The sequence below is a fragment of the Deinococcus marmoris genome (genome assembly GCF_001949125.1).
Classification (GTDB): Bacteria; Deinococcota; Deinococci; order Deinococcales; family Deinococcaceae; genus Deinococcus; species Deinococcus marmoris_A.
Window position 1 is genome coordinate 1 of the sequence record NZ_MSTI01000020.1, and the last position, 55,820, is coordinate 55,820.

General features: G+C 64.1%; 55 protein-coding genes and 1 pseudogene (1 of these 56 running past the window's edge). 35 read left to right on the forward strand and 21 right to left on the reverse strand.

Annotation, left to right across the window (positions count from 1 at the left end; all coding sequences use genetic code 11):
- A partial coding sequence (locus BOO71_RS28625; RefSeq protein WP_254842982.1) for a hypothetical protein occupies positions 1-245 on the reverse strand: 245 nt, incomplete at its 3' end.
- Positions 246-449: 204 nt separating this feature from the next.
- On the opposite strand from BOO71_RS28625, the gene BOO71_RS02655 reads away from it, so the two are divergent.
- From BOO71_RS02655 to BOO71_RS02675, 6 genes are all read left to right on the forward strand, one after another.
- Complete coding sequence (locus BOO71_RS02655) at positions 450-1,529, forward strand: GGDEF domain-containing protein (protein WP_075830439.1); 1,080 nt, start codon at positions 450-452, stop codon at positions 1,527-1,529.
- 112 nt (positions 1,530-1,641) lie between these two features.
- Positions 1,642-2,229, forward strand: a complete 588-nt coding sequence (locus BOO71_RS02660) for a DUF2726 domain-containing protein (RefSeq protein ID WP_075830440.1) — start codon at positions 1,642-1,644, stop codon at positions 2,227-2,229.
- A gap of 75 nt (positions 2,230-2,304) precedes the next feature.
- Positions 2,305-3,498 (forward strand): HD-GYP domain-containing protein, encoded by a 1,194-nt coding sequence (locus tag BOO71_RS02665; RefSeq protein WP_139322700.1) that lies wholly within the window; start codon positions 2,305-2,307, stop codon positions 3,496-3,498.
- Positions 3,499-3,639: 141 nt separating this feature from the next.
- On the forward strand, positions 3,640-4,746 hold the full coding sequence (locus BOO71_RS02670) for a GGDEF domain-containing protein (RefSeq protein ID WP_075830442.1): 1,107 nt from the start codon (positions 3,640-3,642) through the stop codon (positions 4,744-4,746).
- A gap of 43 nt (positions 4,747-4,789) precedes the next feature.
- Positions 4,790-4,948 (forward strand): hypothetical protein, encoded by a 159-nt coding sequence (locus tag BOO71_RS27535; protein ID WP_175607337.1) that lies wholly within the window; start codon positions 4,790-4,792, stop codon positions 4,946-4,948.
- A 190-nt stretch (positions 4,949-5,138) separates the two neighbouring features.
- Complete coding sequence (locus BOO71_RS02675) at positions 5,139-5,897, forward strand: SDR family NAD(P)-dependent oxidoreductase (protein WP_075830531.1); 759 nt, start codon at positions 5,139-5,141, stop codon at positions 5,895-5,897.
- Between the two features lie 412 nt (positions 5,898-6,309).
- Here BOO71_RS02675 and BOO71_RS02680 read toward each other — a convergent pair whose 3' ends face one another.
- From BOO71_RS02680 to BOO71_RS26215, 3 genes are all read right to left on the reverse strand, one after another.
- Positions 6,310-6,528 (reverse strand): hypothetical protein, encoded by a 219-nt coding sequence (locus BOO71_RS02680; RefSeq protein ID WP_075830443.1) that lies wholly within the window; start codon positions 6,526-6,528, stop codon positions 6,310-6,312.
- Positions 6,525-8,495 (reverse strand): alpha-amylase family protein, encoded by a 1,971-nt coding sequence (locus tag BOO71_RS02685; RefSeq protein ID WP_075830532.1) that lies wholly within the window; start codon positions 8,493-8,495, stop codon positions 6,525-6,527. Before BOO71_RS02685 ends, BOO71_RS02680 begins: the two co-directional genes overlap by 4 nt.
- A 115-nt stretch (positions 8,496-8,610) precedes the next feature.
- Positions 8,611-8,886, reverse strand: a complete 276-nt coding sequence (locus BOO71_RS26215) for a DUF2171 domain-containing protein (protein ID WP_083652887.1) — start codon at positions 8,884-8,886, stop codon at positions 8,611-8,613.
- 123 nt (positions 8,887-9,009) lie between these two features.
- Here BOO71_RS26215 and BOO71_RS02695 point away from each other — a divergent pair, with 123 nt between their 5' ends.
- Positions 9,010-9,660, forward strand: coding sequence for a DNA-3-methyladenine glycosylase (locus BOO71_RS02695; protein ID WP_075830444.1), 651 nt, complete (start codon positions 9,010-9,012; stop codon positions 9,658-9,660).
- On the opposite strand, the gene meaB is transcribed toward BOO71_RS02695, so the two are convergent.
- The 4 genes from meaB to BOO71_RS02715 all read right to left on the reverse strand — a co-directional run bounded on the left by meaB (position 9,647) and on the right by BOO71_RS02715 (position 13,993).
- Entirely contained in the window at positions 9,647-10,591 is a 945-nt protein-coding gene (gene meaB / locus BOO71_RS02700; protein WP_075830445.1) for a methylmalonyl Co-A mutase-associated GTPase MeaB, read from the reverse strand. The two genes, BOO71_RS02695 and meaB, sit on opposite strands and share 14 nt — an antisense overlap.
- A gap of 59 nt (positions 10,592-10,650) precedes the next feature.
- Positions 10,651-11,451, reverse strand: coding sequence for a VOC family protein (locus BOO71_RS02705; RefSeq protein ID WP_075830446.1), 801 nt, complete (start codon positions 11,449-11,451; stop codon positions 10,651-10,653).
- A 72-nt stretch (positions 11,452-11,523) separates the two neighbouring features.
- Positions 11,524-13,674 (reverse strand): methylmalonyl-CoA mutase, encoded by a 2,151-nt coding sequence (gene scpA, locus BOO71_RS02710; protein ID WP_075830447.1) that lies wholly within the window; start codon positions 13,672-13,674, stop codon positions 11,524-11,526.
- Positions 13,675-13,738: 64 nt separating this feature from the next.
- Positions 13,739-13,993, reverse strand: a complete 255-nt coding sequence (locus BOO71_RS02715) for a hypothetical protein (RefSeq protein WP_075830534.1) — start codon at positions 13,991-13,993, stop codon at positions 13,739-13,741.
- A 132-nt stretch (positions 13,994-14,125) separates the two neighbouring features.
- Between BOO71_RS02715 and BOO71_RS02720 the strand changes: the two genes are divergently transcribed.
- Entirely contained in the window at positions 14,126-14,380 is a 255-nt protein-coding gene (locus BOO71_RS02720; RefSeq protein ID WP_075830448.1) for a hypothetical protein, read from the forward strand.
- Between the two features lie 114 nt (positions 14,381-14,494).
- Here the strand turns inward: BOO71_RS02720 and csaB are convergent, their stop codons facing one another.
- Both csaB and BOO71_RS02730 read right to left on the reverse strand, forming a co-directional pair.
- Positions 14,495-15,469 (reverse strand): polysaccharide pyruvyl transferase CsaB, encoded by a 975-nt coding sequence (csaB, locus tag BOO71_RS02725; protein ID WP_075830449.1) that lies wholly within the window; start codon positions 15,467-15,469, stop codon positions 14,495-14,497.
- Positions 15,466-17,304, reverse strand: coding sequence for a DUF5693 family protein (locus tag BOO71_RS02730; protein WP_075830535.1), 1,839 nt, complete (start codon positions 17,302-17,304; stop codon positions 15,466-15,468). The genes csaB and BOO71_RS02730 overlap by 4 nt, the downstream gene beginning before the upstream one ends.
- A gap of 232 nt (positions 17,305-17,536) precedes the next feature.
- On the opposite strand from BOO71_RS02730, the gene miaB reads away from it, so the two are divergent.
- On the forward strand, positions 17,537-18,916 hold the full coding sequence (gene miaB, locus BOO71_RS02735; protein ID WP_075830450.1) for a tRNA (N6-isopentenyl adenosine(37)-C2)-methylthiotransferase MiaB: 1,380 nt from the start codon (positions 17,537-17,539) through the stop codon (positions 18,914-18,916).
- A gap of 84 nt (positions 18,917-19,000) precedes the next feature.
- Here the strand turns inward: miaB and BOO71_RS02740 are convergent, their stop codons facing one another.
- A complete protein-coding gene (locus BOO71_RS02740; RefSeq protein ID WP_139322701.1) occupies positions 19,001-19,474 on the reverse strand; it encodes a hypothetical protein in 474 nt (157 codons plus the stop codon).
- A 411-nt stretch (positions 19,475-19,885) separates the two neighbouring features.
- Between BOO71_RS02740 and BOO71_RS02745 the strand changes: the two genes are divergently transcribed.
- The 5 genes from BOO71_RS02745 (at position 19,886) to BOO71_RS02765 (ending at position 25,201) form a co-directional block, all read left to right on the forward strand.
- Positions 19,886-21,616, forward strand: coding sequence for an ABC transporter substrate-binding protein (locus BOO71_RS02745; protein WP_075830452.1), 1,731 nt, complete (start codon positions 19,886-19,888; stop codon positions 21,614-21,616).
- Positions 21,617-21,811: 195 nt separating this feature from the next.
- Entirely contained in the window at positions 21,812-22,834 is a 1,023-nt protein-coding gene (locus tag BOO71_RS02750; RefSeq protein WP_075830536.1) for an ABC transporter permease, read from the forward strand.
- Positions 22,835-22,865: 31 nt separating this feature from the next.
- Entirely contained in the window at positions 22,866-23,894 is a 1,029-nt protein-coding gene (locus BOO71_RS02755; protein ID WP_075830453.1) for an ABC transporter permease, read from the forward strand.
- Between the two features lie 132 nt (positions 23,895-24,026).
- A complete protein-coding gene (locus tag BOO71_RS02760) occupies positions 24,027-24,578 on the forward strand; it encodes a Uma2 family endonuclease (protein ID WP_075830454.1) in 552 nt (183 codons plus the stop codon).
- Between the two features lie 38 nt (positions 24,579-24,616).
- Positions 24,617-25,201, forward strand: a complete 585-nt coding sequence (locus BOO71_RS02765) for a Uma2 family endonuclease (RefSeq protein ID WP_075830455.1) — start codon at positions 24,617-24,619, stop codon at positions 25,199-25,201.
- A 7-nt stretch (positions 25,202-25,208) separates the two neighbouring features.
- Here BOO71_RS02765 and BOO71_RS02770 read toward each other — a convergent pair whose 3' ends face one another.
- Positions 25,209-25,580 carry an endonuclease domain-containing protein gene (locus BOO71_RS02770; protein ID WP_075830456.1) on the reverse strand — a complete coding sequence of 124 codons (372 nt, stop codon included), beginning with the start codon at positions 25,578-25,580 and terminating at the stop codon, positions 25,209-25,211.
- 279 nt (positions 25,581-25,859) lie between these two features.
- Between BOO71_RS02770 and BOO71_RS26685 the strand changes: the two genes are divergently transcribed.
- Positions 25,860-27,062 carry a hypothetical protein gene (locus tag BOO71_RS26685; RefSeq protein WP_139322702.1) on the forward strand — a complete coding sequence of 401 codons (1,203 nt, stop codon included), beginning with the start codon at positions 25,860-25,862 and terminating at the stop codon, positions 27,060-27,062.
- A 55-nt stretch (positions 27,063-27,117) separates the two neighbouring features.
- Here the strand turns inward: BOO71_RS26685 and acnA are convergent, their stop codons facing one another.
- On the reverse strand, positions 27,118-29,841 hold the full coding sequence (acnA, locus tag BOO71_RS02775; protein ID WP_075830457.1) for an aconitate hydratase AcnA: 2,724 nt from the start codon (positions 29,839-29,841) through the stop codon (positions 27,118-27,120).
- Between the two features lie 147 nt (positions 29,842-29,988).
- On the opposite strand from acnA, the gene BOO71_RS02780 reads away from it, so the two are divergent.
- On the forward strand, positions 29,989-30,813 hold the full coding sequence (locus BOO71_RS02780) for a hypothetical protein (protein ID WP_075830458.1): 825 nt from the start codon (positions 29,989-29,991) through the stop codon (positions 30,811-30,813).
- Positions 30,814-30,878: 65 nt separating this feature from the next.
- On the opposite strand, the gene BOO71_RS02785 is transcribed toward BOO71_RS02780, so the two are convergent.
- Positions 30,879-32,075: a BMP family ABC transporter substrate-binding protein gene (locus BOO71_RS02785; protein ID WP_083652889.1), complete on the reverse strand. Its 1,197-nt coding sequence runs from the start codon at positions 32,073-32,075 to the stop codon at positions 30,879-30,881.
- Positions 32,076-32,387: 312 nt separating this feature from the next.
- Between BOO71_RS02785 and msrP the strand changes: the two genes are divergently transcribed.
- The 7 genes and pseudogenes from msrP to BOO71_RS02820 all read left to right on the forward strand — a co-directional run bounded on the left by msrP (position 32,388) and on the right by BOO71_RS02820 (position 39,240).
- Complete coding sequence (gene msrP / locus BOO71_RS02790) at positions 32,388-33,395, forward strand: protein-methionine-sulfoxide reductase catalytic subunit MsrP (protein ID WP_075830459.1); 1,008 nt, start codon at positions 32,388-32,390, stop codon at positions 33,393-33,395.
- Between the two features lie 143 nt (positions 33,396-33,538).
- On the forward strand, positions 33,539-34,087 hold the full coding sequence (locus tag BOO71_RS02795) for a protein-methionine-sulfoxide reductase heme-binding subunit MsrQ (RefSeq protein ID WP_254843001.1): 549 nt from the start codon (positions 33,539-33,541) through the stop codon (positions 34,085-34,087).
- 172 nt (positions 34,088-34,259) lie between these two features.
- Positions 34,260-34,790 (forward strand): redoxin domain-containing protein, encoded by a 531-nt coding sequence (locus tag BOO71_RS02800; RefSeq protein ID WP_083652895.1) that lies wholly within the window; start codon positions 34,260-34,262, stop codon positions 34,788-34,790.
- On the forward strand, positions 34,790-35,170 hold the full coding sequence (locus BOO71_RS02805) for a hypothetical protein (RefSeq protein WP_075830461.1): 381 nt from the start codon (positions 34,790-34,792) through the stop codon (positions 35,168-35,170). Before BOO71_RS02800 ends, BOO71_RS02805 begins: the two co-directional genes overlap by 1 nt.
- A 39-nt stretch (positions 35,171-35,209) precedes the next feature.
- Entirely contained in the window at positions 35,210-36,274 is a 1,065-nt protein-coding gene (locus tag BOO71_RS02810) for a branched-chain amino acid aminotransferase (RefSeq protein WP_139322703.1), read from the forward strand.
- Positions 36,275-36,382: 108 nt separating this feature from the next.
- Positions 36,383-38,245: pseudogene (locus BOO71_RS02815) on the forward strand (1,4-alpha-glucan branching enzyme); the annotation flags it as partial.
- A 728-nt stretch (positions 38,246-38,973) separates the two neighbouring features.
- Entirely contained in the window at positions 38,974-39,240 is a 267-nt protein-coding gene (locus BOO71_RS02820; protein WP_075830462.1) for a hypothetical protein, read from the forward strand.
- A 171-nt stretch (positions 39,241-39,411) separates the two neighbouring features.
- On the opposite strand, the gene BOO71_RS02825 is transcribed toward BOO71_RS02820, so the two are convergent.
- Positions 39,412-39,867: a peroxiredoxin gene (locus BOO71_RS02825; RefSeq protein ID WP_075830540.1), complete on the reverse strand. Its 456-nt coding sequence runs from the start codon at positions 39,865-39,867 to the stop codon at positions 39,412-39,414.
- Between the two features lie 245 nt (positions 39,868-40,112).
- On the opposite strand from BOO71_RS02825, the gene BOO71_RS02830 reads away from it, so the two are divergent.
- Together BOO71_RS02830 and chrA are read left to right on the forward strand one after the other, a co-directional pair.
- On the forward strand, positions 40,113-41,219 hold the full coding sequence (locus tag BOO71_RS02830; protein WP_075830463.1) for an acyl-ACP desaturase: 1,107 nt from the start codon (positions 40,113-40,115) through the stop codon (positions 41,217-41,219).
- A 93-nt stretch (positions 41,220-41,312) separates the two neighbouring features.
- On the forward strand, positions 41,313-42,473 hold the full coding sequence (chrA, locus tag BOO71_RS02835; RefSeq protein ID WP_075830541.1) for a chromate efflux transporter: 1,161 nt from the start codon (positions 41,313-41,315) through the stop codon (positions 42,471-42,473).
- A 158-nt stretch (positions 42,474-42,631) separates the two neighbouring features.
- On the opposite strand, the gene BOO71_RS02840 is transcribed toward chrA, so the two are convergent.
- Both BOO71_RS02840 and BOO71_RS02845 read right to left on the reverse strand, forming a co-directional pair.
- Complete coding sequence (locus BOO71_RS02840; RefSeq protein ID WP_075830464.1) at positions 42,632-42,925, reverse strand: YkgJ family cysteine cluster protein; 294 nt, start codon at positions 42,923-42,925, stop codon at positions 42,632-42,634.
- Positions 42,926-42,928: 3 nt separating this feature from the next.
- Positions 42,929-44,008 (reverse strand): pyridoxal phosphate-dependent aminotransferase, encoded by a 1,080-nt coding sequence (locus BOO71_RS02845; protein WP_075830465.1) that lies wholly within the window; start codon positions 44,006-44,008, stop codon positions 42,929-42,931.
- A gap of 124 nt (positions 44,009-44,132) precedes the next feature.
- On the opposite strand from BOO71_RS02845, the gene BOO71_RS02850 reads away from it, so the two are divergent.
- Both BOO71_RS02850 and BOO71_RS02855 read left to right on the forward strand, forming a co-directional pair.
- The gene (locus BOO71_RS02850) at positions 44,133-44,732 is read left to right on the forward strand and encodes a TetR/AcrR family transcriptional regulator (protein WP_075830466.1); all 600 of its coding nucleotides are present in this window, start codon (positions 44,133-44,135) and stop codon (positions 44,730-44,732) included.
- Positions 44,729-45,055 (forward strand): hypothetical protein, encoded by a 327-nt coding sequence (locus tag BOO71_RS02855; protein WP_075830467.1) that lies wholly within the window; start codon positions 44,729-44,731, stop codon positions 45,053-45,055. The genes BOO71_RS02850 and BOO71_RS02855 overlap by 4 nt, the downstream gene beginning before the upstream one ends.
- A 93-nt stretch (positions 45,056-45,148) precedes the next feature.
- On the opposite strand, the gene BOO71_RS02860 is transcribed toward BOO71_RS02855, so the two are convergent.
- A complete protein-coding gene (locus tag BOO71_RS02860; protein WP_075830468.1) occupies positions 45,149-45,985 on the reverse strand; it encodes an undecaprenyl-diphosphate phosphatase in 837 nt (278 codons plus the stop codon).
- A gap of 65 nt (positions 45,986-46,050) precedes the next feature.
- On the opposite strand from BOO71_RS02860, the gene BOO71_RS02865 reads away from it, so the two are divergent.
- From BOO71_RS02865 to BOO71_RS02875, 3 genes are all read left to right on the forward strand, one after another.
- Positions 46,051-46,848 (forward strand): aminoglycoside phosphotransferase family protein, encoded by a 798-nt coding sequence (locus tag BOO71_RS02865; protein WP_075830469.1) that lies wholly within the window; start codon positions 46,051-46,053, stop codon positions 46,846-46,848.
- A gap of 70 nt (positions 46,849-46,918) precedes the next feature.
- A complete protein-coding gene (locus BOO71_RS02870) occupies positions 46,919-47,122 on the forward strand; it encodes a hypothetical protein (protein ID WP_139322704.1) in 204 nt (67 codons plus the stop codon).
- A gap of 245 nt (positions 47,123-47,367) precedes the next feature.
- The gene (locus BOO71_RS02875; protein WP_075830542.1) at positions 47,368-48,357 is read left to right on the forward strand and encodes an NADPH:quinone oxidoreductase family protein; all 990 of its coding nucleotides are present in this window, start codon (positions 47,368-47,370) and stop codon (positions 48,355-48,357) included.
- Positions 48,358-48,436: 79 nt separating this feature from the next.
- On the opposite strand, the gene BOO71_RS02880 is transcribed toward BOO71_RS02875, so the two are convergent.
- Positions 48,437-49,318, reverse strand: a complete 882-nt coding sequence (locus tag BOO71_RS02880; protein ID WP_075830471.1) for a 4-(cytidine 5'-diphospho)-2-C-methyl-D-erythritol kinase — start codon at positions 49,316-49,318, stop codon at positions 48,437-48,439.
- A gap of 430 nt (positions 49,319-49,748) precedes the next feature.
- Here BOO71_RS02880 and BOO71_RS02885 point away from each other — a divergent pair, with 430 nt between their 5' ends.
- A complete protein-coding gene (locus BOO71_RS02885; protein WP_075830472.1) occupies positions 49,749-51,695 on the forward strand; it encodes a S8 family peptidase in 1,947 nt (648 codons plus the stop codon).
- A 127-nt stretch (positions 51,696-51,822) separates the two neighbouring features.
- Here BOO71_RS02885 and ispD read toward each other — a convergent pair whose 3' ends face one another.
- Positions 51,823-52,500: a 2-C-methyl-D-erythritol 4-phosphate cytidylyltransferase gene (gene ispD, locus BOO71_RS02890; protein WP_075830473.1), complete on the reverse strand. Its 678-nt coding sequence runs from the start codon at positions 52,498-52,500 to the stop codon at positions 51,823-51,825.
- Entirely contained in the window at positions 52,497-53,078 is a 582-nt protein-coding gene (locus tag BOO71_RS02895) for a UbiX family flavin prenyltransferase (RefSeq protein WP_075830474.1), read from the reverse strand. Before BOO71_RS02895 ends, ispD begins: the two co-directional genes overlap by 4 nt.
- 327 nt (positions 53,079-53,405) lie before the next feature.
- Here BOO71_RS02895 and BOO71_RS02900 point away from each other — a divergent pair, with 327 nt between their 5' ends.
- From BOO71_RS02900 to BOO71_RS02915, 4 genes are all read left to right on the forward strand, one after another.
- Positions 53,406-54,395: an endo alpha-1,4 polygalactosaminidase gene (locus BOO71_RS02900; protein WP_075830475.1), complete on the forward strand. Its 990-nt coding sequence runs from the start codon at positions 53,406-53,408 to the stop codon at positions 54,393-54,395.
- A 61-nt stretch (positions 54,396-54,456) separates the two neighbouring features.
- A complete protein-coding gene (locus BOO71_RS02905; protein WP_075830476.1) occupies positions 54,457-55,185 on the forward strand; it encodes an SIR2 family NAD-dependent protein deacylase in 729 nt (242 codons plus the stop codon).
- A 52-nt stretch (positions 55,186-55,237) separates the two neighbouring features.
- Positions 55,238-55,498, forward strand: a complete 261-nt coding sequence (locus BOO71_RS02910; protein ID WP_075830477.1) for a DUF4160 domain-containing protein — start codon at positions 55,238-55,240, stop codon at positions 55,496-55,498.
- Positions 55,499-55,509: 11 nt separating this feature from the next.
- Positions 55,510-55,820: the 5' portion of a DUF2442 domain-containing protein gene (locus BOO71_RS02915; protein ID WP_075830478.1), read on the forward strand. It continues 193 nt past the right edge of the window; only the first 311 of its 504 coding nucleotides appear in the window; its start codon is at positions 55,510-55,512; its stop codon lies off the right edge, out of view.

A 55,820-nucleotide genomic window follows, 5' to 3' on the forward strand; every position in this document is an offset into this window, starting at 1 on the left:
CCCTGATTCGTCGGGAGCATCAGGTCACGCACCGAGATGGGCGCGTGACCCATGAGGTGCGGTTTGCCGTGAGCAGCACGCTGCTCACAGCAAGGGAAGCCGAGGACATCTGGCGACAACACTGGAGTATCGAGAATCGGAGCCACCATCGGCGTGACACGATCTTCCATGAAGATCGTCACCGACTGCGCCAAGGAGCGCAAGGATTGGCTGTCCTGCACGGCATACTGTTGACCCTTTTGCACGCGCGAACACGACACCTCACCGATCTGGTCAGACGCCTACGGCATGATCCTCTGGCCGCGCTGAACGTCTTGGGAATTGGATCTGGTTGAGATAAAAGCCTGTCTTCGGACGGCATCGGTGCCTGCCGAGTCACGGTAAAGCGTAGACTGGCCCCGGTTTCCCCACATCCGCGCTCCATCCTTCCCCGCTCCCAGAGTGTGCCAATGATCAGATCCGAGACAACGTTGCTCGCGCGCTACCACCAACTGGTGCAGGTGCTGGCCTCGCTGGCCCGCAGCAGCCACGGGGTAGACGCGGTGGTGCAGGCGGTCCATCAGCAGGCTGGAACGCTTTTTTCTGCCCACAGTACCCTGCTGGCGCTGCGGCAACCCGGCGGCGACTGGCTGTGGGAGGTGTACGAGGATCAGCGGCGCTACTCCCAGCGGCTGCCGTTTTACCCCGAGGGCATCCTGGAGAACGTGTTGCACGGCGAGGCGCTGTCGATCCCCGATATCGACGCCTATCTGCTGGAATATCCAGTGCGCTTCCGGCGGGTGATGGACAACGGCAAGGTGATGTTGAACGTCCAGGCGGAAGAGGAGCTGGCCGGGCCGCCTACCGTCTCGATGCTGTTCGTGCCGCTGGAGGTCCGGGGCGAGCGGACCGGGGTGCTGTCCATCCAGAGTTACGAGGCCCACGCCTTCGACGACACCGATCTGGAATTTCTGCAACTGCTGGCCCAGCACGTCTCGATTGCCCTGGAAAACGCCGCCCTGCGCGAGGAACTCGAACACCTCACCCGCACCGACATGCTGACCGGTCTGCCCAACCGTCGGGCCTTCTACCACGACGTACCCCTGGCCCTGGACATCGCCCGGCAGGAGGGTAAGGAACTGCATCTGGTGATGCTCGACGTTCATGAATTCAAGCGGATCAACGACAGTTTCGGACACCAGACGGGCGACGAGGTGCTGTCCATCCTGGCGCAGGTGCTGGGGCGGACCTTCGTCTCACCGGACACCGCCTTCCGTCTGAGTGGGGATGAATTTGCCCTGCTGATCTGGGGCACGGCCCGGCGACTGGACGAACTGACCACGCGCCTGACCCACGGCCTGCGGACCGCTGCCTGGCCGGGCACGCTTGGCCCCATCGTTCTCCAGGGCGGCGTGGCCCAGCCGCTCCCCGGCGCGGGCCTTGAGGAATGGCTGTCGCTGGCCGACGCCCGGATGTACCACGCCAAACGGCAGCGGACCGTGGAAAACGTGGCGTACGGGGGTCTGGATTTTGGAGACGGCCTGGGCTGAGGGCCAGGAAACCTGACCGACCCGTGGCCTCTGGCCGGTGCGGCGCTGCCCTGAATCTTTATCCAGCCCCTTCGGCAGTCCGCTGTCATGACCATCCAGCTACGCTGCGGGCATGGATCATCTGGAGACTGGCCTGCTGCTCGGTGTCGCCGCCGCGCTGCTGACGGGGGCTGGGTTTTCTCTGGGCAGACGAACCGCGCCGGATCGGACTGTCCGTGCGCCACCTTCGGCCACCTCCAATCCGCCGATAGACGCGCTGCCCGGCCACCTGGCTGTCGAGACCCGGACCCCGTTTTTCAGTCTCGGCGAGGGTGCTTTCTTCAGAACCCTGGAACGCGCACTGCCCCCCGGTTACCGCGCCTTTCCCAACGTGCGGCTCTACGATCTGTTCCTGATCGTCGCCGCACTGCCCCCCCAGCAGGCCGCCCTCGCCAGTCTGCGCGACGAACACATCGACTTTCTGATCGTGGTATTGGATGGACACCATCCCGTGGCGGCTATCGAACTGACTGGCAAAACGGTCCACCACGCCGAACAGCGCCGCAGGGACGAGGCCAAGGATCTGGCCTTTCGCAGCGCTGGACTGCTGTTGCTACGCCTGCGGGCAGAGGAAGACCACACCCAGACCAGCCTGGAAGCGCTGCTGTGGCAACATCTGCGTCCCGCCCAGCGTGATTGGGCCGAACAGTCGGTAGGTTGAGGCCGCCGTCGCTCCTGCTATTGACGATGAGCTGACAGTCACCCTCCCCCCACCCCCCCTTTGGACTGGTCCGCTGTGAGAACCGTGAAAGGCGCGCTGCACGATGCTTGGCACATGCTTCCCGCCGAACACCACGCCAACCGTGGTCATGGCCCGACGCCGGGAAGGGACGTGCGCATGCTGGCGGCCCAATCGGTGCTGGACCTGACCCGTCAAGTCTTCTCTGCCAGCACCATAGACCAGGGCGTGATCCCCACGCTGGAGTACCTCATCACCCACACCGCCGCCGTGGGAGCGGCCTATATCCAGGTCACCTGCGCCCAGGAGCGGAGTTACCGTGTGCGCGCAACCGCAGGTGAGACGTCCCAGACCTCCCGCGTGAAAGACCTCGTCTGTCAGGGCCTGCCCCTCCAGACTCCGCTGATGCTGGCGCTGGAGTACAGCTCCGGCTGCCTGTTCTTCGACGATATCGTCACGCTCTGCGACACCCTCACTGTCGGCTTCACGACTGTGGGCGTCGCCAGTCTGGCTGCCGCGCCCGTGCGGGCCAGGGACGGCGAGCTGCTGGGCGCCTTTCTGATGTACACCTTCACGCCGCACGTCTGGCAGATGGAGGAAGCCGCCATCTTCAGCCTCGTTTCCGGAACCATCGCCGGGCTGGCAGGCCGCCTGGCCGCCGACGAGCAGGCCAGCGACGCGCGGGAGGCGGCGCTGCGGGCCATGGGGCTGGCGCTGGAGGTGCGTGACGGCGAGACCAAGGGCCACACGGACCGCGTGACCGAACTGGCGATACGGATGGCGCGGGCGCTGTACTGGTCGCCGTCTCAGACGCGGGCGCTGCGCTGGGGGGCGTACTTGCACGACATCGGCAAGATCGCCATTCCCGATGCGGTGCTGCTCAAGCCCGGCCCGCTGGACGCCCGGGAGTGGACCGTGATGCGCTCACATGTGCCCGAGGGCGTGCGTTTTGCCACCGCGCTGGGCTTTCTGCCAGCCACTGCACTGGAGATGATCAGCGATCACCACGAGCGCTGGGACGGCCAGGGCTACCCGGCGGGCAAGGCGGGCAACGAGATCAGTCTGGCGGGTCGCCTGTTCGCGCTGTGCGACGTGTACGACGCCCTGACCAGCCAGCGCCCCTACAAGGCAGCGTGGACGGCAGAGGCGGCGCTGGCCGAGATCGAGAGTCAGGCGGGGCAGCATTTCGATCCAGAACTGACGCGCCTGTTCATCCAGGTGATGACCGGGGACCAGGACCACGCCCATTGATCCTGGTTGCAGAGACGGGCGAATTCCTGATGCGGGACGCTCAGGCGGCCAGGATGAGAGAATGTGACGCAGGGTCAGACCCTGACCGTCTCTGCCTGCCCGCTGCCGTCCGGCCCGCACCCTTAACTCTGGAGTCCGTCCATGCCCAGATTCGAGACAACCCCACTCGTCCGCTATCACCAGTTGGTGCAGGTGCTGGCGTCCCTGGCCCGCAGCAGCCATGAGGTAGAGGCGGTGGTGCAGGCGGTGCATCAACAGGCTGGCACGCTGTTCCTGGGCCACATCACCCTGCTCGCCCTGCGGCAACCCGGCGGCGACTGGCGCTGGGAACTGTACAGGGAAGAAAAACGCTACACCCACCGTCTGCCCTTCTACCCCAGGGGTCTTATCGAGAGCGTGCTGCACAGTGGCCCACTCTCCGTTCCCGATCTCCCCGCCTATCTGGACGAACACCCGGTCCGCATCCGGCGGGTGGTGGACGACAGGGTGGTTCTGGAACGCGGTGAGGACGATGCGCCGGACCGCCTGGCCCTGTCCATGCTGTTCGTGCCGCTGGAGGTCCGGGGCGAGCGGACCGGGGTGCTGTCCATCCAGAGTTACGAGACCCACGCCTTCGACGACACCGATCTGGAATTTCTGCAACTGCTGGCCCAGCACGTCTCGATTGCCCTGGAAAACGCTGCCCTGCGCGAGGAACTCGAACAGCTCACCCGTACCGACATGCTGACCGGTCTGCCCAACCGCCGGGCCTTCTACTATGATGTGCCTCTCGCTCTGGACACCGCCCGGCAGGAAGGTAGGGAACTGCATCTGGTGATGCTCGACGTTCATGAATTCAAGCGGATCAACGACAGTTTCGGACACCAGACGGGCGACGAGGTGCTTGCGAGGGTGGGGCAGGCCCTCCGGCAGACCTTCCCCGCCCCGGACGCCGCCTTCCGTCTGGGTGGGGATGAATTTGCCCTGCTGGTCTGGGAGCCGGAAGCGCGTCTGGAGGCACTGGCCCTGCGCCTGACCCATGCCCTGCGCGCTGCCGAGTGGCCCCCCGGCCCCGGCCCGATCTGCTTGCAGGGCGGCGTGGCGAAGCCGCCACCGGACGGCAATATCGATGACTGGCTGTCACTGGCCGACGCCCGGATGTACCACGCCAAGCGGCGGCGCATCGTGGGCAATCAGGTGGACTGGGGGATGGATTTTGGGGATGTCGGCCACATCCGGCCCCCAAGTTCCGGGACGGACTCTGATTGAAAGGCATTGCCGACACCTGGAAATCCGAACGGGATTCGCGGAGTTGCGACGCAGAAAAAGAGGGTTCTCGTGGGGAAAGGAATGGCTGTGCGAGACCCAGCAGGGCGGATCGGTGGTCACCGAACTGGCTGACGTGATCGCCTTCTGGGAAGCCCATGCCCACATCAAGACGCTGCTGGACCACCTGCATCCCCAGCCCTGACCGCCGCTGATTCCGTAGCGGTGGGCCTGAAGCTGCCGGAAGCCGAGATGCAAAGCGCCCTGAACCCGGCAGAATTCATCGCCCGGCGCACCACTCGCTTTATAGCCGCCCGCACACACCATGAAGGAGAGAACTTGACCGTCCATTGAAACTCCTCGACACCCATGCCGCCGTCAACGACACTGGAAGCATGACCAGAACACAGGTACAAGCGCAAAACATCGTCGTCACCGGAGCGGCGCGCGGCATCGGACGGGCCATCGCGACGCTGTACGCCGAACGCGGCGCAAAGGTCCTCAGCGTGGACCTGAGCCTGCCGCCCACCCTGAAGGGCCAGGGGCGTGTCAGGGCTGATGTCAGCAGCGCCGCCGGACGGGAGCGCATCGTGCGGGCGGCGCGGGAACTGGGGAGCGTGGACGTGCTGGTCCACAACGCCGCCTATCAGGACGCCCACGGCAGCGTACTGGAGGTCAGTGAGCGCGGCTGGGCCAGAACGCTGAGCGTGAACCTGACGGCCCCGCTGCTGCTGACCCGCGCCCTGATCGATCTGATGCCGCCGGGCGGCGCGGTGGTGAACGTGGCCTCGGTGCAGGGCCTGTTTGCCGAACAGGACAATGCGGCGTACACCGCCAGCAAGGGCGGACTGGTCAACCTGACCCGCGCGATGGCGCTGGATCTGGCACCACGCGGCCTGCGGGTCAACGCGGTGGCCCCCGGCGCGATCAGTACCGAGGGGCTGCTGGCGGGCATCGAGCAGAGTGACGATCCGCCCGCCACCCGCCGCGACTACGAGGACCTGCACGCCCTGCGCCGCCTGGGCACACCGCAGGAAGTGGCGCAGGTGGTCTATTTTCTGGGCAGCCCGGAGGCCAGTTTCATGACCGGGGCCATCGTGCCGGTGGACGGCGGCATGACCGCCAGCTTCATGATGGCCGGGCGGCCTGTTTAGCGTCTCTATCTGGAGGATGACATCGAAGCAGGAGGGGTGCTGCTTTTCAATCTCGGCCTGGACAGCAGCCCGCAACGATTTTCAACTTCACAGGAGCGGACCCTGTTCCTCCGCCCCACAGCGCAAGCAGCCCGCAGGCGGTGTCCGCATCAATTAGCCCGGTGACAAGTCGGTCTCGCTTTCGATGGACGCCCGGAAGGTGAGGGGACGATCCCAAATTGCAGCACTAAGAGCATATTCGGAAAGTGGAGCGTCTGTTTTGATTAAGGTGCGCTGGGAGGGCGTCTGCGGTTCACCCCCTCCCCAACCCTCCCCCATAAAGAGGGAGGAAGCAGAAACACTGTCTGAGTCACATTAAATCTGATCCTCACCTTCGACTTCCCGAATAGGCTCTAACAAGGCTGGGCCTCTCCTATCTCCCCTTCTCGGCCCCGGATTTGCGGATGGCGTCCAGCAATTTGCCCACCGACTGCGCCACGTTTCCGGCCTCACGGCGCACGTCGGGGTCACGGGAGAAGCGGGTCAGGCGTTCGGAAGCGTCCCGCACGGCGCGCAGCAAAGACTCGGTGGGGACGCTGGTGCGCCTCTTTCCAAAGTCAGATGGTTCAGACGGCATTTTGGGATCGGTCATGCGTTCACCTCTGCCGCAGTCAACCACAACGCGCGGTAGGGGTCCAGGGTCACGGTGGGCCGGGTCAGATGAAAGGCGCTGCGGCTCAGGGCGTCGTGGGCGTCCTCGCCCAGGTGACCGCGCAACACGTAGGCAGGCAGCACCACGCGCTCCTCGCTGAAGTTGTAGACCTCCAGCAATACGCCCAGCGGATGATCCCGGCGCAGCATCAGCACACGCGGATCGGGGCTGGAAACCACGCGGCTTTCAATGGAAGCGTGCAGATAGGGCAGGGTCTTGCGAACGGCGATGCGCCAGCGCAACCCGGCGTTGACCTGCCCGGCGGGAGTGTCGGGGTGGTCCTGAACCTCCTGTGCCAGCGCCCAGTCCATGCGCGGGCGGTGGACCCAGCGGTTGTCGGCGGCGTGTTCGGGGGTGTCGGCGTAATGGTTATCGTTGGTCAGGGCCAGTTCGTCCCCCATGTACAGCAGCGGCACCCCACCGAAGCCCAGAATGACCGTGTGCAGCAGCAGCAGGCGCTGAACGGCCAGTCTGGTCAGGGCCTCGTTCCCGCCCTCCAGCGCCGTTTCCAGCCCGGCCAGACTGGCTGCCGAGCCGCTGATGCGGCGGTCCCCGGTGGCCGGATTGAACTGAAAGACCAGCCCACGCGCAAAGCTGCCAGGAAACTCGCCGCTGTAGAAGTCGCTCAGGAAATGGCGGTGGCCCGGACCACTGATGCCCACGCGCGCCGCGTCGGTGTCGCTGATGGCCCAGCCGATGTCGTCGTGGCAGCGCACATACATGCCCCAGGTGGTGTTGGTCGGCTTGGGCGGAAAGGCGCGCAGGGCTTCTTCCATCAGGCGGGTGTCGCGGCTGGCGAGACTGCTCCAGAGTTGGACCATCAGGCTGTTGTGGTACGCCATGTCGCTGACCCTGCCGTGGTGCGTGCCCGTTCCCAGGTAATGGATCAGATCGCCCGGTCCTACGATGGCCTCGGCCTTGAAGGCCACCGCCGGGGCCACGATGCGCGCCGCCGCACGCAGGGCGCGAGTCAGGTGATGCACTTCCGGCTGGTTCTGGCTGTCGGTGCCCAGCCGTTTCCACATGAAGGCGATGGCGTCCAGCCGGAAGACCTCCACCCCCCGGTTCGCCAGATTCAGGATGATGTCCACAAATTCGGCCAGCACGTCGGGATTGCCCCAGTTCAGGTCCCACTGGTAGGTGTTGAAGGTGGTCCAGACCCAGCCGCCCGTGCCGCCCTCGCCCGCGTGCCCCTCTCCCAATTCAGGGTCCCAGGTAAAGTTGCCAGGGGCAAAGTCGGGGAACACTTCGGGCAGCGTGGTCTCGTAAGCGTCCGGCAGGCCCCGGTCCGCGAACAGGTGGAAGTAGTCGCGGTACTGGTCCTCGCCCGCCCGCGCCTTCTGTGCCCACTCGTGTTCGCGGGCCACATGGTTCAGGACCAGATCCAGCACCAGGCTGATGCCCCGGCCCCGCAGGTCACGGGCCAGCGCGCTCAGATCGTCCATCGTACCCAGGTCAGGCCGCACCGAGCGGTAGTCGGCCACCGCGTAGCCGCCGTCGTTCTGGCCCTCGCGCGGGCGCAGCAGCGGCATCAGGTGCAGGTAGGTGACGCCCAGCGCGTCCAGATAATCCACATGTTCCTGCACCCCGCGCAGGGTTCCAGCGAAGCGGTCCGCGTAGGCCACGTACCCCACCATGCGCGGCGACTGCAACCAGTCCGGCGACAGCAGCCGGGCCTCGTCCAGCCGCCTCAGATCGGCGGGGCGGGTGTGGTAGGCGTGAAGCATGATCTCCAGCAGGCGTTCCATCAGACCGTCGGCGCGTTCCAGATACACGGCGCGCAGGCTGTCCAGCAGTTCGGGGCCGTAGCGCTCCAGCCGCAGAAAAAAGGTCTCGGCGTCCCGGTCATCGTCAAACGCCAGCCGCAGCCGCTGGGCCTGTTCTGAGGTCAATAGCGAGGAGTGCATCATTGCCTGTCAGCATACGGTCTGTTTGGAAGTGTTTCCAATACCGGGGGCTAAAAGTCTGACGGCATGGAAAAAGGCGGCAGATGCTCTCCGCCGCCTCCGGTTCAGACCGTGTTTACTTCATCGCTTCTTCGCGGGTGACGTTCAGGTACACCGCCACGTCGTCCATGCTTTCCACCTGAGTCAGCGGCAGGTAATGGTGCTTGCCGTCGCTGCTGTCACTTTTGGTCAGCTTGATCTTGTCGCCGTCCAGGTGGTCCAGGGTGCCGACGTGTTCACCGTTCTTGTCCATGACCTGAAGGTGTTCGCCGCCCTTGTCCAGCCGCTCCTTGAGGTCCTTGGCAATGCGTTCGGTGATCTGGCCTGCGTCCATCTTGTCATTCTGTGTCATGCCCCCAGGCTAGGCCCGGCAGATGACCCCCAGATTGGCAGAGGCGTTAGACAACGTTGAGAGATGATGGATTGCGTAAGCCCACTGGCAGAGGCTGCCGCGCCCCTCCCCTACTCTGCGGCCATGTTGTTGGACGCACCCGATACGAGCCATACCCAGGCCCTGACCCCCGACTTCTTCGCGGGCGATCCGGTGAAGGTGGCCCGCGAACTGATCGGCGCGGTGCTGGTGCATGTGCTGCCAGATGGCGCGGTGATAGCTGCCTGCATCGTGGAAACCGAGGGCTACGACTGCCCACGCGATCCCAGTTGCCATGTGATTGCCCGGCTGCCTGGCGCGGCGGCGGCGATGGGCGGTGAGCCGGGCCGCGTCTACTTTCATTACGCCTACAAGCAGGCCCTGCTGAACGTCACCTGCCGTCCCGTGGGCGTTCAGGCGTCCATCCTCATCCGCGCCGTTCAGCCGATGCTGGGCGAGGAACGAATGCGCGAACTCCGCCCCGTCAAACGCCCGATTGATCTGAGCAATGGCCCCGCCAAACTGGTCACGGCACTGGGCCTGACCGAAGAGTTGAAGGGTCAGCCGATTAACGGCCCCGCCTTCTACATCGTGCCGGGTGAGGCAGTGCCGGATTCAGAGGTGGAAATTACAGCCCGCGTCGGGTTGCGGCAGGGGGCGGCGTTGCCGTGGCGGTTTTTGATCCGGGACAATCCGTGGGTATCGCCAGGGAAGCCGAGTGCGGCCACGACGGAGACGGGCCTTAATCAGCCGTGAGCGCAGCCACGCCCTGAATGGCGGTCAGCCGCCCCGACTCCACCTCTGCACGCAGATTCTGGAGCTTTCGCACGTCCAAGCCAGCACGGAACATCCGCCACGCCGCCTCACGCAACAGTTCGTCAAACCACTGGGCGGTCTGGGTGCGGCGTCTGACTTCCAGATTGACTTCCTGCACGTATTCCAGAACCACGTTCCAGACTTCCGGCACGCCCTCGCCCGTCAGCGCGGAGGCCCGCAGGGCGCGGGGCCGCCAGGGAGCGTCGTGCGGGGTCAGCAGCCGCAGGGCGGCGCGGAGTTCGGTCTGGGCGCGAATCGCCGCCCTGGAATCACTGTCCGCCTTGTTGACCACACATAGATCGGCCAGTTCCATGATGCCGCGCTTGATGCCCTGCAACTCATCCCCGGCGTTGGGCAGCGTGAGCAGCACGAACAGATCGGTCATGGCGGCCACCTGCGTCTCGCTCTGGCCCACGCCCACGGTTTCCACCAGCACCACGTCGTAGCCCGCCGCCTCGCATAGGGTGATGGCCTCGCGGGTGCGCCGGGCCACGCCACCCAGGTTGCCCCCCGCAGGACTGGGGCGGATGTAGGCGTTCGGATGAACAGTCAGCCGGGGCATGCGCGTCTTGTCGCCCATGATGCTGCCGCCCGTGCGGGCGCTGCTGGGGTCCACGGCCAGCACGGCGACTTTGTGACCCGCATCGGCCAGATGGATGCCCAGCGCCTCAATAAAAGTGGACTTGCCCACCCCTGGCACGCCCGTCAAGCCCACCCGGATGGATTGCCCGGCATTGAGCGCGACTTCCGAAAGCAAAGCCTGTGCTTCTGCCTCGTGATCGGCGCGGGTGGATTCGCTGAGGGTAATGGCGCGGGCCAGCGCGCGGCGGCTGCCGGAAAGGAGGGGGGCGGCGAGGGGATGGGCGGGCATGGAGGGCATCATAGAGAAAGCCCCACCACGCGGGCAGGGCTTTTGAGAGAACAGGAGAGTTACGCGCCCGCAGGTTGTGGATTCATGACCGAGAACACCGCGCCCGCCGGGTCAGCCAGCACCGCCATGCGTCCAAAGGGCATATCAAACGGGGCCACCAGAATCTTGCCGCCGTGTTGCTCTGCTGTCTGCGCTGCCGTATCTACACTCTCGGCGTAAAAGTAGACCATCCAGCCGCCCGCATTCACGGCGTCCCAGTTCTCGGCATGGCCCGACACGCCCGCGAAGCCCGTCTCGCCGTGCATCAGTTGGTGGTAGTCCGCGCCGGGGAGCTGCTGAGAAGTGGCGTTCAGGAGCTGATTGTAAAAGGCCACGGCGGGGGCCGAATCGCGGGCGTTGACCTCGGCCCACACCAGACGGCCCGGCCCGCTGTGGGCAGCAAAACCGCCATGTTGGTCGTCCTGCCACAGTCCGAAAGCAGCTCCCCTGGGATCTGCGAAGATTGCCATATGACCCTGATCTCCGATCTGCATCGGCCCGGCCAGCACCTGCCCACCCAGTTGCTGCACGCGCCCGAGATCGGCGGCAAGATCGTCGCTGGCAAAGTAGATGGTCCAGCCGCTCCGCTCCGCTGGCACTGAAGACGGAGGCATCGGGCTGATTCCAGCAGCCTGCTTGCCATCCACATGCGCGTTGGCGTGACCGCCAAACTCCTCCGAAATCTGGTACTCCCAGCCAAACAACGCCGTGTAGAACTGGCGGCTCTGCTGCGGGTTGGGTGAATCCAGATCTACCCAGATCGGTTCTCCGGCAGCAATGGGCGAAGGCGTGACGGGCGTGAACGTCTGCGGCTGTGACATGGATTGTGCCTCCTGTTGAGCTGGGCTTCAACAGCAGTTTAGGCCACAATACTCATTATGTCAAACACGTAATCAGATATTCGTATTCCGTTCCCGTAACAGCCGCAGAACTTCCCGCGCACTGGTCAGGATCGGCGTGCCGGGGCCAAAGATGCCCGACACCCCTGCCGCCCGCAGCGCCGCGTAATCCTGCTGAGGAATCACGCCGCCCGCGATCACCAGAATGTCGCCCGCTTCCTGGTCCTTCAACGCGGCGATCAGTTGCGGAATCAGCGTCTTGTGGCCCGCCGCCTGAGAGCTGACGCCGATCACATGCACGTCGTTTTCCACCGCCTGCCGCGCAGCCTCGTCCGGGGTCTGGAACAGCGGTCCCACGTCCACGTCAAAGCCCAGATCAGCGAAACCAGTGGCAATGACCTTCGCGCCCCGGTCATGGCCGTCCTGGCCCATCTTGACCACCAGCATGCGCGGGCGGCGGCCCTCGGCCTCGGCAAAGGCTTCAATGTCGCCCTGCAACGCGGCAAAGCCCTCGTCCCCGGCGTAGCCCTGCGCGTAAACGCCGCTCAGGGTGCGAACCTCGGCACTGTGGCGGCCCCAGACCCGCTCCAGCGCGTCGCTGACCTCGCCCACCGTGCAGCGGGCGCGCATCGCTTCCACCGACAGGGCCAACAGGTTGCCGGTGTCGGTGCGGGCGGCATTTTCCAGCGCGTCCAGACACGCTTTGACCGCTTCCGGGTCACGTTCGGCCTTGACCCGGTTCAGCCGGGCAATCTGAGATTCGCGCACGGCGTCGTTGTCAATTTCCAGCAGGTCCACGGGCGTCTGCTCCTGGAGGCGGTACTTGTTGACGCCCACGATCACGTCCTCGCCCCGGTCAATGCGGGCCTGTTTGCGGGCCGCGCTTTCTTCAATTCTCAGCTTGGGAATCCCAGCTTCAATGGCCTTGGCCATGCCGCCCAGTTCCTCCACCTCGCGCATCAGCTCGCGCGCCTTCTCGGCCAGATCAAAAGTCAGGCGTTCCATCAGATAGCTGCCGCCCCAGGGGTCCACCACGTCGGGGATGCCGGTTTCTTCCTGAATCAGCAACTGAGTGTTGCGGGCAATCCGCGCCGAGAATTCGGTGGGCAGGCCAATCGCCTCGTCGAAGGCGTTGGTGTGCAGGCTCTGGGTGCCGCCGAACACCGCCGCCATCGCCTCCACCGCCGTCCGCACGACGTTGTTGTACGGGTCCTGCTCGGTCAGGGACCAGCCGGAGGTCTGACAGTGGGTTCGCAGGGCGCGGCTCATGGGGTTTTTGGGGTCAAAGCCCGCCATGATCTCGTCCCACAGCAGGCGGGCGGCGCGGAGTTTGGCGACTTCGGTGTAGAAGTTCATGCCGATGGCGAAGAAGAAGCTGAGGCGCGGGGCGAAGGCGTCCACATCCAGCCCCTTTTTCAGCGCGGCCCGCACGTATTCCAGACCGTCCGCCAGGGTGTAGGCCAGTTCCAGTGCGGCGTTTGCCCCGGCCTCCTGCAAGTGATAGCCGCTGATGGAGATGGAATTAAAGCGCGGCATCTTCTCAGCGGTGTAGGCGATGATGTCGGCCACGATCCGCATGGACGGTTCCGGCGGATAGATGTAGGTGTTGCGGACCATGAACTCTTTGAGAATGTCATTCTGGATGGTCCCTGAGAGCTGGTCCAGACTGGCCCCGCCCTCCTGCCCGGCGACGATGTACCCGGCCAGAATGGGCAGCACCGCGCCGTTCATGGTCATGGACACCGACATCTGGTCCAGCGGAATGCCGTCGAACAGCAGTTTCATATCTTCAACACTGTCGATGGCGACTCCGGCCTTGCCAACGTCGCCCACCACGCGCGGGTGATCGGAGTCGTAGCCCCGGTGCGTGGCGAGGTCAAAGGCCACCGACAGGCCCTTCTGCCCGGCTTTCAGGTTGCGGCGGTAAAAAGCGTTGCTAGCCTCGGCAGTGGAAAAGCCCGCGTACTGCCGGATGGTCCAGGTGCGGGCGGCGTACATGGTGGCGCGGGGGCCGCGCGTGTAGGGAGAAAGTCCGGGCAGGGTGTCGGCCCCACCGTCTTCGGGGAGATCGGCGCGGGTGTAGAGCGCCTTGAGGGTCAATCCTTCAGGGGTGAGGCGGTTCAGGGTCTCGGGTTCCGCACCTTTCAGGTCCTTGCGGGCCAGCGCCTTCCAGGCGTCCAGCGTGGGGAGATTTTGCTCGCTCATGGGGTTGGCCTCCGTGTGGGGCCATGATGCCACGCAGCGGCCTAACGGGCGTTAGGAGAAGCCCTCAATTTTTCTGGGCCACCGCCCCCGCCAGCGCTTCCTCGATGCCACGCCCACGCCAGCCCGTTTCCAGAAACTGCACCTCTCCCCCATCCCACAGCAGGTGCGCGCCGATCACGGCTCCCCCGGCAATGGCCAGGGCCGCCGCATTCAGGCTGCCCAGCGGGGCCTGCGGGCAAAGTCGGGCAGCGGCGACGCGCAGGGCAGGAGCCAGGGGCAGGGGCGGGCGGGTGACACGGACACGGGCAGGCAGACTCACCCCCACAGGGTACACAGCCCCCTGAAGAGGGTGGGGAGATGTGAAATTTTTCGCTGTCCGGCAGGTCACTTTGAATAGAATGCCCCCGATGACCGCCGGACTGGAGCTGATCTCAAGGGGCACGCGCCACTGATGCGCGCTCTGGCCTGGCTGTTGACCGTGGTTCTGATTGCCTTCGTGCTGGGGCTGGCAGCACTGACGCTGGGGGCTTTCGCGTCGCTGGGGTCCGCTGCGCCGCTGTGGCTGCGCTCGGTGGGAAGCCTGGAACACGCCATCAGCGGGCAACTCGGCCTGGGCAGCCTGACCAATTTTGCGCGTGCCCTGGGACTGGCCGTGCTGACCAGCGCGCTGGCGGGTCTGGCGGCCTACATCAAACCGAGGGCTTGATGGAGGAAGGGTGATGGTTGATGGACGGAGCGAAAGCGCAGGGCGAAGGGCTTTTTTCGCGTTCCGCATCCCACGCCCATCTTTTGCCACACCCTACAGCCCACCCCCCAACTCCTAATTCAGCGCCCGGCTGAAGCTGTGCGAGGCACGCAGTTTCATGTCCTCCAGAGCGTTCCAGTCGGGGGTGACGCGGCGGATCGCCTCCTCCACCAGAATGGCCGGGACCGGGGGCAGCGGGTGGCTGGGCGCGCCCGCATCGGCGCAGAAGCCCTGGACCTTGGGATCGTAGGCAATACCGGAAAACGGTGTTCCAGCAGCGGCGGCCAGAATCAGGGCGTGTAGCCGGACGCCGATCACGTAGCCGCTGCGCGCGATGGTGTCCAGGGCCGTCTGCGGATCACGGGTGCTGACCACATGGTTGGCCCCCAGCGCGTGGGCCGCTGCGTCATCGTGGTCCGGCATGAAGCTCAGGGCTGTGACGTGCCGCCCGGCGCGGCGGAGCTGCACGGTGACCTGTTGCAGGGGTTCCAGCGCCTCGGTCACGTCGCCGCGCGGGGCGACGATCACGCTTTGCAGGTCACGCGGCAGCTCCGGCGTGGGCGACAGCAGCAGGGCTGGATCGCCGCCCAGCTCGCCTTTCAGGCCCAGGCCCTCCAGGGTTTCCAGACTGGCCCCATCCCGCACGATGATCCGCAGGCCCGCCAGCGCGGCGGCCACCCTGCGCCCGCCTTCCGGCGACAGCGGGCCGACGCTCTGGTTAAAGATCACCACGCGCTTGCCCATCATTCGGGCCAGACGGATCACGCCCAGGTAATAGCTGAGGGTGCGGGCGCTCGTTCGGTCCTGAAGCAGGCCGCCTCCCCCGCTGAGCAGCACGCTGGAGCGGGCCACCGCCGAGAGCAGCGGCAGGGGTTTCATGCGCGCCGCCGCCTCGCTGCCGTAAGTCTGGGCCGACTCCTGCGGGGTATTGGAGAGCAGCAGGGGGGTCATGCCGCGCTTCCTGATCTCGCGGGTGATCGCCAGCGCAATCGCCTCGTCGCCCGTGTTGCCGAAGCCGTAATAGCCGCTGACCGCCACGCGGCGGCTCACGCCTGACCTCTGGAACCAGCGGTAATGCGGGGCGCACCGTAGGTCTTCCACAGGCCCATCGCGTACCTCAGCGCCCAGATCGCCACGCCGCCCAGCAGCAGGCCCAGCCCCAGACCGATGAACACGCGGGCCGCGCTGATCAGAAACGGCGTGTGGAAGTGCGAGAAGGTGTTCAGGATGCTGGACTGCCCCACCACCCCGGCCAGGATCAACAGCCCGCTGAAGTAGCCCGGCAAGGTGCCGCTGAGGCCCAGCAGTGCCAGCGGGTGCGCAGCAATTTCCTTGAAACGCGGGCGGATGATCGAGTCCTGCACCTCGCGCCGCAGAGACGCCTCGAAGGTGCTGGCCGAGCCACCCGTGGCGTTGCCGCGCCGCTCGTACACCAGCGACAGCAGCACGAAACCCAGCGCCATCACGGCCACGTCGCCCAGCCGGATCGGGGCGGCGTAGATATCCGCCGCCGTCTTGCGGATGTCCTGGCGCGGCAGGAAGCTCAGGGCCACCAGCGTCAGCGGCAGCAGCAGCGTCAGGCCCACGCCCCGGAAAGGTTCGAGGCCCAGCGTGCTTTCCCGGCTGGCCCCCAGCGCCGAAACGAACAGGATGCCCACCAGACTCAGGCCCGTCGCCAGGAACCAGTCGGTGACCTTTGAACGCCGCAGCACCAGCCCCAGCGCCGGGAAGGCCACGGCGGCCACCAGCGCGGCACTCTCGAAGGGATGCAGGGTGTTCAGGCCGAAGGCCAGCAGCACCACGACGCCCACCGCGACCACGCCCAGCCGCGTCAGCGGGAAGCTCAGGCCCAGCAGCAGCAGCGCGGCCAGCGGCCCGATCATGCTCAGCGCCTTCAGGATCGGGCTGGGCGCAAAGGTGCCCACCTGCGGCAGGTCCAGCTTCACGCCGGAACGCTTCAGCAATTCCTGGGTGCGGCCCAGCATGTCCTCGGTTTCGTTGATGGTGGGGTAGGGACGCAGGTACAGCAGCCGCATGCCGCGCTCACGGGCGGCCAGGTTGTACTTGCTGGCCACGTCCAGCGGTTCCAGCCTGTTCTGGTAACTGGGGGCCAGCGCGAACAGCCGCACCCCGCCATGTGTGGGCACCAGTTCGTCCAGCCCGTCCTGAATGTTGCCCTCGATGATGGCCGGAAGACGTTTGCCCAGCGCCTTGTCCACCTGCGCCAGCAATTCGGGGGTACGCGCCCCGATCACCTCGTCGCCGGTAAATGCGATAAACGGCACGTCTGGCCAGTCCGCGCCCACCTTGGCCGTCGGCACCGCAGCGTCCTGATAGGGGCGGTACACCACGACCAGACCCTGCTTTTTAAAGTCGTTGACCGCCGCCGTATCCGGCCCAGCGGGCAGGAAGCGCGGGTCAGAAGGCCACTCGACCCAGGTTCGGCCCGCGATCTGCACGTCACGGGTGGGGATGGTGTAGCGGCCCCGCAGTTCCTCGGCGATGGCCGGGGTGGAGGCGCGCATATACACCGCGTTGGTCTTGATCCCCTGCCCCGGAAAGTCCGCCGCCAGATCGGAGCCGTTTTTCAGGTACACCTCGCCGCGCTGTTCCAGGCTGGCAATGGTGTCCTCGTACAGCGCCACGCCGTTGACACCCAGCGCCTTGTACTTGTCCAGCAACGCCTGCGGCTCCAGGCCATAGCGGCGGGCCTGGATCACCAGCGCCGGGTAGTCCATCACCATGGCCGCCGTCTTCTGCGCCTGCTCGTACTGCACGCGCTGGAAGGCCAGCAGCAGCGCCGGAATCAGCGACAGCGCGATCAGCCCCAGCAACAGCGGTGTCCAGGGATGACGGGTGGCGGGCGGCAGCGAGGCGGGCGACATGGGGTGGGGCAGTGGGGCGCGGGTCGGGTCGGTCACGTTTACATCCTAGCGGCGAGACGGGGCGAGAGAGATGAAGCGGGCAAAAATCGGGGCATCCTAACGCCTGCGCCGGTGGGGCACGTCAGCCGAAGGGTGGAGGGGAACGCCACGCGCTACACTCCACTGTCACGCCCAGGCAGGCGCGAGGGAAGGCCCCGGAATCCATCCGGCCAGCCGAGAGGAGAACACAAACATGAAGGCACACATGATCACCTACGGGTGTCAGATGAACGAGTACGACTCGCACCTGGTCCAGTCGCAACTGGTCAGTTTCGGCGCGGATCTGGTGGACAGCATCGACGAGGCCGATTTCGTGCTGGTCAACACCTGCGCGGTGCGCGGCAAGCCAGTGGACAAGGTCCGCAGCCTGCTGGGCCAACTCCGCAAGGTCAAATCTCAGCGCCCCCTGGTGGTGGGCATGATGGGCTGCCTCGCCCAGCTTGAGGAAGGCCAGCAGATGGCCCGCAAGTTCGAGGTGGACGTGCTGCTGGGGCCGGGCAGTCTGCTGGACATCGGCACAGCGCTGGAGAGCAACGGGCGCTTCTGGGGCCTGCAATTCAAGGACGAGCTGCACGAACACATTCCGCCCTCCCCGCAGGGCAAGTTGCAGGCGCACCTGACCATCATGCGCGGCTGCGACCACCACTGCACCTACTGCATCGTGCCCACCACGCGCGGCCCCCAGGTCAGCCGCTCGCCCGACGACATCCTGCGCGAGCTGGACCTGCAACTGGCGGCAGGCGTGCAGGAAGTCACGCTGCTGGGCCAGAACGTGAACGCTTACGGCGTGGACGGCGGCGCGAGGCTGGCGGGCTATCCATCCTTTGCCGATCTGCTGCGAATGGTAGGCCGCAGTGGCGTGAAGCGCATCAAGTTCACCACCAGCCACCCCATGAACTTCACCGAGGACGTGGCCGCCGCGATGGCCGAGACGCCCGCCGTCTGCGATTTCGTGCATCTGCCGGTGCAGAGCGGAAGCAGCCGCGTGCTGCGCCGCATGGCCCGCGAATACAGCCGCGAGACGTACCTGGGCCACATCGCCGCCATCAAGAAGCATCTACCCAACGTGGTGCTGGCCACCGATATCATCGTGGGCTTTCCCGGCGAGACCGAGGAAGACTTTCAGGAAACCCTGAGCCTGTACGACGAGGTGGGCTACGACAGCGCCTACATGTTCATCTACTCGCCGCGCCCCGGCACGCCCAGCTACAAGCACTTCGAGGACCTGCCGCGCGAGCTGAAGACCGAACGCCTGCAACGGTTGATCGTGAAGCAGAAGGAATGGAGCAAGCTCCGCAACGCCACGAAAGTCGGCACGGTGCAGGAAGTGCTGCTGCGCGGCGACGCCCACAGCGAGGGCTTTTTAGAGGGCCACACGCGCGGCAACCATCCCACCGTGGTGCCCAAGGCATTCGGCGCAGAGGGCGCAGGCGTGTATCCGGTGCTGATCGGCCACAGCACCCCGCACATGCTGTATGGCCAGATCGTTGACGCAGACGGCCAGCCATTGCCGGAAATCCCCAGGCTGGAAGCCCAGGCAGCGGCACTGATCAGTCCGTTACAGATGGCGTAAAGACCACGACAACACAGGCCCTCTCTGCATGGAGAGGGCTTTTTATTCTTGCTTCAGCAGCAGGCAACAGCGGTGATCAGGGGGCTACTTGATGTCCACCTGAAACGCCGGGACCTTCACCTGAATGGTGCGGAAGCCGTCTGCGCCCATGCCGTCGGAGGCCAGCTTGACGTTGACGCTGGCCTGGGCTTCCAGCGTGCGGAGGCCAGTTTCCTGCGGGAATTCCACCACGGCCTGGATGCGCTCGCCAATGTTCCACGGCGCAGGCGGCAGGTACGAGGCCACGCACACCTGAAACTGCCCGTATTTCAGGTCCGGCTGACCGGTCTTGGCGGTGTCCAGCACGCTGAGACTGAAGGGCCGGGGGCAATCGTTCTTGAGCAGCAGATTATGCGGGCCGAGGTTGACCAGCGTGACCGTCAGCAGCCGCCCGTTGACACTGACGCCAGAGCTGATCTGGGTCTGGGGCACGGTGACGCGTGGGGCACAGGAGGTGGCGGCCAGCGCCAGACCCGCCAGCAGAAGACGCGGAGACAACAGGGGGGAAAGGCGAAACATGACGTCCAGGGTAACAGTCCGCTTCTGAGAAAGTGTACTGGGTGGCTGTTCCAGGCGCGTCATTCGGCAGGAAAGCGGACCGGGGAGCTGAGCCTCCTTCCTATTCACCCACCTCTGCGCCCACAAAAACAGGTCTGCAAAGCCGACGCGCATTGACCGCCCACACGCCGCAGAGGCGCAAATCGGCAGCCGCCGTTCTCGGTTGCAGGCTGGATTTCCGCCTCCTGGCACGGGTGCAGCGCCTTTCTACCTGACGCCTTCAGTGGATGCTGGCCCAGTTCACACTAAGCCGGATGACCTACGCTATGATGCGCGCGTTCAAACACTAGACAGGTGACAGGCCGGGCAACTTTCGAGCTGTTTTTTCCTTTTGACCCGCCCCATCCGTCAACCCACCTTTCAGGAGGCTCCATGAAGAAAACCGCGAAGAAGTTTGCCATCCTCAGCTCGTTGCTCCTCGTTTCCGCCGCGCTGGCCGCGTCGCCCACCGATACGCTGGTTATCCAGTCGTCCAGCGACGTGCCGACGATGGACCCCGGCGTGACCTACGACACCGCGTCCTCGGCCCTCGTGGACAACATGTACGAAACGCTGATCACCTATGACGGAGCCAGCCTGACCAAGCTGGTGCCGCTGCTGGCCACCAAATGGACCCCCAGCAACGGCGGCAAGACCTACACCTTCGATCTGCGCAAGGGCGTCAAGTTCCACAGCGGCGCGACCATGACCTGCGCCGACGCGGAATACAGCTTCGAGCGCAATCTGGTCACCAACAGCGGCGCGAGCGGCAACTGGTTCATCGCCGAGGCGCTGACCGGCACCCAGAGCAACGCAGCCGACGACAAGACCGTCACCTGGGCCAAGATCGACAAGTCCGTGCAGTGCAATGCCGCCGGGCAACTGGTCTTTACCCTGCCCGCCGTGGACCCCGCCTTCCTAGCCAAGCTGGCCTACACCGGTCAGGCCATCGTGGAAAAAGCCTACAGCACCAAGATCGGCGAATGGGACGGCACCGAGAAGACCTGGAAGGACTGGATCGGCAAGGATCTGACCGACAGCGAACTGAGCAAGAAGCCCAACGGCACCGGCCCTTACAAGCTGGTCCGCGCCGACGCCAACAACCACCTGTTCCAGGCCTTCGACGGCTACTGGGGCAAGAAGCCCAGCATCAAGAACGTGATTCAGCAGAAGGTGCCCGAACTGGCCGCCCGTCAGCAGGCGCTGCTGCGCGGCGACGCCGACATCATCGACGGTGGCGGGCGCAGCGTGGACGAGGCGCAGGTCAAGGGCAAGCCCGGCGTGACCTGGGTAGACGATCTGCCTAACACCACGGCCACGGCCATCTTCATGAACGAGAAGATTTCGGGCGCAAACAACGCGCTGCTGGGCAGCGGCAAGCTGGACGGCAAGGGCATTCCCTCCAACTTCTTCAGCGACGTGAACGTGCGCCGGGGCTTCTCCTACGCCTTTAACTACCAGGGCTACATCAAAGACGTGCAGAATGGTAAGGGCATGCAGCGCACCATGCTGATGCCCGATATCTTCCCCGGCTACGATTCCAAGGTCAAGACCTACACCTTCGACGCCGCCAAGGCCACCGACTACTTCAAGCGCGCCTGGGGCGGTCAGCTCTGGAAGAACGGCTTCGTGCTGACGGCCAACTACCGCGCCAGCGCCCCAGCTTCGCAGACCGCGATGGAAATTCTGAAGAAGAACATCGAGTCGATCAATCCCAAGTTCCGCGTGAACATCCAGGCCAAGCAGTGGTCCGAGATGCTGGCCGATTCCAAGAAGGGTCAGGAAGCCATGATCCTGATCGGCTGGGCACCCGACTACGCCGATGCGGACAACTTCATGTACACCTTCTATGCCAGCGACGGCTACTACAGCCCGCGCGCCAACTGGAAGGACGCCAGCGTGGACAAGTGGCTCAAGCAGGCCCGCAGCACCATCAACGCCGCCGAGCGTAACCGCCTGTACAGCCTGGTGGGCAACCGCGCCTACGAGCAGGCCCCGTACATCCTGGTGCCCGCGCCCGTGAACTACACCTTCTTCAGCAGCCGCGTCAGTGGCGCGCCGCTGACCAAGGCCGGATTCAACCCCATGACCTCGCTGTACTGGAAGGAACTGAGCAAGAAGTAAACCGTCCCTTCCGTGACCTGATATGTCTCAAGGGACAGGCGGGGCGACCACGAACGTGGGGTTGCCCCCCTCCCCTTTTTGCCTTTGCATAGCTTTTTTCCTCTGCACAGCTTTTTTCTTTTGCACAGTGCCGCCCCCGCCCACCGCACTATCCTGATCTTCCCCGATCTTCCTTTCCTGCACACCGAGGCCCAGATGCTTAATTTCACCATTCGGCGGCTGATTCAGATTCCACTGGTCATGATTGCCCTGTCCATCATCGTCATCGGCCTGACGCAACTGCTGACGCCCGAGCAGCGGGCCGCGCCGTACATCCGCAGCGAACAGCAGGCCGCCCGCCTGGAACAGATCATTACCGAGCGCGGGCTGCGCGATCCCTTCCCGGTGCAGTACGGGCGCTGGTTTTCCAACATCCTCAAGGGCGATCTGGGCTATTCCAAGGCCAGCAACAAAGACGTGCTGGCCACTATTCAGGAGCGGCTACCCAACACCATCGAACTGGCGCTGGTGACCGCCATTCCCATTCTGCTGCTGTCGGTGTGGCTGGGCACCCTAAGCGCGCTACACAAGGACAAATTGATCGACCAGATTCTGCGGGTGGTGGTGGTCTTCGGCTACAGCCTGCCCACCTTCGTGCTGGGCATCGTGCTGCTGGCGGTGTTTTACGCGTATCTGGGCTGGCTACCCGGCGCGGGGCAACTGGATATCCTCAACCAGTTTGCGGTGGGCGACCTGAAACGCTACACCGGCATGATGACCGTGGACGCCGCCCTGAACGGACGCTGGGACATTGCCTGGGACGCCTTGCAGCATATGATCCTGCCCGCCGTGACGCTGATGATCGTGCTGAGCGCCAATCTGGTCAAGGTGATGCGCAACAGCATGTTGGAAGTGCTGACCAGCGATTACGTCCGCACCGCCCGCGCCAAGGGGCTGTCGTCCAGGGTGGTGAACAGCAAGCACGCCCGCCGCAACGCGCTGCTGCCGATCATCACGCTGGGCGGCTTTCTGGTGATCAACCTGCTGGCCGGTTCGGTGATTACCGAGACCATCTTCGCCTATCCCGGCATCGGGCAGTGGTTCGTGCAGGCCGCGCTGCAACTGGATATCGCCGGGGTGCTGGGCTTCACGCTGCTCTCGGCGCTGCTGGTGGTGGTCATGAGTACCGTGGTGGATATCCTGTACGGCGTGATCGATCCCCGCGTGAGGTTCCACTGATGTTCCGTTCTCAAGCGGTCAGGAGGCCCTTATGACCACCACTTCCTCTGCCCCTATTGCCATCGAGAAACGCGGCGCGTTCCAGATGTTCTGGACCGGACCGGCCATGCGCAAGATGCGGCGCAACCCGCTGGCCATCGGCGGTCTGGTCATCACGCTGCTGTTCGCACTGCTGGCGCTGTTTGCGCCGCTGGTGGCCAAACCCACCGGCAACTGCCTGCGCGACCTGAACATGACCAGCGCCAATCAGGTGTACAACCCGCTGGGCGCACCATTCTGGAGCGCGGTCTTTGCCCCGCCCCCCAGTTGCTATAAAATCCAGCGCCTGAGCTTCGCGCAGGAACCCGCGCCGCCCAATTCGGTTCCCGGGGCCACCGCGCCCTTCGGCACCGTCAACGGCTACAACATCTTCTACGGTCTGGTCTGGGGCACACGCACCGCGCTGAAAATGGCCTTTATCATCGTGGGGATCACGCTGGTGGTGGGCGTGCTGATCGGGGCCATCAGCGGCTTTTACGGCGGCTGGATCGACAACCTGATCCAGCGTTTTATCGACGTGCTGTTCGCCATGCCGGGGCTGGTGCTGACGGTGGTGATCCTGACCATCCTGCGCGCCAAGAATCCAGGCGGCGATCCAACGTGGCCGATCATCCTGGCGTATTCGGTGGCGGGCTGGGCCGGGTACGCCCGCGTGATCCGGGGCGACGTCCTCAAGACCCGTCAACTGGAATATGTGGACGCCGCGCGTGGCCTGGGCGCACGCGACATGCGTATGATCCTCAAGCACATCATTCCCAACAGCGTGACCACCGTATTCACGATCTCGGTGCTGGATCTGGCCACCATTCCCCTGAGTGTCGCCGCCCTGAGCTTCCTGGGCCTGGGCTTCGAGCCAGGGTATTCCGAGTGGGGCCAACTGGTGGACTTTGCCCGCGCGTGGCTGAAGCCCGAGTACTGGTACGTGCTGGTCTTCCCCGCCGCCTTCATCATCCTGTTCAGCCTGGCCTTCAACCTGTTCGGCGACGGCCTGCGCGACGCGCTGGACCCCAAGACAAGGTAAGTCCGGTCATTAGGGCGCGGCGTGTGGGAGCCATTCCCACCGCCGCGCTCTTTTAATCTCGCTCTTTTAATCTGGCTCTTTGAATTTGACGGTGGCGTCTTGCGGAGTTCAGGGCCGAAGTAGACTGTCCCCATGACCGAACCCGCCTACCAGACCATGACGGAAGAGGAATATCTGCGCTGGGACGGCCCACGGGACGCCAAATGGGAGTTTGTGGACGGCTTTATCTATGCCCAGGCAGGAGCCAGCAAACCGCATGGCCTCATTGCCGGGAATATCCTCCGGGTTCTCCTGAATGCGGCTGACGACGGTCCCTGCTATGTCATTCCCAGTGACCTTAAAGTGCGCGTCTACCGCGATGGGCGTCCCCGCTACTACCTGCCGGACATCGTGGTGGTGTGCGAATCGAGCATGGTGGGCAACGTCGAGACCCAGCCCTGCCTGATCGTCGAAATCCTGAGCGCCAGCACCCGCGCGGTGGACGAGACCTTCAAGGCCAGCGACTATCAGCGGCTGGAGAGCTTGCAGGGCTATCTGCTGGTGGACAGCGAGCGGCAGGGGGTCATGTTCCACCGCCGCACCGCGCAGGGCTGGCAACTGGAAGCGGTGGACGAGTCGGTGCAGTTGCCGTGTCTGGATGTGTCGCTGAGTGTGGATGCGATTTACCGGAATGTGCCGCTGTAATGCTGCTGGCTCACAGCAACGCGAAGTAAACTACCCCCATGACCAGTTCGGCCCTCCAGAAAATCAGCGAGGCAGACTACCTCCGCACGGAGGAACACAGCCCGTTCAAGCGTGAGTACGTTGACGGCTTCGTCTACGCCCTGCACGGCGAGGACAGTCCAAACGCTCAGGCTGGCGCACTCAGCAGGCATGGGCTGATCGGCAAGAATCTGATTGCCGCCCTGCACCGTCCCGCGCTGCGCCAGGGGTGCAAAGTCTATGCCAGCGATATGCGAGTGCGAATCCAGGCCAGGGGCACGCGCTACTACTACCCCGATGTCGTGCTGACCTGCGAGGACATGGCCGACGATGCCAGATATTGCAGCAGTCCGTGTTTCATCGTCGAGGTGCTGAGCCAGAGTACGCAGGTGGTAGACCGGGGCCAGAAGCTCTCGGAATACACGGCTTTGCCCAGCCTTCAGGGGTATCTGATGGTGGACACCGCCACCTGCGCCGCCCGGCTGTACATCCGCGAGGGCGACGGCTGGAGCGAACAGTATGTCGAGGACGCTGGAACACTCCGGCTGCCCTGCGTGGACGTGGAAATAACGCTGGACGGGTTGTATGAGGGAACGAGCCTTTGACTCGGCTTTAAGACGGCGTGCTTCTGTAATCCCCACCACACGCCCCCGCAATCCCCGCACACACCCCCGCAAAATTCCCCTCCACCTCCGCATTCGCCAGCCGCAGCACCTGCACCCCGGCCTCTGCCAGCACCCGCGAACGCTGGGCGTCATACACCTGCGCTTCCGCCGAGTCGTGCGATCTACCGTCCAGCTCGATGCACAGCCGCAGCGACGGCGCGTAGAAATCCAGCACGTAGCCCAGGAGTGGGACTTGACGGCGGAACTTGACTGGGTAGGTTCGCAAAAACTCGAACCACAATTTGCGTTCGGCGGGGGTCTGTCCGTTTCGCAACTCCCGCGCTCGTGGGGCCAGTTTACGGGTGTAGTTCTCGCGCATAGCCTTAGCTTACGCGGGGACAACCCCTCAGTCGGCTGCGCCGCCAGCTCCCCTCAAAAGGGAGCCAAAAAGCGCCGGAAATGCCGTGTGGGTGGCCCCCCGAAGCCTCCCTTCTAAGGGAAGGTGGCCCGTAGGGCCGGAGGGGTTTACGCAGCCCCACCGCCCCTTCCCGCTCCCCAACCCCACCACGCCCAAGCACAGGCTTTAGATATTTGAATATACTCAGCGACACATGAATGAGATACCACTTCAATTACTCTCCGAAAGCTCCAAGATTATTTGGCTGACGTGCATTTAAGATTTAGGCAATCAATTTTACAAATTTCGGATCGTATACGAAGTTATTTTGAAGGCGATAGATCTAATATCGACGATCTTCTAGTTATTCAGTTGACGTTGGTTAAATATATAAAATATTACGAGAAAAGAATATCAGAAATTAAAGCAGAGGAAGGTCAGCAAAAACTCAAGCTTAAAATTGGCATGGTTTCTAAAGAAAATGCGGCAATAATAAAAATAAGAATTAAGAATTTCAGATACAAAAAAGATCATTATAAGAATTCAATCTATATTCTCAGGAGTTTGGGTGATTACATCGCCTTTTCGCTTTTTGATCCTTGGGATTTGAAGCCTTTGACTTTCAGCGACTCGTCTGGAAATATATCTGGTAAATCCGGCCTAAGAAACGAGATTAAAATTCTTAAAGCAATCTTTTCCAATGGCTCAGAATGTATACTAAATAATATAACTAACACTATAAGACATGGTGATATAACAGTTAACATAGAAGGGTTTCCATTGATTATGGAGATTAAGTCAAGCTCGTCCGAGGGAAAAAGAGCTAGCCGTCAAATTGAGAATATAAATAATATAATGGAGTATCTATATTCTGGGGAAACTACAAATATATATGGCTTGGAAGACAGAGATGAACAAAAAATGATTAGAGTCAGCGCTTACAAAGAACCGGAATACTATATTTCAGAATTACAGGATGCGGTGACAAGAGCATACGAATTCGGTACTGGACTAGTATTTGTTGGAAATGAAGCAGCAATCGTCGCATCGACAGATTCAAAAATTAGTCTTCCTGCAAATATCTTGGACAAATGGAAAAGTGAAGAAATAAGAACACAGATAATTAACAGTTATAAGTTCAAGATCAGATCACTCACACCATTTTGGATGTCGTTTAGCAGCGATTCTCATGTATGTGACATATATAGTGGTGATTTAGTTGTTGCTATATTCTTAAATATTTCGCATCTGAAAAGAATCGCCTACACCAATGATTATAATTTAGACACTTTAGAAGATGATGAGTGGGCTTTCTCATTGGCCCAGGTTGGAGAGCCTGAAAATAAAATGTTTATTAGTCATATTCACATGAGTAGAATTTTCTTTGAATTTCTTAGGCCAGAGTGGTTAATTGAAAACTCCATCAACACATACGAAACATCAAATCCACTCGGCAACACATAATGAACCCCCGCCCAGTCTCCCAGGCGGGGGCCATCACTTGTCCACTCTCAGCGGATCAGGCTTTAACTTCCCCCTTACTCCGCTCCAAAATGCTCCGCAAGACCGTCTGAAGAATGCCGCCGTTCTTGTAGTAGTCGATTTCCACGGGGGTATCGATGCGGCACTGAACGGTGATCTCGCGGGTCACGCCGTTCTTGCCCACCCGCACGGTCACGTCCTGGCGCGGCTTCAGGTCTGTGGTCAGCACCACGTCCAGCAGCTCGTCGCCCATGATGCCTAAGGACTCGGCGGTCTCGCCGTTCTTGTATTGCAGCGGCAACACGCCCATGCCCACCAGATTGCTGCGGTGGATGCGCTCGAAACTCTCGGCCAGCACGGCCCGCACGCCCAGAAGCATGGTGCCCTTGGCGGCCCAGTCGCGGCTGCTGCCCATGCCGTAGTCCTTGCCCGCCAGCACGAACAGCGGAATGTTGCTGGCCTTGTAGTTCTGCGCGGCGTCGTAGATGCTGGTCACGTCGCCCGTGGTGTAGTCGGTGGTAAAGCCGCCCTCGGTGCCGGGGGCCAACTGGTTCTTCAGGCGAATGTTGGCGAAGGTGCCGCGCGTCATGATCTGGTCATTGCCCCGGCGGCTGCCGTAGCTGTTGAAGTCTACCGGCTTGATGCCCCGGTCCGTCAGGAACTTCCCGGCGGGCGTATTGGCGTTGAAGCTGCCTGCGGGCGAGATGTGATCGGTGGTCACGCTGTCGCCCACCTTGACCAGCACCCGCGCGCCCTCGATGCTCACGATCTCGCTGGGGCCATTCGCCAGATTCTCGAAGAAGGGCGGGTTCTGGATGTAGGTGCTGTCGGCGTTCCAGTCGTACAGCGCGCCCTCGGACACCGGGATGGCGTTCCAGTCGGCGTTGCTCTTCTCGATGCCGTCGTAGACCTTCTTGAACATCTCGGCGTTGATGGCCTGATCCATGATGGTCTGAATCTCGGCGTTGCTGGGCCACACGTCGCGCAGGTAGACGGGCTGGCCGTCCTTGCCGGTGCCGATGGGGTCATTCACGATGTCGTTGACCACCGTGCCCGCCAGTGCATACACCACCACCAGGGGCGGCGAGGCCAGATAGTTGGCCTTGATGTGCGGGTTGATGCGGCCCTCGAAGTTGCGGTTGCCGCTCAGCACGCTGGCCGCCACCAGATCGCCGCCGTTGATCGCGTCAACCACGGGTTCGGGCAGCGGCCCGCTGTTGCCGATGCAGGTCATGCAGCCGTACCCGACGGTATTGAAGCCGATCTGATCCAGGTACGTTTGCAGGCCCGCATTTTCCAGGTAATCCGTGACCACGCGGCTGCCGGGGGCCAGCGAGGTCTTGACCCAGGGCTTGCTCGTCAGCCCCAGTTCCACGGCCTTCTTCGCCACCAGCCCGGCGGCGATCAGCACGCTGGGATTGCTGGTGTTGGTGCATGAGGTGATGGAGGCCAGCGTCACCGCGCCGTGCCCGATCTTCATGTCGGTGCCGGTGATCTGGCCCTGCGCGTCCAGCTTGTCGGCGCTCAATTCAAAGCCGCGTCCCTTGACCGGGGCGGTCAGCGCCTCGGCAAAGACGGTGTGCATGTCGTTCAGGTTCACGCGGTCCTGCGGGCGCTTGGGGCCAGCCAGACTGGGGACGATGCTGCCCAGATCGAGTTGGATGGTGTCCGTGAACACCGGATCGGGCGTCTCGTCGGTGCGGAACATGTTCTGGGCCTTGTAGTACGACTCCACCAGCTCGATCTCGTCTTCCAAGCGTCCGGTGCGGCGCAGGTAACGCAGCGCCTCGTCGTCCACCGGGAAAAAGCCCATCGTCGCGCCGTATTCGGGGGCCATGTTGGCAATGGTGGCCCGGTCAGGCAGCGTCATGTTGCTCAGGCCCGCGCCGTAGAACTCCACGAACTTGCCCACCACGCCCTTCTCGCGCAGCATCTCGGTCACGCGCAGCGCCAGATCGGTGGCGGTTGCGCCTTCTGGCATCTTGCCCGTGATCTTGAAACCCACCACTTCGGGCATCAGCATGTAGATGGGCTGCCCCAGCATGACCGCCTCGGCCTCGATCCCGCCAACGCCCCAGCCCACGATGCCCAGACCGTTGATCATGGTGGTGTGGGAATCGGTGCCGACGAGCGAATCCGGGTAAACGACAACGCCGTCGTCTTCCGGGCGGCTCTGGACGCCTTTCGCCAGATATTCCAGGTTGACCTGATGGACGATGCCGCTGGCCGGGGGCACCACGCCGAAGTTGTCGAAGGCCTGCTGGCCCCAGCGCAGGAACTCGTAGCGCTCACGGTTGCGCTCGAATTCAATCGCCATGTTGTTCGCCAGCGCAAAGTCGGTGCCGAATTCGTCTACCTGAACCGAGTGGTCAATCACCAGATCGACGGGAATGAGGGGGTTGATCTTGTTGGGATCGCCGCCCATCGCCACCATCGCCGAGCGCATGGCCGCCAGATCGACGACGGCGGGCACGCCCGTGAAGTCCTGCAAGATCACGCGGGCGGGCTTGAAGGGAATCTCCACCTCTTCATTCTTGGGACTCCAGCCCGCCACGGTCAGCACGTCCTCGCGGCGCACGTCGTACTCATTGGCCTCGCGCAGCACGCTTTCCAGCAGCACCTTGATCGACACGGGCATCTTGGAGATGTCGTGGCCCTGCTCCTCGAACTTGTTGAGGTTGTAGAAATAAAGTTTCTGACCGCTCTGGGTGGTCAGGGTGTCGCGTGCGTTAAACAGGTTCATCGCCTTTTCAGTCGCCATGATTGATAGCCTCCTTGCCCTTGCGGGCGTCCCCTCTATCATAAGCCGCGACGGGCAGAAATCGGGCGTCACCCGCATAGTCACGGCGTTCATCTTCTGTCACTACGCCAGGAACAACACACTATTCCACTTAGAAGAGGTTTTCCCATGCCAGAGCAACTCGAACCCCATCAGAAAGCCAGAATGACCGCCCTGGAAACCACCGTCCGCGACGGCCTGCGCGACTTCCGCCGCACCGGACAGGCGCTGAGTGAAATCCGCGACAACGAATTCTTCCGCGCGGGATACGACTCCTTTGAATCCTATTTGCAAGACCGCTGGGGCTTCACGCCGCCGCAGGCCGGACGGCTGATGGAGGCGGCGGACGTGGCGAAAGTGCTGGACCCGCTGGGCATCCAGCCCAGGAACGAGGCGCAGGCCCGCACCTTCAAGGCCGCCGCGAAACTGGTCACCGAACTGGAGCCGGAAGACCAGCGCGTGGTGGCCCGACTGGTGGAAGGCGTCATGCCCCCCCAGGCTGAGGGCGACGATTCTCCGCCCTGGGACCTGCCCGCCGCCGAGGTTCGCATCATGGCGAGCGTGGTTAAAAGACTGGACGCCGACGCCACCGTCTACCACCCCGAAAACGGGCGCGAGGTGGCAATGGGCACCCTCAGCGGCCCCGAACGCTACGAGGTCATCCGCACGCATGTGGACCAGAAGACCCAGGCGTACCGCGAAAAGCAGGAGGCCAAAGCAAACGCCCCGCAGGCCGAGAACGTCAACTGGGGCGACTGGATCCTGAATTACGCGGCGCAGAACCTGGGGCCGGGGCAGCGGTTGGAACTGGTGGTGGAACCGGACGGCAGCGGCGCAAGTCGCGCAGTGGCAAGGGTGGTGGACGGCAACACGGGCGAGGTGCTGGCGGCAGGTCAGGGGGCCGTGACGCTGAAGAAAGCGGCCTTAAATCTGGCGGCGGAGGTTCGGGGATAACAGCCGACGAGAGGGCAGCGCACACCCGCACTGCCCTCTCTGTGACCTGATGTTCTCGCCTGCGCTTACTTCTTCGGCTCGTCGGCCACCTGTCCGGTCACGCCGGGGGCCACCCAGGCCATGTTGTTCAGCTCGGCCACGGTGATGACCTTGCCTGCTCCGATCCGCAGAATGCCGTTGCGGTCCTTGATCGGGCCGGTGAAGGGATCGAACTTGCCGCCCTTTTCCATCTCGGCTTTCAGGGCCATCACGCGGTCATAGACGCTGACCTGCTTGCCGCCCACGGTCATCATTTTGGCCTTCATCTGCGGCACCCACTTGGGGTTGACCGCCATGCCGGGTTCCGCGCCCAGCTCCACGCTGCCGCCACGCAGCAGGTTCCAGTAGTCCACCTTGTCCAGATTGCCGATCTTGTAGGTGCCGTTATGCACCTTGGTCAGGAAGTCGATGTAGATCTTGTCCCAGTGGACCAGTTGCCCGCTGACGGCGTAATCGGGGGCGAACTTGTACATCGGCGAGTAGTGCGCGAAGGACGGAATCTTGCGCGCGCCGGCCGTCTGCACCACGGTGGCGCTGTCCTCGGTGAAGGCCAGTGCGCCCGCGCCCTCGCTGATCAGGGCCTCGGCGGCCTCGCGGGCCTTGTTGGGATCGAACCACGAGTTGATCCACTTGACGGCCACGGTGGCCTTGGGATTGACCGCACGTGCGCCCAGCGCAAAGGCGCTGATGTGCCGCTTGAGTTCCGGGACCGGGAAGGCGGCCACGTAGCCCAGCTTGTCTGTTTTGCTGACGGCGGCGGCCATCATGCCGTTCAGGTAGTAGAGCTGATAGAAGTCGGCCATGTAGGTGCCCATGTTCGGCGCACGCTTGAAGCCGCTGGCGTGCATGAACATCACCTTGGGGTACTTCTTGGCCGCCTCCAGCGTCTGGTCCATGTAGCCGAAGGAGGTGGTGAAGATCACCTGGCAGTTGTCCTTGACCAGCCGGTCGATCACCGGGGTGGCCTGACCTTCGGGGACGTTTTCCACGTACTTGGTTTCCAGCCACGGCAGCGCCTTCTCGGTCAGCTTGCGGGCCTCGTCGTGCGCGTAGCTCCAGCCGATGTCGCCCACCGGGCCGATGTAGATGAAGCAGGCTTTGAGCTTGTCGCCGGTCTGGGCCTGGGCGGAGGGACTGCCGGCGACGCTGAACAGGGCGACGGACAGGGGCAGGGCAGCGAGAAGCGCTTTTTTCAGGGCGTGTTTCGGGGGGGAACCTTTCATGGGTGAACCTCCAGTGAAGATGATGGGAATGTCCTCTCATTGTGCCTGGAATTAGCCCGCAGTGTGAAGGGCCTGTCTGACAGCGGAGACACGTCCTGGGGCGCGTTCCAGAAATCGGCATCCACCAGGAACGCAGGGTCTGAAATCAGCGGGGCCGGGAGGGCGGAGCATTCACGCCGCCTTAAGGTTTCGTTGGACCTCTTCCCCACTTCGCAAAATCTGTGACGGTTCATTGAACCGATGTCGCGCAGACTGCGTATAGCTGTACAGAGCAGGTCCGACACAGCCGTATTCAACCGAGGAGGCCCACCCATGAGCAACACACCCGACGACAACCAGATCAACCCCAGCGAGATCAATCCCGAAGAGCGCCGCATCCTGGTTCCCGGCAGCCCAATCAATCCCCGCCGCGAGTTCCTGCGGAGCGCCGCGCTGTTTACGGGCACCGTAGCAGCGCTGGGCGGTGGGCTGGAAGTCCTGACCCGTCGCCCCGGCGTGGGCAGCGCCGAGGCGCAGGGCACCGACTTCGCCCAGGCCAGCCGTCCGCTGGGACCCTACGACACCAAGGAAGCCGTGACCTCCTACCAGCAGGCCACCACCTACAACAACTTCTACGAACTGGGCACCGACAAGGCCGACCCGGCGCGCAACGCGGCCAGCCTCAAGCCGCGCCCCTGGACGGTCAAGATTGACGGCGAGGTCAAGAAGCCGCAGACGGTGGACATCGACACCCTGCAATCGTGGTTTCCCCTGGAAGACCGCATCTACCGCATGCGCTGCGTGGAGGGCTGGAGTATGGTCATGCCGTGGCTGGGCTTTCCGCTGGCCGGGCTGATCCGCCGCATCGAACCGACGAGCAAGGCCAAGTACGTGCAGTTCACCGCGCTGCTGGACCCCAAGATGTTCCCGGGCCAGAAGAGCAACGTGCTGGACTGGCCGTATGTGGAGGGCCTCAGGCTGGACGAGGCGCTGCATCCGCTGGCCTTCATGGCGGTGGGCCTGCACGGCAAGGTGCTGCCCGGCCAGAACGGTGCGCCGCTGCGTCTGGTGGTGCCGTGGAAGTACGGCTTCAAGGGCATCAAGAGCATCGTGAAGATCACGCTGACCGAGAAAATGCCCAAGACCACCTGGGCACTGGCCGCCCCCAGCGAGTACGGCTTTTACGCCAACGTCAACCCCGCCGTGCCGCACCCGCGCTGGAGCCAGGCCACCGAACGCCGCATCGGTGAACTGGGCCGCCGCAAGACCCTGCCCTTCAACGGCTACGCCGACGAGGTGGCCGGGCTGTACAAGGGCATGGATCTCAGGAAGAACTTCTAAGCATGAGTACCGGAGACGCGCGCCCGGCTGCGCCAGCGGCAAAAGCCCCGGCCAGGGGTTCGTATCAGCCCAAACGCAAGGCCGCGTCGCTGGGCTGGCTGGTCCCCGCCGTCGCGGTGGGCGGTCTGCTGCCCGTGGCGGTCATGCTGTGGGACGCCTACACCGGAGCGCTGGGCGCAAACCCCATTCAGCGGGCCACCCTTCAGACCGGGCTGCTGACGCTGACGCTGCTGGTGGCCTCGCTGGCCTGCACACCGCTGCGGCTGCTGACCGGCTGGAAGTGGCCCGCGCGCATCCGCAAGTCGCTGGGGCTGCTGGCCTTCGGGTACGCCGTGCTGCACTTCCTGATCTACCTGTTCGATCACGGCTTCAGCCTGGGCGTGATGTTCGACGACGTGCTGAAACGGCCCTTCGTGACGGTGGGGTTCACGGCGCTGCTGCTGCTGGTGCCGCTGGCCCTCACGAGCGGCAAGAACTCGGTCAAGAAGCTGGGCTTTCAGAAGTGGACCCGGCTGCATCAACTGGTGTATCTGGCCGTCGCCTTCGGGGCGCTGCACTACTACTGGGGCGTCAAGAAGGACCATGTGCCGCCATTGATCTACGTGGGTGTCATCGCCGTGCTGTTTGCGATGCGGTTCATCAAGCGCAAGCCGACGAAGAAGACCGGGGCTGGGAAAATCAACCCGGCCTGAACCCATACCACTGAACCGCGCCGCCTTCCAGACTGGAAGGCGGCGCGGCTTTTTGCTGCGTTGAGGCGGACGAATTGAACCCGGCCTCCCTCCAGACGCGTAGTGAAACCAAAGGCCCGCCCCTCCAGCCCAGGCGAGGCGGTGCGGAGGTCTTCCCCGTGAGGTGTCCACTATGAAACGCACACTGCTGCTCTCCACTGCCCTGACCCTGCTGACCTCCGCCTGCGCGGTCACGTCCGGCACCGCTCCCCCGGCGCTCACAGGCGGCCCCTGGCTGAACACCGCCTCACAGGCCGCTGGCCCCAGCCTGGCCGACCTGCGCGGAAAAGTGGTGATCGTCAATTTCTGGGTGTACTCGTGCATCAACTGCCACAACAGCCTGCCCACCCTCAAATCCTGGTACAGCAAATACAGGGATCAGGGGCTGGAAATCGTCGGCATCCACACCCCTGAATTCGAGTCGGACAAGCCCACCGCGAACGTGATCGCGTCCCTGAAAGACGACGGCGTGACGTGGCCGATCTTGCAGGACAACGACTCCAAGAACTGGCGGGCGTGGCAGAACCAGGCGTGGCCCACCTTCTACCTGATCGACCGCGCGGGCAAGGTCCGCAGTGTCCACCGGGGCGAGATCAGCAGCCGCTTTCCGCAGGCGATTCCGGGCCTGGAAGCCAACCTCAAGAGTCTGCTGGCCGAGAAGTGATGCTGCTGGCTGCGCTGGCCCTGGCGGCGACTCCCACGCCAGCGACCCAACTCACGGTGGAGTTCGTGACCCCGCCCGAAGTGCATTTCAACCGGCGCGGCGACTCCACGGTGACGGTGATGGCCGCAAAAGACAACAAAATTATGACTCTGGACGGCGTGCCCGATCCCACAGACCCGGACAATGTGTACCTGAGCCTGAAGCCGATCACACTGGCCTTCGACGAAAAGTTTGGCGGCACGGTCCACCTGAAAGCGCGCCTGTTCCTGTGCGACGCGCGAAACGGCGTCTGCATGGTGCAGGAACTGGAAAAGCAGGTCAGGCTCCGGCCAGGGCAGCAGCTTGCTCTGGAATGGCGGGTGGGCACGGACAGCCGTTAGGGGCGCACCTTCCTCTCACGGGTGCGCGATAATCGGGGCATGACGCAAACTGCCCCGAAAGCCGCCCCCGACATCGCCCCGGATATCGACTGGGCCACCCTCGGCTTCAGCTATATCCGCACCGATCTGCGTTACCTGTCGCACTGGAAAGACGGCGCGTGGGACGCTGGGACATTGACCGAGGACAACGTGCTGCACATCGCGGAGGGCAGCACGGCCATCCATTACGGGCAGCAGTGCTTCGAGGGCCTCAAGGCGTACCGCTGCAAAGACGGCACCGTCAACGTCTTCCGCCCGGACCAGAACGCCGCCCGCATGCGCCGCAGTTGCCGCCGCGTGCTGATGCCCGAGATCAGTGACGAGCAGTTCATCGACGCGGTCACGCAGGTGGTCAGGGCTAACGAGCGCTTTATCCCGCCCTACGGCACGGGCGGCTCGCTATACCTGCGCCCCTTCGTGATCGGCGTGGGCGACAACATCGGCGTGCGGACGGCCCCGGAATTTATCTTCGGCGTGTTCTGCGTGCCGGTGGGACCGTATTTCAAGGGCGGGCTGACCCCACAGAACTTTCTGGTGTCGGGTTATGACCGCGCCGCGCCGCACGGCACCGGGGCAGCCAAGGTGGGCGGCAATTACGCCGCCAGCCTGATGCCCGGCCAGCAGGCCAAGGACACCGTGATCGACGGCCATCACTTCGCCGACGCCCTGTATCTGGACCCCGAAACCCACACCAAGATCGAGGAGGTGGGCGCGGCCAACTTCTTCGCGGTCACGCGCGACGGGCGCTTCGTGACGCCCAAATCGCCCAGCATTCTGGAGAGCATCACCAAGTACAGCCTGCTGTGGCTGGCCGAACACCGATTGAACATGCTGGTGGAGGAAGGCGACGTGTTCATCGACGCGCTGGATGGGTACACCGAGGCAGGCGCGTGCGGCACAGCAGCCGTCATCACCCCTATCGGCGGCATCCAGAATGGCGACACCTTCCACGTCTTCCACAGCGAGACCGAGGCCGGACCCGTGACGCGCCGCCTGTACGACGAGCTGGTGGGCATCCAGTACGGCGACGTGACCGCCCCGGACGGCTGGATCGTGAAGGTTTGAGCTAGAGGACTGAATTTGCCGCGCAGGGCGTGGATTTTGCAGACACTGTTGCCGCCGTGATCTGTACCGGCCCCGGCCCCGGCCACCGGACCCCGCTAGACTCCGGCCATGACTTCCCCGCTTCCTCTCGATCACGAACATCTTCAAAAACTGGCGACGGCTGATCTGGTGCGGCCCGATCAGATGCTGGGCGCGCACCCCACGGTGCAGGACGGCGTGGAGGGTGTGCGCTTTGCGGTGTGGGCACCCAATGCCACCCATGTCAGCGTGGTGGGCGATTTCAACGGCTGGAACGGTTTCGACAATGCCCTGAACCGGCTGGACTTCGGCTGCTGGGGCGTCTTCGTGCCTGCCGCCCGCCACGGCCAGCGCTACAAGTTCCGTATCACCGGGCAGAACGGGCAGACCCAGGACAAGATGGACCCCTACGGCACCTACTTCGAGACGCGCCCAGCCACTGGCAGCATCATCTGGGACGGGGCCTACGAGTGGAATGACGGCGAGTGGATGGGTCAGCGTTCGGCGGGTTTTGACCGGCCCGTCAGCATTTACGAATGCCACGCCCCCAGTTGGGGCAAGCGCGACGACGGCTGGTTCCTGAATTACCGCGAGCTGGCTCACCGCCTGGGCGACTACGTGACCTACATGGGCTATACGCATGTGGAGTTGCTGGGCGTGATGGAGCATCCTTTCGACGGTTCGTGGGGCTATCAGGTCACGGGCTATTACGCGCCGACCAGCCGCATGGGCAACCCCGAGGACTTCAAGTATCTGGTGGACCACCTGCATGGCCTCGGTCTGGGCGTCATTCTGGACTGGGTGCCAGGCCACTTCCCCACCGATCCGGCAGGGCTGGCCAGCTTCGACGGCGGCCCGCTGTTCGAGTACGCCGATCCGCGCAAGGGCTTTCACCTGGACTGGAACACCCTGATCTTCGATTACGGGCGCAACGAGGTGCTGATGTTCCTGATCGGCAGCGCCGTCAAGTGGCTCCAGGACTTCCATATCGACGGCCTGCGGGTGGACGCGGTGGCCTCCATGCTGTATCTGGATTTCTCGCGCACCGAATGGATTCCCAACATTCACGGCGGGCGCGAGAATCTGGAGGCGATTGCCTTCCTGAAACGGCTGAACGAGGTCGCGCACCACATGGCCCCCGGCGTGATGATGATCGCCGAGGAAAGCACCTCGTTTCCCGGCGTCACCACCCCCGCGCCCTTCGGCCTGGGCTTCGATTACAAGTGGGCGATGGGCTGGATGAACGACAACCTGGGGTACTTCAAGGAAGACCCGCTGTGGCGGGCGCACCACCACCACGCCCTGACCTTCTTCAACGCCTACCGCACCAGCGAGAATTACGTGCTGGCGATCAGCCACGACGAAGTGGTCCACCTGAAAAAGAGCATGGTCATGAAGATGCCCGGCGAGTGGTACGCCCAGCGCGCCCATTACCGCGCCTTCCTGGCCATGATGTGGTCCACTCCCGGCAAGAAACTGCTGTTCATGGGCCAGGAATTCGGGCAGTCCACCGAGTGGAACCATGACACCGAACTGCCGTGGTACATGGCCGATCAGCCGGACCACCGGGGCATCATGGATCTGGTGCGCCGCTTGAACGACCTGTACGTGCATCGCCCCGACTGGCATGTGGCCGACACCCGTGAGGAAGGCATGCTGTGGACCAGTGCCGACGACGCCGAACACAGCGTCTACGCCTACCTGCGCCGCGATCCGGGGGGGGACGCCTGGAGCCTGATCGTCGCCAACCTGACCCCCGTGTACCGCGATCTGTATCCCATCGGCGTGCCGCAGGGCGGCGACTACCGCCTGCTGCTCTCCACCGACGACGGCGAATTCGGCGGCTTCGGCACCCAGCAGCCCGATCTGACGGCCAAGGCCGAGGGCTGGAACGGCCAGACCCACCACCTGCGCCTGAATCTGCCCCCCAACAGCGTGCTGGTGCTGGAGCCGGAGTCGTGGCTGTCGCCCGCAGAACTGGCCGGAGTCGGGGACGCGCTGGAGACCTCGAATACCCAGCACAGGGAAGCCAGCGCTGCCCAGAGGACGGAACGCGAGTGGGTGGGCGGTCCATCCACCGAGGCGCAGGCCAGGAATGTGCAGGCCAGAAACGTGCAGACCGACGCCGCCGAAGCCCGCCTGCTCCAGCCGGAAGAGGCCCGCGATCTCACACCGTCGGAGGCTGCCGCCGGGAGAACCGAGCGCGAATGGGTGGGCGGCGGCCCCTCCTCGCCGGAAGCGGGCGCTGGAGCGCAGCAGGCGGGAGCGCAGGATGCCACCACTCCCGAGCTATCCGCAGATGGGCGGCTATCTAATGAGGACAGCGAAACTCCACCCGTATCAGAGCATCAGGCAGATCCGGTGGAACTAGAATCTACCCGCACCCTGACCGCGCGGGCCAGCCGCAAGGCCGCCGAACTGGCGGGAGAGGAAGCGCCCAAAACTCCTAAGCCCAGAGCCAGCCGCGCCAAAAAGCCCAAGCCAGAGGCGGAACCCGCCGCAGACGGCAGCGAACCCGCCAAGCCCAAGCCGACGCGCAAGCCAAAAGCCGTTGAACTGAACGCGGACGGTACGCCTGTCGAGAGCAAGCCAGCCCCAAAGCCCCGCAAATCCAGGGCTAAAAAGGGAGAAGCAGAAATTGAAGGCACAGAAACCCCGACTCCGGGCACCCAGATTGAGGAATGACCAAGCCCCGGCCCACCCCTGATGCCCTGACCATCGTCAGCTTTGCCCTGCTGGGCGTGCTGGCGGTGCTGCTGGTCATTCCGCTGGTGACTGGTGGGCCACCGCCCAGCCCCTACCTGATTGCTGGGCTTCTACTGGTGCGGCTGGGGGTGCAATTTCTGCGCTCTCGACGCGACGAGCGGCTAAGGCGGCCTGCCAGTTGGGCCTTCGATCTGCTGCTGATCGGCCTGATCTTCTACGTGGCGGCCAACCAACCGGGGTAGAAACGCCACAGAAGCGGGAGGGCTAGGAAAATCGCCACCGCAACCATGATGGAAATGGACGCCATGTGAATCGGCGTCCATTTCCATTGCTCACAGGTTGGCGGCAGGAGTTGCGGCAAGCAGAAAGCGAAGCCGTCAAAAGCAGGATGGACGGGAAAACTCCGTCCTGATCTACAGTTCCTTCAGCTTGGCCAGCACCGCTTCCGGGCGCACGGTGTATTCGCCCGCCTGGGCCTCGATGTGCTGAAAACGCACCACACCGCCCTTGTCGATCAGAAACACGGCACGTCCGCTGATGCCGCGCTCGTCGATGGCGACGCCGTATTGCCGGGCCACGTTCAGGTTCATATCCGAGAGCAGCGGAACCTCGATGCCGTATTCGGCGGCCCAGGCGCGGTGGGCATGGATACTGTCGCGGTTGACACCCAGCACCGCCGCCCCGGCCTCGGCGAAGTCGTCCTGCCGCCCGGAGTATTCGGGAAGCTGCATGCTGCACACCGGGCTGAAATCCAGCGGGTAAAAGACCAGCACGACGTTCTGGTTGCCCTTATAACTGCTGAGGGTCACCGTTTCGCCGGTGTTGGCGGGCAGGGTGAAATCGGGGGCAGGCTGTCCGACAAGGCTCATGGACAGCAGTTTAGCGGCTGGGCCAGCGGGAGAGAGGCGGTCATCCATCCCACCACTTCGCCATTGCACCGCGTCCCAGTTCAGAGGTCCGTCAGGCGTTCGGGGGTAGGCTCTCTTCATACCGTCCCCAGCTCTGCCTTCACCCAGACGCACCATCCTGACCGGGCAGCCAGGCGAATGGGAACGGCCCCGACAGACCCACCTCACCCCCACGTTTTGCGGGTGACGATAAGGAGGAACCCCCAATGGCCGAGATTCTGCCCCCCAACATGCTCAACGAGCGCCCCAGCACCCCGGCGGGCCTGCTCAGCAGCCGCGAGAAGGACCGCCTGATCGAGCGCGGTTTTCTGGGCCTGTACCGCTGGTACACCGCCCGCAGCCAGGAAACGCGCAACTGGAACCCGGACCGCAGCTTCGACTGGAAGGCGCTGAGCAAGGACCTGCCGCCCGAGATCGTGACCGTGACCCAGGGCTTTTTTGCCGTGGAGCAGTACGCGCCGGACTTCACCAGCAGCCTGCTGAATCTGGTGCGCCGCAGCCACGGACGCAGCCACTTTCAACTGCGCTGGGGCAGTGAGGAAGAAAAGCACGCCGACGCCTGGGAAAACGCCGTGCTGTTCAGCGGCAAGCGCACCCCGCAGTGGATCGCCGAATACAAGGAGCGCCTGAAGTCCCAGACCTGGGAACTGCCCTTCCCCGACGCCATTCACAATCTGGTCTACACCGTGTTTCAGGAACGCGCCACCCAACTGAATTACCTGAACATGATGAAAATCGCGCAGGGGAAGAGCGACAAGCCGCATCTGGCGAACTTCTCGGACCCGGTGCTGGCCAAAGTCGCCCAGACGATTGCGGTAGACGAGGCCGCGCACTACAACTTCTTCCTGGAAGGCGTGCGGATGTACCTGTACTACTACCCGCAGCGCACGCTGGAAGCCATCAAGAACGTGATCGGGCAGTTCTCCATGCCCGCCTCCGCCCTGGTGCCCGACTGGAAGGAATTCTCGGAGACGGTGTACCGCGCCGGCATCTACGGCCCGCGCGACTTCAACCGCGACGTGATGCAGGTGGCCTTCCGCAACCTGGGCATCGAGAGTCGCAAAGCGCTGGAGGACGGCATCAAGAAGACCCGCGAGGTGCCGGATTTCGACGGCCACAACCACAAGGGCACCGCCATCTTCGACACCTTCGACTACGGCATGGTGGAGGGCGATGTCAAGCGCCTGCACATCAAGATTCAGGACTACGAGAAGGAAATCGGCTTCGACATGATTGATCCCACGGAGTTCGTGGAGAATCCAGCGGTGCCGAAGGCCGGGTCCAAGAGCAGCGGGCAGGCAGCCGACGACTGAACGGGCAGATGAGAAACGCAGGCCCTGGCTTCGGCTGGGGCTTTTTGCTGTCTCTGACACCGCGTGATGCACACCTGTTCTACCCTGTATCCCATGCCTGCCCTCGAAGTCTTTCTCGTTTTTCTGCGCCTGGGCCTGACCAGTTTTGGCGGGCCGGTGGCGCATCTGGGCTATTACCGCGCGGAACTGGTCGTGCGCCGCAAGTGGTTCACGGAGGCCGGATACGCCGATCTGGTGGCGCTGGCGCAGTTCTTGCCGGGGCCAGCCAGTTCGCAGGTGGGCATGGCGGCGGGGCTGTTGCGGGCGGGCTGGCCCGGAATGCTGGCCGCGTGGGTGGGCTTTACCCTGCCCAGCGCAGCGCTGATGTTCGCCTTCGCACTGGGCCTGTCCCGCTGGGGCGGCGATGAAACTGCGGGCGCACTGGCGGGCCTGAAGGTGGCGGCAGTGGCGGTGGTGGCGCAGGCGGTGGCGGGATTGTGGGGCAGTCTGGTTACGGACCGGTTGCGGGCCATCCTGGCGCTGGGTGTGGCGGCGGCGCTGTTGCTGCTGCCAGGGGCCGGGGCGCAGGTGGCGGCCCTGCTGGTCTGCGCCCTGATCGGCTGGCGCTTTTTGCGGGTGAAGGCGGCGGCAGAGCGCGGCCTGCCCGCCGTTCCCGTGTCCCGCCGGATGGGCGCGGCCCTGCTGCTGACCTGTGGGGCGGGATTGCTGCTCCTGCCGCTGCTCGCGCCACTGGGACCGGGGTGGACGCTGCTGGACGCCACCTTCCGGGCCGGGGCGCTGGTCTTCGGGGGCGGGCATGTGGTGCTGCCGCTGCTGGAAACCGGCTTTGTTCCGGCCTTCGTCAGCCATGAAACGTTTGTGGCGGGCTACGGGGCGGCCAACGCAGTACCAGGGCCGCTGTTTACCTTCGCCACCTTTCTTGGCGCGGCGCAGACGGTGGCCTCTCCCCTGCTGGGGGCGCTGATTTCCACGCTGGGCATCTTTCTGCCGGGCGCGCTGCTGATGGCCGGGGCCTTGCCGTTCTGGTCCGCACTATCGGCCCGCCCTGCTGCACGCAATGCACTGGCTGGATTGAATGCGGGCGTGGTGGGCCTGCTGCTGGCCGCGCTGTACAACCCGGTCTTTACCAGCGGCATCGGGGGACCGCGTGATCTGGCGCTGGCGCTGCTGGCCTACGCCGCCCTGAGCGCCGGACGCCTGCCCGCGTGGGCCGTGGTGCTGGGCTGCGCGTTGGTGGGGTGGGCAGCACTGTAGGTTGTAGGCCGTGGGTTGCAGGAAAAAAGGGGCGCGGTACACGGTTCTTCACCCCTCGAACCTTGCAGATGACTCGTGGAGCTGCTTACGGCGTGGACCATCAGGCAGACCAGACCCCAGGCAAATTGCCCTGAACTTTCTCCATCAACTTTCAACCATCAACCTCCGGCGTCCAGCCCGTAAATTTCCAGGAACCGCCCCACCCGCGCCTCCAGCGTAGGCAGGAAAGCCACTTCCCCGCAGACCCAGTCCGGCTGGTAGTTCCGGCAGACAGACGGGCGAGAGACGTAAATCTGGCAGCGGCAATCGGTGTCCAGATGCGCGCAGGCCACGCCCAGCGGCTTGTCAAGGGCGTGGATGTCGGGGGCCGCGCAGCACGCGCCGCAGCCGGTGCAGTCTCTGATGGACGGCGAACGCGGCGGATAGTCGGGCGGCGCGGCGAAACGGTCCACCCCTTACTTCAGCGCCCGCACGGCCTCGATCAGCGCGTCATTCTCGGCAGGGGTGCCGATGCCGACGCGCAGGCAGCCTTCCAGCCCGGTCAGGCGGTCCTGGCGGCGGGTCACGATGCCGTGATCGATCAGGTGACGGTAGGCGACTTCGGCGTCCGGCGTCCGCAGCAGGAAGAAGTTGGCGCGGCTGGGCATGGCCTGACAGGTGGGGTGGTCCTCCAGCGCCGCCAGCACCCGCCCCCGCTCGGCCACCGCTTCCGCGACGCGCTCCTGCACGTAGCCGGGGTTCTCCAGCGCCACTTCCAGCGCCGATTGAATCAGGATGCTGACGTTGAAGGCCGGAACCAGTTTCTGAAGCTGGGTCGCCAGATCGGCCCCTGCCAGCGCATATCCGGCACGCAGCCCGGCCAGCCCCCACGCCTTGGAGAAGGTCCGCAGGCTCAGGGCGTTGGGATACTGGCGCACCAGATCACGGCAGTCGGTGCCGCTGTACTGGTAGTACGCCTCGTCCAGCACCACCACCCATTCCCCGGCAGCCTCCAGCAGCTCGCGCACGGCGGCCAGATCGTCCACATGCCCCGTCGGCGCGTGCGGCTGGGTGATGTACAGCACGCCGGGGCGCTGGCGCTGGAGTTCGATCTTGAGGCGGTCCACCGGCATCGAGAAGTCCTCGTTCAGCGGCACCTGCACCAGCCGCGCGCCCAGCATCTTGGCCTCCAGGGTGTAGACGCTGAACGTGGGATCGACGGTCAGCACGGTCTGCTCGATGCCCGCCAGCTCGGTCAGCAGTTTGATCAGCACGTTGCTGCCGGGGGTGACCACCACACCGTCCGCGTCCCAGTCCTCGTACTTGGCAATCCGGGCGGCCAGCGTATCGGCGTGCAGGTCCGGGTAACGGTTCCAGGGCTGGGCCAGCATGCGCTCTGCGGCTTTCGCCTTCAGCTCTGCCGGAAAGTCATACGGGTTCTCGTTCTGATCGAGCTTGATCGGCACCTGAATGGGAGTGAACGGGTAGGCCGGAACCGCCCGGACAGCGGGCCGCACACCCACAGGCGCACCTGTGACAGAAGGGTTGGAGGTCATGTTCCGTGTTCTACCATCCAGCCTGTCCTGACGGAGTGGCCCCGTCCACAAGTGCCAAACGCCCGTTAGGCTGCGTGCTAGGCTGCGGGTCAATCGGCGTGTCCTCCGCGCGCCTCTGCTGCCCATGACTGAAACCACCAAACCCCGCCGCGCACAGATTCTCGATTCGGCCAGCCGCCTGTTCTCGGAGCGCGGCTATCACGCCACCAGCATGCGCGATCTGGCCGGGGATCTGGGGATGCAGGGCGGCAGCTTGTACGCGCATATTTCCGGCAAGGAAGAGTTGCTGATCGAGATCGTGAATGTGGCCTCGCGCCAGTTCGACGAGGCGCTGTTTACCCTGCGCGACGTCCAACTCCCTGCCGACGAGAAGCTGCGCGAGGCCATGCACCGCCATATCCGGGTGGTGGCCGACAACATGGACAGCGCCACCGTGTTCTTTCACGAGTGGAAACACCTGTCGCCGGAAGCCTACGCCCGCGTCACCGGCTGGCGAGACAGCATCGACGCCTTTTACCGCGAACTGATCACGCGCGGCATCTCAGAAGGCACCTTCCGCGCCGACCTGGACCCGCGCATGACCGCGTATCTGGTGCTGTCGGCGGTCAACTGGGCCTATACCTGGTACCGCCCCGGCGGCCCGCTGACGCCCGGAGATGTGGCCGACAGTTTCGCCGACATGCTGCTGGGCGGGTTGCGTTCCGAGATAGGGTCTACAGCATGAGCCATCCCACCGTCACCGTGCCCATTCGGCAGGCCCTGAAGTACGCGCAGGGCCGCGCCGAGAAATTCGGGCGCACGCAGCAACTGGAAATCGGCGCGGACCTGTTTATTCGCATCGCTCCCGGCGGGCGCAAATTCCTTCTGTTCTGTCTGGACGATGAGCCGGAGCGCAGCATGGCCGAGTCGATTGCCTCCACTCTGGCCCTGAAAAACCCCGCGTACGGATGGCACCAGGGCCAGACGCTGCGCTCCATGACCGTGATCGAGGAAGGCGCAGAGAATGTGCCGGAAAGCGGACCTGGTGAGGCGGAAGACGGGGTTTAGCGGCCCAACCGTTTCCACCTCCAATCCAGCGAAGAAGACCAGCCGCGAAGGATCAAACACCCTCGCGGCTGGCCTTTTTCTGACGTTCAGGGCTTACGCCAGACTGCCGTTGCTCATCACGCCCGTGGCGATCAGTACCAGAATCAGCACGCCCACCACCACGCGGTAGACGGCAAAGCCCTTGAAATCATGGTTGGAGATGAAGCGCAGCAGCCAGCCAATCGAGATGTACGCCACCACGAAGCTGACGCCAATGCCCAGCACCATGTTCAGGACGCCGATCTGGCCCAGAACGTCGCGGCTCTTGATCAGGTCCAGCAGCGACGCACCGCCCAGCGTGATGAAGCCCAGGTAAAAACTGAACTGCGTGGCAGTGGGTCGGTCCAGCCCCAGCACCATGCCACCCAGAATGCTGCTGGCACTGCGCGAGAAGCCGGGCCACAGCAGCGCCAGACACTGGATTGCGCCGATGCCCAGGGCCTTGACCGGACTGATCGCCTCGATCTTGTGGATGACGGGCGTGGATTTGCGGCTTTCCACCACCCAGATCAGCACGCCGCCCACGATCAGTGCCCAGGCCACCACGCTGGGCGTGAAGAGGAGCGCCTTGATCTTCGAGCCGAACAGCACGCCCAGAATCACGGCGGGAATGCAGGCCACGACCACGCTGGTCCACAGGTTCTGCTGCGTCTTGTCGGTGGCGATGTGGCGGATTTTCAGGAAGTCCTTCCAGTAGTACACCAGTACCGACAGGATCGCCCCGCCCTGAATGATGACCTCGAAGGCACTTTTCATTTCCGGGGTCCAGGGCGTGGTCAGTAGCCCCTTGAGCAGTTCGCCCGCCACGATCAGGTGTCCGGTGCTGCTGATCGGCAAAAATTCGGTGATGCCCTCGACGATGCCGAGAAGGATTGCGTAAATGGCGTCCATACCGGGCAGAGTGTAATGCTTCTCACGCGGGTTGAGGCGTCCGCCGAAAGGTGCAGACTGGACGGGTGACCTTTGGACCGTATCTGAGCCGCTGGCATCTGACGGTGGACGGCCTGAGTCTCCACACCCATAGCAGCGACCTGTTGCCCGTGCGGCGCGCAGGACAGGCGGCCATGCTCAAGCTGGCCCGTAGCCACGAGGAACGCCGGGGCAACGGGTTGATGGTCTGGTGGAATGGCAGAGGCGCGGCGCAGGTGTACGAACACGACGGGCCAGCTCTCTTGATGGAACGGCTGGAATCCACGCCCTCGCTGGCGGAGATGGTCAGGGGTGGGCAGGACGACGAGGCGACGCGTCTGCTGTGCCGGGCGGCGGCGAAGTTGCCCCAGCAGCAGCCGTGGCCCGAGCTGCCCACACTCCGGCGCTGGTTTCAAGGCTTGGAGAAAATAGCTCCCAGCGCGGGCGGCATTCTATCCATCACCCTGAAAACGGCCCACGAACTGCTGGACTCGCCACAGGACGTGGGCGTGCTGCACGGCGATATCCACCACGGCAACCTGCTGTCCACTGCCGAAGGGGACTGGCGGTTCATCGATCCCAAGGGCCTGATCGGAGAGCGCGGCTTCGATTACGCCAACATCCTGTGCAACCCTGATCTGGACACGGCCACCGCGCCGGGGCGACTGGCACGGCAGGCGCGCATCATTTCCGAGACGGCGGGGCTGGATTACGCCCGCCTGCTGCGCTGGGCACTGGCCTACGCGGGCCTCTCTGCCGCGTGGCATCTGGAAGACGGCGAGGGCGGACTGGCCGACATGACGCTGGAGGTGGCACGGATCGCGGCGGCGGAACTGGCGAGATGAACGGGCATCTAAAGTCCCGTTGTCCGAATCTGCACGCGGCGGGGCCACAGGCAGCGTTACCCTGACCAGCATGACTTCCGACGATAAGACCCCAGAGGGCAAGGCCACAGGCGAACAGCGCGGCGAGATCGTGCAGAGTACCGTGCCGGAGGCTCACCCGGACGTGATCGACATTCCCGCAGGCGATCCACAGAACCAGACGCCCACCGACGAGTTGGGCAAGTTGCAGCAGGAAATGACGCGCGGCATCATCCCGGACAACGAGGACGGCTAAAGCATCAGGCATGAAGAGACCATCTTGATAACCGAGCGAGCGTCCTTAAGGGCGTCTGTTCTGCCCAAGACAGCGAGCAGATTTTGTCGAGCAGGACGCGGAATGGAGTCGCCGTAAGTCTCTTTTTCCGGTGACGTAATTCGGAGAACTGCTCTGATCTGGCAGTGCGGGGCCACCGCAACAGGACATGCCCTGATCCACAGGGTTTCAGGTGACCGCCTCTCCACTCGGGTATGCTGCCGCCCATGACCGATCAGATGAAGGCAATTGTTGTCGAGCGACTTGGCCCCCCCGACGTGATGGAAATCAAGGACATTCCCGTGCCGCAGCCGGGCGAGGGCGAGATCCGCATCGAGGTGGAGGCCGTGGGCATCAACTTTGCCGACGTGCTGGCCGTGGCGGGCGAGTACCTGACCCGCACGCGCGTGCCCTACACGCCGGGCATGGAATTTGCCGGAATCGTGGAATCGCTGGGCGAGGGCGTCACCAGCGTGAAAGTGGGGCAGCGTGTGGCCTGCCTGGGCGGCAGCGGAGCGCTGGCAAAATACGCCGTGGTCAAGGCGACGGGCATCATTCCTGTGCCGGAGAGCTTCACAGGCGCGCAGGCCGCCGCCTTTCCGGTGTCGTACTTCACGGCCTACCACGGCCTCAAGACGCTGGGGCGCGGCCAGGAGGGCGAATGGGTGCTGGTGCAGGCGGCAGCAGGCGCACTGGGCACGGCCAGCGTGCAGCTTGCCAAAGCGATGGGCATGAAGGTCATTGCGATGGCCAGCATCGAGGAGAAACTTCAGCTCGCGCGGGACCTCGGCGCGGACGTGACCCTGCTTCAGGATGACCCGGACCGCGTGCAGAAGGTCCGCGACGCGGCGGGCGGCAAGGGCGTACCGCTGATTCTGGAAGTGGTGGGCGGCCCGCGTTTTCAGGAAAGTCTGGACATGGCAGCGGACCAGGGCCGCGTGATCGTGATCGGCAACGCCAGCCGCGAGCAGGCCAACATGCGCCCGGTGGAACTGATGAAGCGCAACCTGACCGTGACCGGGTTGTGGCTGACCAGCATGATGAATGACCGGGAGGCCACAGTGGCGGCGGCGCAGGCCCTTACGCCGTTGGTGGCCAGCGGGCAGGTCACCCCGCAGGTGGGGCCGACCTACGCTCTGGCCGAGAGCGCCCGCGCCTTTCAGGACATCCTAGACCGCAAGACGATTGGAAAAGTGGTGATCGAACCGGGCCGCTGAGCAGCCCCTACAACCCGCTGCCCTCGCAGCGCCCCTCTCCATCTTCGGAGAGGGGTTTTTTATCTCTACAGCGTCTGCCCTACAACGTCTGGGTCGCCTGGACCCACCAGTCCGGGTGGGCCAGGGCGATGGCCTTCGCGGCGTCGTAAGCGCGTTCGTCGTCGGGGGCCAGGGCAAAGCAGGTGCTGCCCGAACCGCTCATGAGGGGAGAGCGCAGACCCGCGTGCGCCAGCGCGGCCAGCGCCTCACGCACGGGGGCGTGGCGGGCGCTGACGCTGCCTTGCAGGGCATTGGGATACGGTACTTCGCCTCCACCGCCCAGCGCCGCCAGGATCGCGTTTACGTCCAGGGCAGAGGTAAATGCTTCCTCGTCGTCCAGCCACATATAAGCGTCGCGGGCACTGACCTCCACCCCCGGATTGACCAGCACCAGCGAAGTGCGCGGCACCGGCACCGGCATCAGCACCTCGCCGATGCCCTCCGCAACGGCAGCCTGTCCTAGCAGGAAGAACGGCACGTCCGCGCCCAGACCCAGCGCCAGTTCGGGCAGCGAGACCGCCGACGGATACAGCCGGGCCAGGGCCATTAAAGTGGTGGCCGCATCGCTGCTGCCGCCCCCCAGGCCAGAAGCCAGTGGCAGGCGCTTGTGCAGGACGATGGCCACACCCGCCGGGATGCCTGCCGCGTCCAGGTAGGCGCGGGCAGCGCGGTAGACCAGATTGCGGCTGTCGGTGGGCAGGTCCGCCCCCAGCCCGCCAACCGCCCGCACCTCCAGGGTCAGGGTGTCTGCCGGGCCGATCTCCAGCTCGTCGCCCACCGCCAGCGGCACCATCAGGGTGTGCAGCTCGTGGTAGCCGTCGCCGCGCTGGGAGCGCACGCTGAGGCCAAAGTTGACCTTGGCTGGGGCCAGATAGGTTCTGGAGGTCAGGGCGGGACTGCTGAGGCTCACACCCCGCAGCATTCCATACGGGGGCAGCGGGCGGGCCAGAGAAGCCGGACCCGGCTGGCATGCATACCTTTAGACATTCAGATCGGCAGGCATTCAGACCGAACCCTGAGACGAACCCATAAGGATTCCGGTTGAACAGTGATGAAGGGACCGGGAAACCCGACTGGGAGGGGAAGGGAAAAAGGGGAAGGAGAGGGGCGGATAAGGCGGAATCCAGATGACGCGGTGGAAACCGGGACCATGCCGACTCACCTCGGTTTTCTCTGGTGTTTTCAACCCTTTTCAGCCAGATTTTGTATTAAATGACCCAATGATATAGGCCGGCACCCGCTTCTCATCAACCTTCCGCTCACAGCCTGTTATGATATGAGGGATTCATCACAAATGAGAGTTCCGCCGAGAGAGGACATCGGTGAGGGCCGTCGTTTGTCAAAGGAGAACGATGAGAAATTATCTGGGTCTGGCCCTCACCCTGAGCCTGCTCGTCGGCTGCGGAACCACCTCGCAGCCCGATTCGCAGTCCACCGGCTCACAGCCCACCGATTCTCAGCCCGACTCGCTGAACGACGTGCCCAGCGCCGTCACCGGCCAGCAGGACTTGTCGGTGCTAGCGCTCGGCAGTGTCCAGACGGCCTTCGGCAAGAGCAAACTGAGTTCGGCGCTCAGACAGTTGGCGGCCACACCCCTGAGCGTTCAGTCGCTGGGGAACAGCAAGAACGGGCTTGACCTGCCGATCAACGGCAATTACGTCACGGTGGACGCCGTGGCGAGCGCCGATCCTGCCGCGCTGCTGGAAAAGTTACAGCGTCTGGGCCTGAAAGACGGCTCCGCCTTCCAGCAGATGGTCTCGGGCCGCCTGCCCGTCAGCGCTCTGGCGCAGGCCGGTCTGCTTCCCGAACTCCAGTTCGTGCGGATGTCGGCGGCCAGAACCAACGCCTTTCCCCTGACCGGAGCCACCGGCGTCCTGTCACAGGGCGATTTCGCGCAGCGCTCCAACATTGCCCGTAGCACGTACCGCGTCGATGGCCGGGGCATCAGGGTGGGGATTCTCTCGGACTCCTTCAATGCCTGGGACACTGCCACAGAGGGCGGCCCGCCACGGACGACCGTGGCCCAGGACATCAGCAACGGCGACCTGCCGGCCAGGGGCGTGCAGGTGCTTCAGGATCTGGGTCAGAACAATGGCGGCAGCGACGAGGGACGGGCCATGGCCCAGATCGTCCATGACGTGGCTCCGGGCGCAGACATCTCGTTCGCCACGGCCTTCGTCGGTGGTCAGGCGGGATTTGCCAACAACATCCTGCGGCTGGCCCAGGCCGGCTCAAAGGTCATCGTGGACGACGTCAGCTACTTTGCCGAACCCGCGTACAGTGACGGCATCATCACCCAGGCCGTAGATCAGGTCGCCAAGCAGGGCGTGGCCTACTTCACCTCGGCGGGCAACGCCGGAGCCGAAGCCTTCGAGACCACCTGGAAAAACGGCGGCCCCTTTATCCTGCGCGGTCCGGGCGGCCAGATCGACTACAAGGCCAACATGCTCAATTACGCCCCGCGCGGCACCGACACCCTGCGGAAAGTGATCATTCCCGCTGGCGGCGTTCTCACGACGTATCTGGAGTGGGATGATCCCTTCGCCTCGGCCACCCGCAATGGACGCGGAGCGCGGACCGACCTCGATCTGTTCGTTCTGGACGACAGGGGCAACATCATTCCGCCCGATCCTGCCAACGGCATTTTCAGCGTCAGCACCGACGACAATATCGGCAACGACCCGATTGAAGCCGTGTCCGTGGCCAACACCAGCAACAGCCCCAGGGTGGTCAATCTGCTGGTCACGCGCTTTGACGGCCCCCTTCCGACGCTCGTGCGGATGCAGGAATACGGCAATGCCAGCGCACAGGAGTACATCACCAACAGTCCCACCGCCAAGGGCCACGCCAACTCGAAGGGTGGCGTGGGGGTGGCGGCGGCGCGCTTTTCCAACACCCCGGCGTATGGGGTGAGTCCCGCCCTGCCCGAACCGTTTACCTCGGTGGGCGGCATTCCGATTCTGTTCGACACCAATGGCAGGCGGAACGTGGAACTGCGCTTACAGCCGCGTTTCAGCGCCCCGGACGGCGTCAACACCAGTTTCTTCGGTCAGACCACCTTCGGCGACGGCTCGCTGGTGGACGGCGACAACTTCCCCAACTTCTTCGGCACCAGCGCCGCCGCCCCGCACGCCGCCGCCGCCGCCGCACTGCTGCTTCAGAACAAGCCCAGGCTGAAGCCAGAGGACCTCTTCGACGCGCTGGCCTTCACCTCCTCCGACATGGGCAAAAAAGGGTATGACTTCACCAACGGATTCGGTCTTCTTCAGGTTGACAGGGCATTTCTGCTGACCCGCTGATCTCGCCTGATCCCCACGCCAAAGCCCCCGCCCTGAACACAGGCGGGGGCTTTGCTGTATTGGCTCTCTCGATTGGCTCTCTCATCTCCCAACTTGTACGGATTCGTGATCCGCCGTTCCTCGCGCCTCAGCTTCCCGCGTCCCAGACCGGGGCCAGTGCCTGGGCCAGCGCCAGATCGCCGGGGGTGGTGACCTTGAACAACCGGGCGTCGCCGCGCACCAGCCGCACCTGTCCGCCCTGCCGCGCAATCAATCCGGCGTCGTCGGTGGCGGCGTGGCCGTCAGCCGCCGCCTGCTCGTGTGCCCGGAGCAGCAGCTCGCGGTGAAAGCCCTGCGGCGTCTGCACGGCCCACAATCCCTCGCGGGAGACGGCAGCGCCCCACATCTCGCCTCCCTCTGCCTGCACCAGCGTGTCGGCCACGGGCAGGGCCACCGTCGCCGCGCCGGTTTCGGCCACCGCTTCCAGCAGGGCGTAGATGATGTCGGCCCCCAGGAAGGGGCGGGCCGCGTCGTGGATCAGCACGGTGTCGGCCACGGTGGCGCGCAGCAGGCGGCGCACGCTGTCCTGGCGGGTCTGGCCGCCGACGATGGCGCGGGCGTCGATGCCGGGGGGAAGCTCCATACCGTCTGGCAGGGCCACCAGCACCTCGTCCACATGCGGGGCCAGGGCCGCCACGCTGCGGGCCAGCAGGGACAGGCCACCCACCGTCACGAACGCCTTGTGACCCAGGCCCAGGCGGGTGCCACTTCCGGCGGCGGGAATCAGGGCCGCCGTGGTGCCAGCCAGCAGGCAAGCCCCCGTCATTCCTCGTCATCCTCGCGCCAGCGTTTGAAACCGGGGGCGTCCAGGCCGAACTGGTCCAGCACGCGGGCAGTCACGAAATGCAGCAGTTCGTCCACATCTTTTGGCGAGTGGTAGAAACCGGGGCTGGCGGTCATGACGGTGGCCCCGGCGTCGTGGGCGGCCAGCATGTTTTGCAGCGTGGGCCGGGGCAACGGGTCCTCGCGCAGCACCAGCACCAGCGGGCGGCGTTCCTTGAGGGTCACATGCGCGGCGCGCGACAGCAGGTTGTCGGCAAAGCCATGCGCGATCTTGGCCAGGGTGCCCGCGCTGCACGGAATGACCAGCATTCCATCGGTGCGGTAGGAACCGCTGGCGACACTGGCGGCCAGATCACGGTCCTCGTGAACATGGGTGGCGAACTGGGTCAGATCGGCCAGTTGCGGGCCGCCCTCAGCGCTCATCACACGTTTTGCGCCGCTGCTGACCACCAGATGCGTCTCTATGGGCTGCCCGTCCACCTTCAGGCCATGCAGCGCCCGCAACACGTCCACCGCGTAGGGGATGCCGCTGCCCCCGGACACGCCCACCACCAGCCTCAAGCGCCGCTCCCCAGAATGCAGTGCCTCAAAGTCGTTGCCTCATGGGGCAAAGCGTAGCAGGCAGCGTGGGCCGCGCCCGCATCCCACCGCTCTTTTTGACGCTGAAGAACTGACGCTGAAAAAATGCCGATCCCGCCAGCGCTTGAAGCGGAGTATCGAATTCCTCACAAAATCTCCAGCTTTTTTAAGAGACCGGATTTTCTAAAAGATATGCGCCTTTATGTAAATACTTCACTCCTCGACTGCTGATCCTGTCAGACCGCTTTGCGTAGTTTGGGCGCAGTTGCCCGCAAGACTGGAGAGAGACCACCGCAACCGAGGAGTTCCATGCGAAACACCTGTTCTGGAGTGCTGGCCCTGTCCTTTGTTCTGAGCGCCTGTGGGCAGAGCGTCTCCCCCAGCGCCGGGTCCCCGGCGGCCAGTCCCGTATCCGCTACCACCCCGGCGCTGGGCCTGCCAGGGCAGAACGCGGCCAGCGCAGAGTCTGGATATGCAGAGTCTGGATATGCAGAGCCTGGACATACAACGCCTGGGCAGAACGCCAGCGCCATCAAGCTCCCTCCCACCGGAAAGGTGAGCTGGGACTGGCAGATCGGGGCGGCCACGGAACGCCACATCAAGGTGGCAGCGGGCACCAGCCTGATCGGTCTCGACGGGTTCACGGTGTCGGCGGCCAAAGTCGCGGAGCTGAAGGGGCAGGGCCTCTACACCGTCTGCTACATCGATGCGGGCAGCTACGAACCGTACCGCCCCGACTCGGCCCGCTACCCGGATTATCTGAAGATTCAGCAGGACCCCGACTGGCCCGACGAGGCGTTTCTGGACATCACCGACGTCTTCCGGCCCGGTTCGGTGCTGGCGGACATCCTGACCGAGCGCATGAAGATGTGCAAGGCCAAGGGCTTCGACGCGCTGGAGCCGGACAACCTGCAAAACGACGAGAATGTCAGCGGCGGGCGGATTACCACGCAGCAGCAACTCGACTTCAACGGCTGGATTGCCGATCAGGCGCATGGGCTGGGGCTGGCCGTATTCCAGAAAAACGGCCCGGACAAGGTGCTGCTGCGGGATCGCACGGGCAGGATGATGGTGGAAAAGTTCGACGGGATTCTGAACGAGGCGTGCCAACAGTACCGCGAATGTGGCCCGCTGGCCGAGTACACCCGGCGCGGCAAGCTGGCCCTGAACGTGGAATACCGCCGCAACAAGGCGCTGGACTGCGGCCTGATGGCCCAGCACGGCATCAACGCCCTGAAAAAGGACCGCTATCTGGCGGGTGGGACGGCGCGCGCTTACCTGCGCGAAACCTGCAACTGAGCGGGAGTTCGCCCGTCCTGGCACGCGGTCAGCATGGGCGGCAGCCCGCTAGACTGGCCCCATGAACCTGTCCGACGCCCGCCTCGCCCTGCGTGACGCCCGCCGCGTGGCCGTGCTGACCGGCGCGGGCATCAGCGCCGAGAGCGGCATTCCCACCTTCCGCGACGCGCAGACGGGCCACTGGGCGCGTTTTAAGCCCGAAGACCTCGCCAGCCCGGACGCCTATTACCGCTATCCGGCCCTGGTCTGGGAGTGGTACGCGGGCCGTTACCGCGACGTGATGGCCGCGACGCCCAACGCCGGACATGAGCTGCTGGCACGGCTGGAACGCGAGAAGGGCGACGGCTACTTTCTGGCCACCCAGAACGTGGACGGCCTGCACGCCCGCGCCGGAAGCGAGCGACTGGTAGAACTGCACGGCAACCTGACCACCGCCCGCTGCGAGGTCTGCGCCCACATCGACGCCCTGCCCGCCCCGGCAGATTTTGTGCCGCCCCCAGTCTGCTCCAGATGCGGCGGACGGATGCGCCCCAACATCGTGTGGTTCAGCGAGTTCCTGCCCGAGCAGGCGCTGGAGGCGGCCAGCGACGCCTTTACTGCCGCCGACGTGGCCCTGATCATCGGCACCAGCGGCGTGGTGTACCCGGCGGCGGGGCTGGCCTTCGAGACACTGGAACGCGGCGGAACGGTGATCGAGATCAACCCGGATGAAACCGATCTGACCCCCCGCCTGAGCTTCAGCCTGCGCGAGACGGCCTCGCGGGGGCTGGCAGCTTTGATGGACGGATAGAAATTAGCTGGGATGATCCAGGGTCACACCATTTTTGTAGTAGTCTCGACTTATGCCGGAGGTGTGCAGTTTCTACGGAATCAAGATCGTGTTCTATTACCGCGATCACCTGCCGCCGCACTTCCACGCCATCTACGGCGACGACGAGGCCACCATCCTGATCGACGATCTGGCGCTGGATGACGGCTGGCTGCCCCGGCGGGCGCTGCGGCTGGTGCTGGAATGGGCAGCAATTCATCAGCCCGAACTGGCGCAGGTCTGGGAACTGGCACGTGCCCAGGAACCACTGGGCCGCATAGACCCGCTGGAATAAAGGGAGGACCAATGTACAAACTCGCCGCCATCGTTGCCGAAGCACCCCACATCCTGCACCTGACCTTCACAGATGGAGCCGCTGTCACGGCAGACGTGAGCAGTCTGCCCTCTGGCGGCGGAGTTTTCGCACCGCTGGAAGACCCGGCCTTCTTTAATCAGGTCGCGGTAGGCGTGCGGGGCCGTTCGCTGGGCTGGCCGGGCGAACTGGATTTAGACGCCGATTCGTTCCGGCCCGAGACTTACGGGAATATGCCGCCCGAGTTTCCACTCAGCGACTTCGTGCCGCCGCAGACGGCCAACCCGGTCAGCCAGAAATTGCG

Bases quoted from the DNA above. Each gene is read 5' to 3' on its own strand.
- BOO71_RS02655 (WP_075830439.1), top strand. From the start codon at position 450: ATGATCAGATCCGAGACAACGTTGCTCGCGCGCTACCACCAACTGGTG.
- BOO71_RS02660 (WP_075830440.1), top strand. From the start codon at position 1,642: ATGGATCATCTGGAGACTGGCCTGCTGCTCGGTGTCGCCGCCGCGCTG.
- BOO71_RS02670 (WP_075830442.1), top strand. From the start codon at position 3,640: ATGCCCAGATTCGAGACAACCCCACTCGTCCGCTATCACCAGTTGGTG.
- BOO71_RS02675 (WP_075830531.1), top strand. From the start codon at position 5,139: ATGACCAGAACACAGGTACAAGCGCAAAACATCGTCGTCACCGGAGCG.
- BOO71_RS02680 (WP_075830443.1), bottom strand. From the start codon at position 6,528: ATGACCGATCCCAAAATGCCGTCTGAACCATCTGACTTTGGAAAGAGG.
- BOO71_RS02685 (WP_075830532.1), bottom strand. From the start codon at position 8,495: ATGCACTCCTCGCTATTGACCTCAGAACAGGCCCAGCGGCTGCGGCTG.
- BOO71_RS26215 (WP_083652887.1), bottom strand. From the start codon at position 8,886: ATGACACAGAATGACAAGATGGACGCAGGCCAGATCACCGAACGCATT.
- BOO71_RS02695 (WP_075830444.1), top strand. From the start codon at position 9,010: ATGTTGTTGGACGCACCCGATACGAGCCATACCCAGGCCCTGACCCCC.
- meaB (WP_075830445.1), bottom strand. From the start codon at position 10,591: ATGCCCGCCCATCCCCTCGCCGCCCCCCTCCTTTCCGGCAGCCGCCGC.
- BOO71_RS02705 (WP_075830446.1), bottom strand. From the start codon at position 11,451: ATGTCACAGCCGCAGACGTTCACGCCCGTCACGCCTTCGCCCATTGCT.
- scpA (WP_075830447.1), bottom strand. From the start codon at position 13,674: ATGAGCGAGCAAAATCTCCCCACGCTGGACGCCTGGAAGGCGCTGGCC.
- BOO71_RS02720 (WP_075830448.1), top strand. From the start codon at position 14,126: ATGCGCGCTCTGGCCTGGCTGTTGACCGTGGTTCTGATTGCCTTCGTG.
- BOO71_RS02730 (WP_075830535.1), bottom strand. From the start codon at position 17,304: ATGTCGCCCGCCTCGCTGCCGCCCGCCACCCGTCATCCCTGGACACCG.
- miaB (WP_075830450.1), top strand. From the start codon at position 17,537: ATGAAGGCACACATGATCACCTACGGGTGTCAGATGAACGAGTACGAC.
- BOO71_RS02740 (WP_139322701.1), bottom strand. From the start codon at position 19,474: ATGTTTCGCCTTTCCCCCCTGTTGTCTCCGCGTCTTCTGCTGGCGGGT.
- BOO71_RS02745 (WP_075830452.1), top strand. From the start codon at position 19,886: ATGAAGAAAACCGCGAAGAAGTTTGCCATCCTCAGCTCGTTGCTCCTC.
- BOO71_RS02750 (WP_075830536.1), top strand. From the start codon at position 21,812: ATGCTTAATTTCACCATTCGGCGGCTGATTCAGATTCCACTGGTCATG.
- BOO71_RS02755 (WP_075830453.1), top strand. From the start codon at position 22,866: ATGACCACCACTTCCTCTGCCCCTATTGCCATCGAGAAACGCGGCGCG.
- BOO71_RS02760 (WP_075830454.1), top strand. From the start codon at position 24,027: ATGACCGAACCCGCCTACCAGACCATGACGGAAGAGGAATATCTGCGC.
- BOO71_RS02765 (WP_075830455.1), top strand. From the start codon at position 24,617: ATGACCAGTTCGGCCCTCCAGAAAATCAGCGAGGCAGACTACCTCCGC.
- BOO71_RS02770 (WP_075830456.1), bottom strand. From the start codon at position 25,580: ATGCGCGAGAACTACACCCGTAAACTGGCCCCACGAGCGCGGGAGTTG.
- acnA (WP_075830457.1), bottom strand. From the start codon at position 29,841: ATGGCGACTGAAAAGGCGATGAACCTGTTTAACGCACGCGACACCCTG.
- BOO71_RS02780 (WP_075830458.1), top strand. From the start codon at position 29,989: ATGCCAGAGCAACTCGAACCCCATCAGAAAGCCAGAATGACCGCCCTG.
- BOO71_RS02785 (WP_083652889.1), bottom strand. From the start codon at position 32,075: ATGAAAGGTTCCCCCCCGAAACACGCCCTGAAAAAAGCGCTTCTCGCT.
- msrP (WP_075830459.1), top strand. From the start codon at position 32,388: ATGAGCAACACACCCGACGACAACCAGATCAACCCCAGCGAGATCAAT.
- BOO71_RS02795 (WP_254843001.1), top strand. From the start codon at position 33,539: ATGCTGTGGGACGCCTACACCGGAGCGCTGGGCGCAAACCCCATTCAG.
- BOO71_RS02800 (WP_083652895.1), top strand. From the start codon at position 34,260: ATGAAACGCACACTGCTGCTCTCCACTGCCCTGACCCTGCTGACCTCC.
- BOO71_RS02805 (WP_075830461.1), top strand. From the start codon at position 34,790: ATGCTGCTGGCTGCGCTGGCCCTGGCGGCGACTCCCACGCCAGCGACC.
- BOO71_RS02810 (WP_139322703.1), top strand. From the start codon at position 35,210: ATGACGCAAACTGCCCCGAAAGCCGCCCCCGACATCGCCCCGGATATC.
- BOO71_RS02820 (WP_075830462.1), top strand. From the start codon at position 38,974: ATGACCAAGCCCCGGCCCACCCCTGATGCCCTGACCATCGTCAGCTTT.
- BOO71_RS02825 (WP_075830540.1), bottom strand. From the start codon at position 39,867: ATGAGCCTTGTCGGACAGCCTGCCCCCGATTTCACCCTGCCCGCCAAC.
- BOO71_RS02830 (WP_075830463.1), top strand. From the start codon at position 40,113: ATGGCCGAGATTCTGCCCCCCAACATGCTCAACGAGCGCCCCAGCACC.
- chrA (WP_075830541.1), top strand. From the start codon at position 41,313: ATGCCTGCCCTCGAAGTCTTTCTCGTTTTTCTGCGCCTGGGCCTGACC.
- BOO71_RS02845 (WP_075830465.1), bottom strand. From the start codon at position 44,008: ATGACCTCCAACCCTTCTGTCACAGGTGCGCCTGTGGGTGTGCGGCCC.
- BOO71_RS02850 (WP_075830466.1), top strand. From the start codon at position 44,133: ATGACTGAAACCACCAAACCCCGCCGCGCACAGATTCTCGATTCGGCC.
- BOO71_RS02855 (WP_075830467.1), top strand. From the start codon at position 44,729: ATGAGCCATCCCACCGTCACCGTGCCCATTCGGCAGGCCCTGAAGTAC.
- BOO71_RS02860 (WP_075830468.1), bottom strand. From the start codon at position 45,985: ATGGACGCCATTTACGCAATCCTTCTCGGCATCGTCGAGGGCATCACC.
- BOO71_RS02870 (WP_139322704.1), top strand. From the start codon at position 46,919: ATGACTTCCGACGATAAGACCCCAGAGGGCAAGGCCACAGGCGAACAG.
- BOO71_RS02875 (WP_075830542.1), top strand. From the start codon at position 47,368: ATGACCGATCAGATGAAGGCAATTGTTGTCGAGCGACTTGGCCCCCCC.
- BOO71_RS02880 (WP_075830471.1), bottom strand. From the start codon at position 49,318: ATGCTGCGGGGTGTGAGCCTCAGCAGTCCCGCCCTGACCTCCAGAACC.
- BOO71_RS02885 (WP_075830472.1), top strand. From the start codon at position 49,749: ATGAGAAATTATCTGGGTCTGGCCCTCACCCTGAGCCTGCTCGTCGGC.
- ispD (WP_075830473.1), bottom strand. From the start codon at position 52,500: ATGACGGGGGCTTGCCTGCTGGCTGGCACCACGGCGGCCCTGATTCCC.
- BOO71_RS02900 (WP_075830475.1), top strand. From the start codon at position 53,406: ATGCGAAACACCTGTTCTGGAGTGCTGGCCCTGTCCTTTGTTCTGAGC.
- BOO71_RS02905 (WP_075830476.1), top strand. From the start codon at position 54,457: ATGAACCTGTCCGACGCCCGCCTCGCCCTGCGTGACGCCCGCCGCGTG.
- BOO71_RS02910 (WP_075830477.1), top strand. From the start codon at position 55,238: ATGCCGGAGGTGTGCAGTTTCTACGGAATCAAGATCGTGTTCTATTAC.